Source organism: Micromonospora sp. DT201, from assembly GCF_049841575.1.
Lineage (GTDB): Bacteria > Actinomycetota > Actinomycetes > Mycobacteriales > Micromonosporaceae > Micromonospora.
In genome coordinates this window covers 252,481-299,735 of sequence record NZ_JBNCKP010000007.1, presented here as the reverse complement: position 1 = coordinate 299,735, position 47,255 = coordinate 252,481, and the positions used below count along the sequence as shown (strand labels likewise).

The 47,255-nt window shown below is 68.5% G+C and carries 43 protein-coding genes and 5 tRNA genes (1 of these 48 running past the window's edge); 21 read left to right on the top strand and 27 right to left on the bottom strand.

The window, feature by feature from the left end:
* Positions 1–799 precede the first annotated feature (799 nt).
* The 17 genes from ACLQ28_RS15585 to ACLQ28_RS15505 all read right to left on the bottom strand — a co-directional run bounded on the left by ACLQ28_RS15585 (position 800) and on the right by ACLQ28_RS15505 (position 12,280).
* Positions 800–1,459 carry a ferritin-like domain-containing protein gene (locus tag ACLQ28_RS15585; RefSeq protein WP_425686980.1) on the bottom strand — a complete coding sequence of 220 codons (660 nt, stop codon included), beginning with the start codon at positions 1,457–1,459 and terminating at the stop codon, positions 800–802.
* 358 nt (positions 1,460–1,817) lie between these two features.
* The gene (locus ACLQ28_RS15580) at positions 1,818–2,045 is read right to left on the bottom strand and encodes a ferredoxin (RefSeq protein WP_425686979.1); all 228 of its coding nucleotides are present in this window, start codon (positions 2,043–2,045) and stop codon (positions 1,818–1,820) included.
* Positions 2,042–3,271, bottom strand: coding sequence for a cytochrome P450 (locus ACLQ28_RS15575; protein WP_425686978.1), 1,230 nt, complete (start codon positions 3,269–3,271; stop codon positions 2,042–2,044). The genes ACLQ28_RS15580 and ACLQ28_RS15575 overlap by 4 nt, the downstream gene beginning before the upstream one ends.
* 211 nt (positions 3,272–3,482) lie before the next feature.
* Positions 3,483–5,324: a hypothetical protein gene (locus tag ACLQ28_RS15570; protein ID WP_425686977.1), complete on the bottom strand. Its 1,842-nt coding sequence runs from the start codon at positions 5,322–5,324 to the stop codon at positions 3,483–3,485.
* Between the two features lie 78 nt (positions 5,325–5,402).
* Entirely contained in the window at positions 5,403–6,011 is a 609-nt protein-coding gene (locus ACLQ28_RS15565) for a hypothetical protein (protein WP_425686976.1), read from the bottom strand.
* A 299-nt stretch (positions 6,012–6,310) separates the two neighbouring features.
* Entirely contained in the window at positions 6,311–7,015 is a 705-nt protein-coding gene (locus tag ACLQ28_RS15560; protein ID WP_425686975.1) for a hypothetical protein, read from the bottom strand.
* Positions 7,016–7,045: 30 nt separating this feature from the next.
* Positions 7,046–7,116: transfer RNA gene (locus ACLQ28_RS15555), tRNA-Cys, on the bottom strand.
* A gap of 9 nt (positions 7,117–7,125) precedes the next feature.
* Positions 7,126–7,198, bottom strand: a tRNA-Arg gene (locus ACLQ28_RS15550).
* Positions 7,199–7,203: 5 nt separating this feature from the next.
* Positions 7,204–7,287 (bottom strand) — tRNA-Tyr (locus ACLQ28_RS15545).
* Between the two features lie 79 nt (positions 7,288–7,366).
* Positions 7,367–7,442, bottom strand: a tRNA-Pro gene (locus ACLQ28_RS15540).
* Between the two features lie 109 nt (positions 7,443–7,551).
* Positions 7,552–7,624: transfer RNA gene (locus ACLQ28_RS15535), tRNA-Trp, on the bottom strand.
* Between the two features lie 72 nt (positions 7,625–7,696).
* The gene (locus ACLQ28_RS15530; RefSeq protein WP_425686974.1) at positions 7,697–7,828 is read right to left on the bottom strand and encodes a hypothetical protein; all 132 of its coding nucleotides are present in this window, start codon (positions 7,826–7,828) and stop codon (positions 7,697–7,699) included.
* Between the two features lie 469 nt (positions 7,829–8,297).
* Positions 8,298–9,227 carry an RNA polymerase subunit sigma-70 gene (locus tag ACLQ28_RS15525; protein ID WP_425686973.1) on the bottom strand — a complete coding sequence of 310 codons (930 nt, stop codon included), beginning with the start codon at positions 9,225–9,227 and terminating at the stop codon, positions 8,298–8,300.
* Complete coding sequence (locus tag ACLQ28_RS15520) at positions 9,200–10,027, bottom strand: alpha/beta hydrolase fold domain-containing protein (protein WP_425686972.1); 828 nt, start codon at positions 10,025–10,027, stop codon at positions 9,200–9,202. Before ACLQ28_RS15520 ends, ACLQ28_RS15525 begins: the two co-directional genes overlap by 28 nt.
* 97 nt (positions 10,028–10,124) lie before the next feature.
* A complete protein-coding gene (locus tag ACLQ28_RS15515; protein WP_425686971.1) occupies positions 10,125–10,946 on the bottom strand; it encodes an alpha/beta fold hydrolase in 822 nt (273 codons plus the stop codon).
* A 19-nt stretch (positions 10,947–10,965) separates the two neighbouring features.
* Entirely contained in the window at positions 10,966–11,535 is a 570-nt protein-coding gene (locus tag ACLQ28_RS15510) for a DJ-1/PfpI family protein (protein WP_425686970.1), read from the bottom strand.
* 91 nt (positions 11,536–11,626) lie between these two features.
* Positions 11,627–12,280 (bottom strand): GntR family transcriptional regulator, encoded by a 654-nt coding sequence (locus ACLQ28_RS15505; RefSeq protein ID WP_425686969.1) that lies wholly within the window; start codon positions 12,278–12,280, stop codon positions 11,627–11,629.
* A 419-nt stretch (positions 12,281–12,699) separates the two neighbouring features.
* Here ACLQ28_RS15505 and ACLQ28_RS15500 point away from each other — a divergent pair, with 419 nt between their 5' ends.
* The 8 genes from ACLQ28_RS15500 to ACLQ28_RS15465 all read left to right on the top strand — a co-directional run bounded on the left by ACLQ28_RS15500 (position 12,700) and on the right by ACLQ28_RS15465 (position 21,196).
* The gene (locus tag ACLQ28_RS15500; protein WP_425686968.1) at positions 12,700–14,106 is read left to right on the top strand and encodes an extracellular solute-binding protein; all 1,407 of its coding nucleotides are present in this window, start codon (positions 12,700–12,702) and stop codon (positions 14,104–14,106) included.
* Positions 14,103–15,053, top strand: coding sequence for a carbohydrate ABC transporter permease (locus ACLQ28_RS15495; RefSeq protein WP_425686967.1), 951 nt, complete (start codon positions 14,103–14,105; stop codon positions 15,051–15,053). Before ACLQ28_RS15500 ends, ACLQ28_RS15495 begins: the two co-directional genes overlap by 4 nt.
* Positions 15,053–15,964, top strand: coding sequence for a carbohydrate ABC transporter permease (locus ACLQ28_RS15490; protein ID WP_425686966.1), 912 nt, complete (start codon positions 15,053–15,055; stop codon positions 15,962–15,964). The genes ACLQ28_RS15495 and ACLQ28_RS15490 overlap by 1 nt, the downstream gene beginning before the upstream one ends.
* Positions 15,964–17,031, top strand: coding sequence for an ABC transporter ATP-binding protein (locus ACLQ28_RS15485; RefSeq protein ID WP_425686965.1), 1,068 nt, complete (start codon positions 15,964–15,966; stop codon positions 17,029–17,031). Before ACLQ28_RS15490 ends, ACLQ28_RS15485 begins: the two co-directional genes overlap by 1 nt.
* Positions 17,031–18,107: an ABC transporter ATP-binding protein gene (locus ACLQ28_RS15480; protein ID WP_425686964.1), complete on the top strand. Its 1,077-nt coding sequence runs from the start codon at positions 17,031–17,033 to the stop codon at positions 18,105–18,107. The genes ACLQ28_RS15485 and ACLQ28_RS15480 overlap by 1 nt, the downstream gene beginning before the upstream one ends.
* Before the next feature lie 269 nt (positions 18,108–18,376).
* Entirely contained in the window at positions 18,377–19,837 is a 1,461-nt protein-coding gene (locus ACLQ28_RS15475) for an NAD-dependent succinate-semialdehyde dehydrogenase (protein WP_425686963.1), read from the top strand.
* On the top strand, positions 19,834–19,974 hold the full coding sequence (locus ACLQ28_RS15470; protein ID WP_425686962.1) for a hypothetical protein: 141 nt from the start codon (positions 19,834–19,836) through the stop codon (positions 19,972–19,974). The genes ACLQ28_RS15475 and ACLQ28_RS15470 overlap by 4 nt, the downstream gene beginning before the upstream one ends.
* 1 nt (position 19,975) lies before the next feature.
* Positions 19,976–21,196: an iron-containing alcohol dehydrogenase gene (locus tag ACLQ28_RS15465; RefSeq protein ID WP_425686961.1), complete on the top strand. Its 1,221-nt coding sequence runs from the start codon at positions 19,976–19,978 to the stop codon at positions 21,194–21,196.
* 113 nt (positions 21,197–21,309) lie between these two features.
* Here the strand turns inward: ACLQ28_RS15465 and ACLQ28_RS15460 are convergent, their stop codons facing one another.
* Positions 21,310–21,579 (bottom strand): hypothetical protein, encoded by a 270-nt coding sequence (locus ACLQ28_RS15460; protein WP_425686960.1) that lies wholly within the window; start codon positions 21,577–21,579, stop codon positions 21,310–21,312.
* 68 nt (positions 21,580–21,647) lie between these two features.
* Positions 21,648–22,433 (bottom strand): TIGR02452 family protein, encoded by a 786-nt coding sequence (locus ACLQ28_RS15455; protein WP_425686959.1) that lies wholly within the window; start codon positions 22,431–22,433, stop codon positions 21,648–21,650.
* Positions 22,434–22,994: 561 nt separating this feature from the next.
* On the opposite strand from ACLQ28_RS15455, the gene ACLQ28_RS15450 reads away from it, so the two are divergent.
* The 3 genes from ACLQ28_RS15450 (at position 22,995) to ACLQ28_RS15440 (ending at position 25,580) form a co-directional block, all read left to right on the top strand.
* On the top strand, positions 22,995–23,888 hold the full coding sequence (locus tag ACLQ28_RS15450; RefSeq protein WP_425686958.1) for an NAD(P)H-binding protein: 894 nt from the start codon (positions 22,995–22,997) through the stop codon (positions 23,886–23,888).
* Positions 23,885–24,721, top strand: coding sequence for an NAD(P)H-binding protein (locus tag ACLQ28_RS15445; RefSeq protein WP_425686957.1), 837 nt, complete (start codon positions 23,885–23,887; stop codon positions 24,719–24,721). The genes ACLQ28_RS15450 and ACLQ28_RS15445 overlap by 4 nt, the downstream gene beginning before the upstream one ends.
* Before the next feature lie 184 nt (positions 24,722–24,905).
* Entirely contained in the window at positions 24,906–25,580 is a 675-nt protein-coding gene (locus ACLQ28_RS15440) for a hypothetical protein (protein WP_425686956.1), read from the top strand.
* A 157-nt stretch (positions 25,581–25,737) separates the two neighbouring features.
* On the opposite strand, the gene ACLQ28_RS15435 is transcribed toward ACLQ28_RS15440, so the two are convergent.
* Together ACLQ28_RS15435 and ACLQ28_RS15430 are read right to left on the bottom strand one after the other, a co-directional pair.
* On the bottom strand, positions 25,738–26,397 hold the full coding sequence (locus tag ACLQ28_RS15435; protein ID WP_425686955.1) for a response regulator: 660 nt from the start codon (positions 26,395–26,397) through the stop codon (positions 25,738–25,740).
* Positions 26,394–27,440, bottom strand: a complete 1,047-nt coding sequence (locus ACLQ28_RS15430) for a sensor histidine kinase (protein ID WP_425686954.1) — start codon at positions 27,438–27,440, stop codon at positions 26,394–26,396. Before ACLQ28_RS15430 ends, ACLQ28_RS15435 begins: the two co-directional genes overlap by 4 nt.
* Positions 27,441–27,569: 129 nt before the next feature.
* Between ACLQ28_RS15430 and ACLQ28_RS15425 the strand changes: the two genes are divergently transcribed.
* From ACLQ28_RS15425 to ACLQ28_RS15395, 7 genes are all read left to right on the top strand, one after another.
* Positions 27,570–28,484 carry a hypothetical protein gene (locus tag ACLQ28_RS15425; RefSeq protein ID WP_425686953.1) on the top strand — a complete coding sequence of 305 codons (915 nt, stop codon included), beginning with the start codon at positions 27,570–27,572 and terminating at the stop codon, positions 28,482–28,484.
* Between the two features lie 260 nt (positions 28,485–28,744).
* Complete coding sequence (locus ACLQ28_RS15420) at positions 28,745–29,497, top strand: SDR family NAD(P)-dependent oxidoreductase (RefSeq protein ID WP_425686986.1); 753 nt, start codon at positions 28,745–28,747, stop codon at positions 29,495–29,497.
* A gap of 480 nt (positions 29,498–29,977) precedes the next feature.
* Complete coding sequence (locus tag ACLQ28_RS15415; RefSeq protein ID WP_425686952.1) at positions 29,978–30,415, top strand: hypothetical protein; 438 nt, start codon at positions 29,978–29,980, stop codon at positions 30,413–30,415.
* Positions 30,416–30,613: 198 nt separating this feature from the next.
* Complete coding sequence (locus ACLQ28_RS15410; protein WP_425686951.1) at positions 30,614–33,886, top strand: hypothetical protein; 3,273 nt, start codon at positions 30,614–30,616, stop codon at positions 33,884–33,886.
* 90 nt (positions 33,887–33,976) lie between these two features.
* Positions 33,977–34,336: a hypothetical protein gene (locus ACLQ28_RS15405; protein ID WP_425686950.1), complete on the top strand. Its 360-nt coding sequence runs from the start codon at positions 33,977–33,979 to the stop codon at positions 34,334–34,336.
* On the top strand, positions 34,330–35,196 hold the full coding sequence (locus ACLQ28_RS15400) for a hypothetical protein (RefSeq protein WP_425686949.1): 867 nt from the start codon (positions 34,330–34,332) through the stop codon (positions 35,194–35,196). The genes ACLQ28_RS15405 and ACLQ28_RS15400 overlap by 7 nt, the downstream gene beginning before the upstream one ends.
* A gap of 138 nt (positions 35,197–35,334) precedes the next feature.
* Positions 35,335–35,769 carry a hypothetical protein gene (locus tag ACLQ28_RS15395; protein WP_425686948.1) on the top strand — a complete coding sequence of 145 codons (435 nt, stop codon included), beginning with the start codon at positions 35,335–35,337 and terminating at the stop codon, positions 35,767–35,769.
* Between the two features lie 237 nt (positions 35,770–36,006).
* On the opposite strand, the gene ACLQ28_RS15390 is transcribed toward ACLQ28_RS15395, so the two are convergent.
* The 5 genes from ACLQ28_RS15390 to ACLQ28_RS15370 form a co-directional block, all read right to left on the bottom strand.
* A complete protein-coding gene (locus tag ACLQ28_RS15390; RefSeq protein ID WP_425686947.1) occupies positions 36,007–38,094 on the bottom strand; it encodes a serine/threonine protein kinase in 2,088 nt (695 codons plus the stop codon).
* Positions 38,095–38,605: 511 nt separating this feature from the next.
* Positions 38,606–39,091: a GNAT family N-acetyltransferase gene (locus ACLQ28_RS15385; protein WP_425686946.1), complete on the bottom strand. Its 486-nt coding sequence runs from the start codon at positions 39,089–39,091 to the stop codon at positions 38,606–38,608.
* Positions 39,092–39,233: 142 nt separating this feature from the next.
* Positions 39,234–39,680, bottom strand: coding sequence for a GNAT family N-acetyltransferase (locus ACLQ28_RS15380; RefSeq protein ID WP_425686945.1), 447 nt, complete (start codon positions 39,678–39,680; stop codon positions 39,234–39,236).
* A 108-nt stretch (positions 39,681–39,788) separates the two neighbouring features.
* Positions 39,789–40,148 (bottom strand): VOC family protein, encoded by a 360-nt coding sequence (locus tag ACLQ28_RS15375; protein ID WP_425686944.1) that lies wholly within the window; start codon positions 40,146–40,148, stop codon positions 39,789–39,791.
* Between the two features lie 441 nt (positions 40,149–40,589).
* Positions 40,590–41,198: a TetR/AcrR family transcriptional regulator gene (locus ACLQ28_RS15370; RefSeq protein ID WP_425686943.1), complete on the bottom strand. Its 609-nt coding sequence runs from the start codon at positions 41,196–41,198 to the stop codon at positions 40,590–40,592.
* A gap of 70 nt (positions 41,199–41,268) precedes the next feature.
* Between ACLQ28_RS15370 and ACLQ28_RS15365 the strand changes: the two genes are divergently transcribed.
* Positions 41,269–42,255: a hypothetical protein gene (locus ACLQ28_RS15365; protein ID WP_425686942.1), complete on the top strand. Its 987-nt coding sequence runs from the start codon at positions 41,269–41,271 to the stop codon at positions 42,253–42,255.
* A 92-nt stretch (positions 42,256–42,347) separates the two neighbouring features.
* Here the strand turns inward: ACLQ28_RS15365 and ACLQ28_RS15360 are convergent, their stop codons facing one another.
* On the bottom strand, positions 42,348–42,797 hold the full coding sequence (locus ACLQ28_RS15360; protein ID WP_425686941.1) for a group II truncated hemoglobin: 450 nt from the start codon (positions 42,795–42,797) through the stop codon (positions 42,348–42,350).
* A gap of 938 nt (positions 42,798–43,735) precedes the next feature.
* Between ACLQ28_RS15360 and ACLQ28_RS15355 the strand changes: the two genes are divergently transcribed.
* Complete coding sequence (locus ACLQ28_RS15355) at positions 43,736–46,435, top strand: RICIN domain-containing protein (protein WP_425686940.1); 2,700 nt, start codon at positions 43,736–43,738, stop codon at positions 46,433–46,435.
* Positions 46,436–46,581: 146 nt separating this feature from the next.
* Positions 46,582–47,255: the 5' portion of a glycosyl hydrolase family 95 catalytic domain-containing protein gene (locus ACLQ28_RS15350; protein ID WP_425686939.1), read on the top strand. 2,215 nt of this gene lie beyond the right edge of the window; the window shows 674 of its 2,889 coding nt (coding positions 1–674); it begins with the start codon at positions 46,582–46,584; the stop codon falls past the right edge of the window.

The following is a 47,255-nucleotide window of genomic DNA, read 5'->3' as shown; positions in this document are numbered from 1 at the left end:
AGCACCCTGTTGAGTTCTCAAAGAACAACCACACACCGACCAGAAGCCCCACCTCAGTGGAACCCCGTCTCGGGGCATTTCCCGCTCCGCGACCAGCGCTTTCAGCGCCAGGCACTTTTACTACGTTACCCGCTCGTTTCCGCCCCGTCAAACCGGTGTTTCCCAGTTCGTCGTGCTTCACCCGAAAACGCGGGCACCATGTCTCGACCGGCTCACGCCGCTCTCGTCACGGATTCGGCAGGCCGGCCGTCGCGATTTCCCGCGACCCGCCCGGTGCCCTGCCGGTTGGTAACCCTACCCGGTCGGTTTCGCCGCACCAAATCCGCCTCGCGGCGTTTTCGACGGCACCTCCCGGTCCGGGATCCGGTGGGCACGCCCACCCGGCCCCGAGGCCGTTGGCCTGCGCTCCGGCCGCTTCAGGCTTTCGCCCGTTTCGTCCGTTCCGCGCTGACAGAGAGAAAGTTACGCGTCCAGCGGGATGATCGTCAAATCCGCCGGACACGTCCCCGGTCACATCGTCGACAGGCGACTATTCGCCCAGCTCAACACCCGCGAACGAGCGTTGCCACGGCGCCGCGCTGACAACCGACCCGGCCGACCGCCATCGGGCCGAAGCCGCCGCCCGCGCCGCCGGCCTGCCCCAAGCCCGCGCAACCCATCTGGTCCCCGTCCCGTGGGCGCGATCGTTGGCTGCCGGAGCAGGAGGACGGCTACATGAACGCTCCAGCGGTCGGGTGGCTCCGGGACGCGAAGCGCTTCAGCCGCAGCGGGCACCATGCGGCAAGAGCGGGTATGTGGTTCAGGCGACATGCCGTCTCGTCGACCGGCGTTGTGATCCGGCTGCAACACGGTCGGCGGCGGCTCCTGCGGGCCCGAGTGCTGCCTTAACCACTGGTCGGAACAGCAGCGCCACGTCGGCGGTGAACTGCGCCGGTGACAGCGCGAGCAGACGGAGCGCGCCAGCGTGACCGACTGCAACCACCAGTGTCGCGCCGAGCATCAGAACCCACCATGCGGTCGCCACGGCGACTCGAACGGCCCAGGGCAGCTGCCCGAGTCCCTGCCGTAGGCGCGCGACGTGGAACGGCACGTGCCGCTCTTCGTCGTTCAGAATCCGTCCTGCCACATCACGCAGCAGTAAGTGCGGCGCGCCGTCCCGCAGTGCCCGGTAGTACCGCAACGCGACCACCTCGGCCACCATCAACGTCATCAGTTCCGGTCGCAGACCGAACGCCCGGCGGACGAAGACGAACACGCTGTCGGTCCAATGGCCCGCGATGGTCGTGGCGCCTGCCTCGGCCAGCACCCGCTCCAGCAGCCTGGCATGGCGCTGCTCCTCGGCCACGAACATCCGCACCGCGGCCAGGTAATGCGCATCGCCGGCCCGGGCGCTCTTGCCGATGAGACTGGCACCGTCGCCGTCCTCACCTGTCTGGAAACGTTGCAGGCTCGCGACCAAGGCAACCGGCAGGGGATCACCGGTACCCCACGCCGGACCCGGGATACGGGCCCGTTCGGCTTCCGCCTCCTCAAACCGCCGTACCCAATACGCGAAGTCCACGCTCCTCCTCCTGACACCGGCCGCCAGTCTGCCCGGCGGCTCCCGCCAGGGGAACGGCCTACACCACACCTCCACAGCGCCTGCGCCAAACCCACTCATCTCGCCGTGAGCGGGCACCGCCCGACTGACGACCGGGACCAACCTGCACCCGATCTGCTCCCATCTCGCCGCGGCGGAGCTACCGCCTCGTCGCTGATCTGCCGAACTTCCGCACCTGCCCAGCTCGTGGGCGCAGACGGCCGGGCTCGATTTCGGGTCACTCCTCCGGCGCGATCAGGCGGTCGTCGGTGGCGTCGCGGACCGTGATCGCCTCCACCGGGCACGAGTCGGCGGCGTCGAGGATGACCTCGGCCGGGGCGACGACGTCGGCCAGCGGCGCGGACCGGCCGCCGACCAGGCGGAAGTGCTCGGGCGCGGTACCGGCGCAGATGCTCGTGCCGATGCAGCGGCGTGAGTCCACCCCGATCCGCCACGCGGTACTCACCAGGCCACCGGCATGCCGAGCAGGCCCCGCACCAACATGCCCCGCTTCCACTCCAGCTCGGCTTCCGGTACGGCGAGCCGCAATCCGGGCAGGCGAGTCACGAGGGTGGCGACGGCGACCTGCAACTCCATGCGGGCCAACTGCGCGCCGACGCAGTGATGCACGCCGTGCCCGAAGCCCAGGTGCGGGTTCTGCTCGCGGTCGAGATCCAGCCGGTCCGGGTCGGCGAAGACAGTACCGTCCCGATTCGCCGACGACAGTGAGCCGAGAACCGGCTCACCTGCCCGCACCAGCACCCCGCCGACCTCGACGTCCTCCTTGGCGTACCGGGCGAAGGAGGAGCCGACGCCGAGCGGCACGTACCGCAACAGTTCCTCGACCGCGGCCGGCACCAGCGACGGGTCGGCCTGCAGCTGAGCGAGCTGGTCCGGATTATGCAGCAGGACGTAGACGAAGTTGGGGATCTGGGTCACCGTGGTCTCGTGACCGGCCGCGAGCAGCCCTGCGGCCAGCTCCACCAGCTCGGTCTCGCTGAGCCGATCCTGATTCTCGTCGCGGGCCTGCACCAACGCGCCGAGCAGGTCGTCGATCCCCGGCTCGCGGCGGCGCTCGGCGACCAAATCACCGATGTAGCCCCAGAGACTGTTCATGTACTCCTGGATCGTTTCCACGGGCAGGGAGGTGGTCGAGACGATCGCCTCGGACCAGATGTGGAAGCGGTCACGGTCGGCGTACGGGACCCCGAGCAGCTCGCAGATCACCTGGATCGGCAGCGGTGTGGCGACGTGCTCCACCAGGTCGGCCGGAGGACCGAGCTGGACCATGTTGTCGACCAGTGCGTCGGCGATCTCCTGGGTTCGGGGTCGCAGCGCCTCGACCCGACGTGCCGTGAACGCCTTCGCCACCAGTCGGCGCAGCCGAGTGTGATCCGGCGGGTCCATGGTCAGCATGCCGCTGTACTGCTGGCGCGGGGTGAGCCTGGGCTCGTCGCGCTGCACGGCCGGGGCGCGGCCGAACCGCACGTCGCCGAGGACCGTACGGACGTCCTCGTACCGGGTGGCGAGCCACGCCTCCTCACCGTAGGGGAGCTTCACCCGGGTCATCGGCTCGTTCTCGCGCAGCTCGCCATAGGTCGGATCGACGACGAGGCGGTCGGGCACACTGAACGGGTACGGCCGCGCGGGAGGCACGGTTCGGCTGTCGGCGGTCTGCGCGCTCTCCGTCATCCGGATTCCCTTCGTCGAGACGGCGTGATCCTCAGGCGGCGGCACCACGTTCGTAGCGGCGCCGGATTGCCGGCGTCCAGGGCTTGCGGACAACGCTCATCGACGCTCAGTGATCTGTCGATATCGGATCGTAGCGATAGATGCCGATGATCGCCATGAAGTCTGGTAGGCGTCCGTACGCGACAGCGATCTTGTGGCGAACGAGGGCGATTTATTCGGCGATCTCCCGGTGTGCGGCGATGGCGGCGGCATGCAGCATTTCGTCCGCGCGCATCTCGGCGTCGACGTCGCCGATATTCATCCCGGCTCGGTGCCGGGAGGCCACGAGTCGATCCAGCCGGTCGAGTACCGGCCGCGCGTGCGAGCCCATCGCGGCGAGGACCCGCAGCGCCCTGCGCCCGTACAGGTCGTCGTACAGGTACTTCGGCAGAAACTCCAGCAGTTCGGCGGCTACCGCAGGACCGTCGTGGAGCCATAGTGCGCGGGCCGACTTCAACTGCCCGAAGCTAGGACCCCGGAACAGGCTCCGCAGTTGCTTGTGCTGGCGGGCGGTGAGCCCGCCGTGCTCGGCCAGCCAGGTCAGCAGCGCCGACGCGATCCAGTCTCGGCGGCCAGGTTGTTCCGGCCGGCCGGCAAGATACTGTTCGGCCACCGCGCGGTCCGACGTGACTTTGAGAAGGGCTAGCGTTGCGCCTTGCGTCGGGTACTGCTGCAGCAGCGCTGCCGCGGCTCCGGCGGCTGGCCCGATCCGTCCCAGAACGTAGATCGCACAGTCCGGAGTGTCGTTCTCGGCCCCTTCGAGTCTGGCAATGAGTTCCGGCACCGCGGCAGCCGCAGCCGGACCGAACGCCGCCAGCACCCGCATCGGCAGGGCCGGCGAGCACGAATCCGGCAACGCGGCCAGGATCTGCCGGGCGGCGGCCACCGACGCGTGCGGATCAGCCCCCGCCTGGGCAACTGCCTTGAACGCCTCAGCCAGGCGCGGCTCGCCGCTGCCGGAAAGCATCAGCCGTACCAGATGCGGCACGGCTCGGTGGTCACCGACGCTGCCCAGCGCGGTAGCGGCCACCGCACCGAGCTCAGGATCATCCAACACTGCGGCAAGCTCGCCGGCGGCGAGACGGGACGCGGTCAATGAAGCCGCCAACGTGTGCAGCGCCGCCGACCGTACATCGGGCATTTCGTCCTGCAGGAGGCCGGTCAGCATCGGCGTCACCCGCCCAGGCGCGGCGCGCCACTCACGCATCGCCGCGAGCGCCATTCGTACGCCTTCGAGCCTGACCTGTGGGCTCGCGGACCGGTTCGTCAACCGTTCCGCCCAGGCGTAGCAGTCCTGCTCCCGATCGAGGCCGGTCAGTGCCCGGGCCCAGCGCTCGCCGCCGGTCTGCTCGAGACGTATTCCTGGCCCCTTCAGGACTCCCGCGCAAAGCTCGAGGTCGGCGAGGATCGCGGCGTCCAGCGCCGGCCAGGCCGCCGGGTCGTCTCTGCTGAACACTGCGATATTGGCCAGTAGCCGGACGGCCGGGACGAGATCCGACCGCAGGCGTTCCAGGATGGTCTGATGCTGCGCGACCTTGTTCCAGGGCATGGCATCCACGAAGGCGATCCGGACGACCGGATCAGTCGAAGCGGCCAACGCCGACATGGCCCGATCAGGTTCAGCGGTGCCCACCAGTAGCGTCGCCGCGGTCCTCCGCACCTGCGGATCCACATCATTCAGGGCCGACTCGGCGGCGTCTGCCACCAGGAGCCAGTGGGGGTTCTGGAAGCACAGCTGGTGCAGCAACTCGAAGATGGTCCGCCGGGCCGACAGGCGGCGGTCGGTCGTGAAGGTCAGCAGACGACGGGTCATCGGCCCGTCCCGGTCGGCCTTGACCCAATGCCAGATGTGTGACCGCACGTCGCTGCCCGGGACCAGGACATCACCCGAGACGACGCCCACTTCCAGCCATCCCCAGTCGCCCAGCGGCGACGCCAGCGCAGGGCCCTTCACTGTGGGAGGCGCGGGGCGCCCTTCCAATAAATCATGAACCCGATCTTCCCTGACGGGCACTGGAGCACACAACTCGTATCCGCTCCTCGGCACGTCCAGATGCCAGTTGTCACGATGGACGGCGGAATTTTGACGTATTCAAAGATGGTCGAAGAACCGAGTAGACCAAGTTTCATTGACCGTCGGGCCGAAGACCCATCCGTTAGGCCCGTCGTACGGCGTGCTGAGGATGTGCTCGGGCACGATGAGGTAACCGAGTCCGGTGAGTGCCTGCTCGATCCGTTGCCGGTCGTCGGGGTGCAGGTGAGGTTCATGACCGCTCGAACTGGAAGCCCCGTAGGTGGCGAGGTCACCAAACTTGCTCACACGCACGGTCAAGGACAGCGGGATCCGCGTGCGCTTCGTACGACTGCGGCTGGCCTCGGCGGCAATCCAGATGCTGCCGAAACAGGCGGAGTCCTGGGCCAGTCCCGAGTCGCACGGACAACCATAGGCCTCGCTCAACCGCTCTGCGAGCTGGCCGAATCGGCCCTGGGCCGCAGCGTGGTCGAAGTCCCGTGGCACCTCCAGACCATCACCGTGACCTCGCGCCACCCGCTCGTTCAACGCCGCCAGGATCGGCTCCGGCATGACCCCCTCCACCATGGCCCGCAGAATCGACTCCCGCCCGATGCCGCCCACCACTGGCGCGACCGGCTCGTCCAGCGCCCGGAGCATCGACCACCAATCCGCGTCAGCCATTGTCACGTGTTCACCGTAAGCGGCGGGCTACCGAGCACCCAACTGGTTTGGGCCGAAGCGACTGGGCGCCTGATATCAGGACCAGCAGGTTCCGATGCCCCATACCCAGGTCTGGCGGCCAATCTTTCGCCAACATTGGAAAGCGCAATGTCATCAGAAAGGCCGCGAGCGGCTTCGGTAGCAGCTCAAGAGGGCGGACATCGCGTCGAGACGTCCGCTTAGTTTCGTTGTACGGCGGCGGGTCTACTCAGCACGGCTGGCCGTACTCGCTCGTCGTCTCGCTGGAGACCGGCCGCACCTCGAGATCAGGTTCTGTCGCGGTGGCGGCGGGCTTCGATGTCGCGCAGCACGTCGGGGTCCCATTGGCCGGCGATCCAGTCGTCGCTGGTCGGAGTGGGCGACAGCGGCCACGCCGGATCGTGCCCGGCGACCGGCGAGTAGTTTCCGGCGCCGCCTCGGTGGACTTGGGCGACCAGCCGCAGGACCCGCGCCCGGCTGTGCAGCATGCCCCCGATCAGCGCGGCGGCTCCGAGGGTGCGCAGGGCCGCCTGGCCGAACAGGACGGCCGGGGCGGTTCGGTCGGCGGCCAGCCAGGCGATGGCGGCGCTTAAGACGATGAAGGAGGGGAAGACGCGCGTGCCCCAGTGGCGGCTGCACGAGCGGCCGGAGGAGCCGTGCGCCTCGGCGAGCTGGCGGGTGCCGCGTCCCCAGATCAGCCCGCTGACAACCAGGCCGATGATGGCGACGGCCAGGATCAGGTTGGCCAGGACGGAACCGATCGCTGTGCCGGCACCGGACGGGGACAGCGTCCGGGCCCGGTCGCTCTGGGTGCTGCCGAGGACGGCCGCAGCGATCGCGGCCAGGGCGAAGAGGATGGCGAACCCGATTACGAACCAGGTCGCGACAGCTGGAGCCTGCTGATCCCGGTGGTCTACCTCGTCGCCTTCGGCTCGATCGCGATGTATGTCGCCACCCGCCGAATGACCCGGGCCATGCTGCGCTGACGACACCCGCTCGCAATCCGCAGTGGATGGCAGTCGAGGCCGTGACCGGGATCGAACCGGCGTACGCGGTTTTGCAGACCGCTCCCTGACCACTCGGGCACACGACCAGGCAGAAGCACCCGCGGAGGGAATCGAACCCCCGACACCCAGCTCCGTAAGCTGGTGCTCTGTCCCCTGAGCTACGCGGGCAAGCGTGGGAGTGGAGAGATTCGAACTCCCTGAGCGCGAACGCACCGGGGTTACAGCCCGGCCCACCTCACCATCGGTGGCGCACTCCCTTGGGGTGACTGGCGGGGCTCGAACCCGCGACAACCGGGGCCACCGAACCGGCGCTCTCCCAGCTGAGCTACAACCCCATGGTCCGGGACCGGGGTGTCGAACCCCGTGTCTCTCGCTCCCAAAGCGAGCGGGTCAGCCGTCTCCCTCGTCCCGGAGGTAGTGCCCCCGGCCGGCCCATGCAGGCGCCGGCCGGGGTTTTGCTTATGCCATCCACTGTGGAGTTGAGAATCTGCAACGCCGCCGGCCGCAGCCGGGACGAGAAGCAGGGGCGGCAGGACTCGAACCTGCGACCTTCGGTTTTGGAGACCGGTGCTCTACCAGTTGAGCTACGCCCCTATCGAGTTGTTCCAGTAACGAAAAAGCCGCCCTATCCCTGTCGGGTGGGCGGCTTCGCAGCTTTCGCTGGCGCTATTCGCGCCGCCACCCCGGCTTCCAGGTCTGCTCACTCGTGCACAGATCGTGGGCTCGCCCGATCGAGGGCAGCACGACACCGCCGCGCGGCATGAACCGCGTGGTTTCGGTGTAGGCGTACTGCAACACGGGGAACTCCTTGGGTTGGTCGGGACTGCCTTGCTCATTCAAGGTAGGCGCTGTGCTGATCGGATGGCAATGGATATTCCGAGCTGCCCTCCGAGTGCAGCTCGCCGCTGACCCTCCGCCAGCCCGCAACCTCGAGACGGTCCACATGCCCGACCAGTGGCAGAGGCGGAGGGTGTCGAGCGGCGGGAGCTCTGTCAGGATCGGTACGTGGCGAACGTCTGGTCCGGTGTGACGATTGATTGCCTCGACCCCGAGCGGTAGCCCGATTCTGGAGCGGCCTGCTCGGCCGCGAGCCCGGTCCGTCGCAGGAAGGTTGGGACGGCACGACTACGACGAGGGTGTCGTTGTCGTTATGGCCGACCCGGAGGACCACGAGTTCTGCCTGGTCCAGTACTACCGCTGATGGATTGAGCAGCTCCTTACCGCCGTTACCTTTGGATACACCAATGCCAGGGGACATAGAGTGCTGTCAAGGTCCAGTGGCGGAGAGGCAGACGACTGCACTCGGCGGAGTGGGCCTCGGTGCGAAGGATTCCGCCACCTGCGGGTTCTCGAAGAGCGTGATCGAGACGATCCCATCGTCGGCGACCGTCAGCACCGCCACGCCGAAGGGCTCGCCGCGGAACCACGCCACCGCGGCGGGCTGGGCGTTTGCCTCGGTCGCCACCATCCGCCAATCCCCGGCGTCGCGCATCGCCGGCGTCGCGAAGGCCAGGCACGCCTCACGACCGACGTACGAGGTCGGCGAGCCGACCGGATCGATGGACGCGTCCGCGCGCAGTACCTCGCGAAATGCGTCCGCGTCGGACGCCTCCCACGCGGCCATGTACCTGGCGAGCAGCTCCCGGGCCCGGGGCGAGGAAGCGTCCAGCACATCGTCGCGGGCGGGAGCCGCCTCGGCGAGCCGGGCCCTGGCCCGCTGGAGGGCGCTCTTCACGGCCGGCACGGACATGCCCAGCGCCTCGCCGGTCTCGGCCGCCGAGAAGGCCAGCACCTCCCGCAACAGCAGAACGGCGCGCTGCCGGGGAGCGAGGTGTTGCAACCCGACCACGAAGGCGAGCCGGACACTCTCCCGCGCGGTCACCAGATCGACCGGATCCGTCGGGAACGGCTCAAGCCAGGGACCCAGGTCGTCCGGACCGAGACCGGACGAGAGCGCGCGCCGCCCGCGGCCCTCGATCACGTTCAGGCAGACGTTCGTGGCGATCCGGTAGAGCCAGGTCCGCACCGACGAACGCCGCTCAAACGCCCCCCACCCACGCAGGGCCCGCACGTAGGTGTCCTGCACGACGTCCTCGGCCTCGTGATAGGCGCCAAGCATCCGGTACGCGTGGGCGAACAACCCCCGACGTTCCCCCTCGAACGCATCCGTCAGAGCCCCAGCTTCGGGCGCACCCATGCGGCCAACCTCCCGATCGCCTCATCGGCCACCGGTGCGCGCCCGGCCGCCATCTGGAACGTGTGCAACTGCCCGTCGAAGACGTCGAGCCGGGCACCGGTCAGCTTCGCGAGGCGCTCGCTGTCACCCCGGCCGCTCTCCTCGCCGCCGCACTGCACGTAGACCGGAGGCAGCGCGGTCAGGTCGGCGTGGAAGGCGTTGACCTCCGGCGCTAGGCCACTTTCTCCCTCGGGCAGGTATTGCGCGATGAGACCCTGCACCATCGGCCGGGTGAAGAAAAGGTCGGTAGCGGCGTTCTCCTCGTACGAGGTTGCGGCCTGCGCCGGGTCCATGTCGATCCACGGCGACAGCAACAGCAGCGCGGCCGCGCCGGGCTCGCGGAGGGCGACCTGCACGGCAAGACCGCCGCCGGAAGAGTCGCCCGCCAGCGCCACCGTCTGGGTACGCGCCGCCGCCCACCGGTACGCCGTGACCGCGTCCTCGATCTGCGCCGGGAAGCGGAATTCGGGAGCCCGCCGATAGGTGGCGAGCAGCACCCACACACCGGCCGCCTTCGCGAGGTGCCCGTACATCTTGCGGTGGCTGTAAAGCGACCCGCTCACGAAGCCGCCACCATGCAACGCGACGATGACCCGGTCAGGGCCGACGCCGTGCGGGATGAGCCACATCGCCGGCACGCCGCCCGCCGACACCTCCGCGTAGTCCAGGCCGCGTGGCTCGGCCGTCACGTCGCCCCACTGGTCGACCTCACCCATGTCCCCTGCGGCCCAGCGGGCGTACATCTCTCTTATCGCAGTCATGTGAATACCGACCGCCGGCGTACTCGAAAGGAATCGGCGGTGCTCACGCTCGCGTCAATGGAGCATCGACGCACGGGCTGCGGACCTGCCGCGGCAATTAGTGATCTCGGTCCCGGCGGAGGAAGCACGACAGCAGTTGCCTGAACTCGTGTGGGTGCTCGATCGCCGGCACGTGCCCGCATCGGCCGAACACGTGCAGGCGGACGTCGGCCAGGTGTTCGAGCAGGGGCAGGGCTGCCGTTTCGAGCGGGGTGACTCGGTCCTCGGCGCCGTGCACGAGCAGCACGGGTGCGCGCACCGCTGCCAGCGTTTGCGCCGAGAGGGTGAGGTCATCGACCCATCGTGCCCTGGGTGGAGGGAACAACGACGCGAACGCGGCCTCGCCCGCTCGCATCGCAGCCGCACGGGCATCGACGGCCGAATCGGTCACGAGCGCCTGGTCGAGGACGAGGCGGCTCAGCATGTCTCGTGCGCCGAGCGGGCCTGCGGGGGCGGCCCAGACCGCGTCGAGCTCGGCGGACAGCGGCGCCCCGGGGGCGCCCATCGTCGAGACCGCCACGATGCGGGTGACCTGCCGAGGACGCGCAGCCGCCAACGCCAGCGCCACGGCACCGCCCATGGAGTGACCCACCACGGCGTAGGAGTCGAGACCGAGAGCATCCATCAGGCCCGCGGCCTGCTCCGTCCACAGCCGGAGCCCACCCCTGGATCCTGCCGGGACAGGTGTACGGCCGAACCCCGCCTGGTCAGGAGCCACCAGGTGCCAGGACGGGCCCAGCGCCTGCGCCGTCGGTGCCCAGGCGCCGGACCCGGTCGTGCCGGGTCCGGAGCCGTGCAGCATCAGCACCGCGGGCCCGGCGCCGCTCTCCAGGACGTGGACCGGGGAGCCGTCGACTGTGACAGTCCGAAGTGCCGTCACCGGGGCAGGCCAGGTGCGCTCATGCCGGGGCGGAGTCGACCGACTTGGAGAAGAGTTCCATCATCGCCCTGCCAAATTGCGGCATGTCGGGCCACCCCCGGCAGGAGACGAGGTTGCCGTCCACGACGTCGGGAGCGTCGATGACCGTCGCGCCCGCGTTCTCCATGTCACCGGTGATCGGGGGGAAGCACGCCGTCTTTCGACCCTTCAGCAGCCCGTACACCGCTGGCACCTGCGCGCCGTGGCACACCAGCGCGATGGGGAGATTGCGCGCGAAGAAGTGCTCGGTGATGCGCCTGACGTCGGCGTCGACCCGGATCCATTCGGGGGCACGTCCCCCGGGGATGATGAGGGCGTCATAGCGCTCGACGTCGACGTCGGCCCAGGGCACGTCGACCGGCAGCTTCCGGCCGTTCTTCTCCACGTAGGCGTCGGAGTTGGGGTCGAACTCGTGGATGACCAGTTGCACGTCACGCGTCGTCCGAGACGAGACGTCGACGTCCCAGCCACCCTCCTGGACGCGATAGTAGGGATACATGGTGTCGAGTTCCTCGGCGGCGTCGCCGGTCAGGAGCAGCGCTCGGGGCACCTGCTTCTCCTCACAACTGGGGGACGGGTGAGGTGGATCCAATCCGATCTGATCCGATCGATTGCTAGCATTCCCCGGCCCAGCCCGCCCGTCAAGCCTCTACCGCCACTCCGTCCACGTCCTTGACCTCGTCGAACAATCGGCGGAAACGCTCGCCGGATCGGAGGATGTGCCGGCGCATCGCGTAGGCCGCGGCGTCCGGGTCACGCGCGGCGATCGCGGCCACGACATCCTCATGCTCGGCCATGGCCAGGTGGGTGACCTGGGTGTCGAAGTGGAGTCGGAAGAGGTGCACGTGGCTGTGCAGGCGAGCGAGCGCCTCACGGATGACCTGGTTCTCCGCGCTCAGGGCGACGAGATCGTGAAAAGCGGCGTCGCGTAACCCGAAGGCGCCATAGGCCATGGGCCCGCTGCCCCCCTCCAGCTCCGCCATCTCCTCCAGCATTCGTCGCAGACCGGCCACCTGCTCCAACGACGCGCGTTCGGCGGATCTGCGCGCCGCCGCCGGCTCGAGGAGCAGGCGGACCTCGAGCATGTCCTCGAATCGGTGACGAGTGATCTGAGGAGGAATGCGGTAGCCGGCATGGGGCACACGAACGACCAGACCCTCGGCCTCCATGCGGTTCAGAGCGTCTCGGATCGGCGTCTGCGAGACTCCCAGCTCTCGCGCCAGGACGTCGATCGTGACGCGGGAGCCAGGCTCGATCCGTAACGACATCAGCTGTCCGAGCAGGGTGTCGTACACCTCGTCGGCAAGCCGGCCGCCAGATCTTCCCGGCGGGGTTCCGCCCGCCACGGCCCTGCGGCCCGGCGCGATCATCGCTTCCTCATCCATCGTGACGTGAGGTCCTTTCTTGCGTCTTCGGGAACCTGTTGACATCAGTCACAACGCTGCGGGATGCTGACGCCCCACCAAATCGTATAGGAAATGCGCCGGATGCTTGACATCCTGCACCATCGCGGAACCGCCCGCCATCGCTCTACTTCGATCCCTGGAGCTCCCGTGAGGGGCGTACTCGTGACGCCGGTCCGCGGGTCGACCCCCGCGACCGCCCGGCGACACGCCTGAACAACCAGCAACTGCACGGCGAAGCGCATAGCGAGGCACTAGAAGTCCCCAATCAGAAAGCAGGCGAGAAGATGCGGCATCCGAAGCGAACACGAATGTCCGATCCCCGGCGAAAGGTACAGCTGGCGACGGCGGCCATGCTGCTGGTGGCCACGACCATGACGGCTTGCGGCGATGGCAAGGACGACGACGCGAAGGCGAGCGCCCCCAAGGCACCGGCGACCATCCCGGAACTCACCAAGGACCCGCTGACCCTCAGCTTCATCTGGTTCGACTGGCCGCCCGCCAAGGCACTGGAAGCCTTCGCGAACGCGGAGTACAAGAAGGAGCGGCCGAACGCGACCATCAAGGTCAACACCGTGCCGAACGCGAACTGGCATGACGCGATGTTCACCCAGTTCGCGGCGCGCAAGACCGACTTCGACATCGCGATCCTGGACTCGCAACACATCGGCGAGGCCGTGACGAACGGCAACATCCTCGACCTCACCGACTTCGTCAAGAAGAACATCGACGTCACGGCGTACAACCCGTACCTCCTGGCGGCCTACGGCCAGTACCCCCAGGCGGAGACCGGCAAGCGCGACGAGAACGCCAGCCTGTACGGGCTGCCGCTGCTCGGCGACACCTGGACGATGATCTACCGCAAGGATCTGATCGGCGACAAGCCACCGCAGACCTGGGACCAGATGATCTCAGCCGCCGAGAAGTGCCAGTCGGAGAACCCCGGGGTCAGCGGGCTGGCTTTCCACCAAGCCAACGGCTCCGACGCCGCGGCCGTCACCTACAACACGGTCAACGGCGTCTACGGCGGCAACCTCTGGGACTCCAAGGCGCGCAGGATCGACGGCGTCCTCAACGACACCGCGGGCCAGGAGGCGATGGACGTCCTGGTCAACAAGATGAAGCCGCTGACCGCCAAGGGCTCCGGCAACTGGTTCATCGACGAGGTGAACGCCGCCGTCGCCCAGGGCAAGGCCTGCATCGCGTTCAACTGGATCGCCGCGAGCGGCGGCCTGCTCGATCCAAAGGAGTCGACGCTCGGCACCACCCGGGAGCAGATTCTCGACAAGCTGGGCTTTGCCACCCTGCCGACCCAGAAGACGAACCTGGTCCCGCTCGGCGGCATGGGGATGCACGTGTCGGCCTACTCCGCCGCGGCAAACCAGGCCGAGGCCCTGAACTTCATGGAGTGGTTCGAGCGGGCCGACGTCCAGAAGAAATGGGCCGCGGCCGGTGGCGTGCCCTCACGTACGGACGCCCTGCAATCGCCCGAGTTCCTCAATGCCGGACCGTTCAACCAGGTGTACACCGACTCGGTTCCGCGCATGCGGGACATGTGGAACGTGCCCGAGTACGCGCGCCTCGTCAACATCGAGAACACCAACGTGAACGCGGCTCTGAACGGTGCGAAGAAGCCGAAGGACGCGCTCGACGACATCGCCAAGGAGCAGCAGGGCGTGCTCGACTCCGGCAACCGCAAGGGTGGCGGCGGACTGTGAGTGACTCCGTCCCTCTGACGACCGACCGTCCCGGGCAGGTGGCGTCCGCGACGCCGCCTGCACCGGGGCGGTCCCGCCGGCTGAGCGACCGCGGGCTCGCCGTGGCCTTCATCTCCCCCGCGCTGCTGCTGTTGCTCGCCATGTCGGTGTTCCCGTTGCTGTGGGCGTTGTACCTGTCTTTCACCGACTACTCGGCCACCCGCGGGGGACCCGCCAATTTCATCGGGTTCGGGAACTACACCGCCATCCTGACGTCGGCGCAGGTCCACACGAGGGCCCTGACGACGTTGATCTACGTGGTCGGCGCGGTCGGCCTGCAGACCGTCCTCGGGTTCGGCATCGCCTACCTGATCTCCCGGCGCACGCACGGGCGAGGAGTGCTGACCACTCTGTTCCTGGTCCCGATGATGCTGTCGCCGGTCGTGGTCGGGCTGTTCTGGCGGTTCATGCTCGACGCGCAGTTCGGCGTGGTCAACAGCATGCTCGGCTCGCTCGGCCTGGGGCAGGTGGAGTGGCTCACCCGGCAGAGAACGGCATTGCTTTCCCTGATCGTTGTCGACACCTGGCAGTGGACGCCGTTCATCATGCTCATCGCACTCGCGGGCCTTACCGCGGTGCCCAAGTACCTGTACGAGGCCGCCTCGATCGACCGGGCGTCCGAGTGGTTCAAGTTCCGCACCATCACCCTTCCGCTGGTGTGGCCGCTGCTCCTCATTGCCGTGATGTTCCGGGCCATCGAGGCGTTCCGGCTGTTCGACCTCGTCTACATCCTCACCAACGGTGGTCCGGGTGTCTCCACCGAGACGTTGTCGTTCCACATCTACAAGGTCGCGTTCCTGGGCTTCAACACCGGAACCGCCTCGGCGTACGGAATCCTCATGGTCCTCGTCGTCATCGTCCTCACGCAGCTCTACCTGCGCTATCTGAACAAGCTCAAGGAGGGCTGATGGCCGTCTCCGTCGACGAGGCCGTGTCCACAGGTCCTGCCCGGGATCACACGCCTCCCGCGCGCCGCCTTGGCAGCCGAGGCCGCTCCGCGCTGGAGGTCACGCTGCTGACCGTGCTGGCCGTCGTGATGCTCTTTCCGGTGCTGTGGATGATCGAGACGTCCATCAAGGAGAACCGGGACGTCTACGCAATCCCGGCCAAGTTTTTCGACTTCAAGATCACTCTGGACCATTACAAGGACGTGTTCGTCGACCCCGACGGCGGTCGCTCGGCCTTGTCCGTCTCGTTCCTCAACTCCGTCGTGGTCGCCGGAGTCTCCACGGTGCTGGCCACCGTGCTGGGGGTCCCGGCGGCCTGGGCCTACTCACGCTTCGCCGTGAAGGCCAAGAAGGACCAACTGTTCTTCATCCTGTCCACCCGCTTCATGCCGCCCGTGGTGGTCGTGATCCCGATCTTCCTCATGTACCGCCAGGTCGGACTCATCGACAACAAGCTCGGCCTGATCCTCATCTACGCCGCGTTCAACGTCCCGTTCACGATCTGGATGATGAAGGGGTTCGTCGACGAGGTGCCCGCAGAGTACGAGGATGCCGCCATGCTCGATGGCTACACCCGTTTGCAGGCGTTCCGGCGATTCACCCTTCCCCTGCTCGTGCCCGGCATCGCCGCGACGGCGGTCTTCGCCCTCATCTTCTCGTGGAACGAGTTCGTGTTCGCCACCTTTCTCACCTCCAGCGACAGCGTCCGGACGGCGCCACCCGCCATCGCCGGCCTCATCGGCGGCACCACTACGGACTGGGGTCTCGTGGCCGCCGCCTCCGTGGTGTTCGCCCTACCGGTGCTCGTCTTCGCCTACCTGGTGCGCAAGCACCTCATCGCCGGTGTGACGCTCGGGGCGGTGCGACGCTGATGGCGGGCATCGAGGTGACCGCGCTGCACAAGCGCTACCCGGACGGAACGGTCGCGGTTGAGCACGTGGACCTGTCCATCGGCGATGGTGAGCTGTTCGTGATGCTCGGCCCTTCGGGTTGCGGCAAGACGACCACGCTGCGGGCCATCGCCGGCCTGGAGAGGCAGACGACGGGCGACATCCGCATCGGCAACACGCTGGTCAACGACCTGCCGCCCGCCGAGCGCGACATCGCCATGGTGTTCCAGTTCTACGCTCTCTACCCGCATCTGAAGACCCGCGACAACCTGGCGTTCCCACTGCGGGCCGAGGGACTACCCAAGCCGGAGGTGCACGAGCGGGTCAACGAGGCTGCCCGGCTGATGCGGCTCGGTCCGCTCCTGGACCGGCGACCGCGCCAGTTGTCCGGCGGGGAGCAGCAGCGCGTCGCGCTCGCGCGCGCCCTGGTGCGACGACCGCGCGCATTCCTCATGGACGAACCCCTCACCAACCTGGATGCGGAGCTGAGGGCGGACATGCGCACGGAGATCAAGCACCTGCAGGGTGAGCTGGGGGCGACGATGGTCTACGTCACCCACGACCAGGTCGAGGCGATGTCGCTCGGTCACCGAATCGCCATCCTCAACAAGGGCCGCGTCGAGCAGATCGGCACGCCGCTGGAGGTCTACGACCGTCCGGCGAGTCTCTTCTGCGCCGCATTCATCGGCTCCCCGCCAATGAACCTCATCGAGGTGGAGGTGGCCGACGGGAAGCTGCGCGGTCAGGGCGGACTGGTCCTCACGCCACCGCCAGGCCTGCCGCGCGACCGTTCCCTGGTCGCAGGCGTCCGGCCGGAGGCGCTGGAGGTCACCGCACCAGGGGCGGAACGGTCGGTCCCGGCCCGTGTGGTCTCGGCGGAGTGGCTGGGCGACGAAATCATCTACGTGGTCGACCACAGCGGCCAGCGCGACGTACGGGTTCGGATGCCACCGACTGTCCGTTTCGCCGCTGACGCAAAGGTCGGGCTGCGGCACACCGGTGGGACCCCGGCGGTCTACGACGTGAGCACGGAAGAGTTGGTGGCCTGATGGGAACCGTGGCAGCGCACGGGCTGTGCAAGTCCTTCGGCAAAGTTCAGGCCCTGGACGGGGTGACGCTGGACGTGCCGGACGGCTCGTTCTTCGTCGTGCTCGGGCCCTCCGGGGCAGGCAAGACGACGACCCTGCGAGCGATCGCCGGCCTGGAGAAGCTTGACGCCGGGTCGGTGCACCTGGACGGCAGGGACGCGACCGGTGACACCCCGGCCGCGCGCGACCTGGCGATGGTCTTCCAGAGCTACGCCCTCTACCCGCGACACACCGTGTACGAGAACATCGCTTCGCCGCTGCGGGCACGCCGCTGCTCGTCGAGTGAGATCGCCGCTGCCGTCGAGCAGATGTCGAACCTGCTGCACATCGAACGTCTGCTGCAGCGTCGTCCCGCGCAGCTGTCGGGCGGTGAGATGCAGCGTGTCGCCCTGGCCCGGGCGCTGGTCCGTAGCCCGCGCGCGTTCCTCATGGACGAGCCGCTGACGAACCTCGACCTCAAGCTCCGCGTCGAGATGCGTACCGAGCTCACCCGCATCCACCGGAGCCTCGGCGCAACCTTCGTCTACGTGACCAACGACCAGGTCGAGGCTCTGTCCATGGCCGACCAGGTCGCGGTCCTCAAGGAGGGGAAGGTGCAACAGGTCGGGACGCCGACCGAGGTGTACGAGCGTCCAGCCAACAAGTGGGTCGCCGGATTCGTCGGAAGCCCGCCGATCAGCCTGCTCGCCTGCCACGCCGAGGGAGATCGTCTGGTCGGTGCGGAAGGCTGGACGCTGCCGCGGCCCGGCTGGACCACGGCTGAGGACGGTCGTCCGCTGCTGCTGGGCCTGCGCGCGGAGGACCTGTCCGTCGAGCAGCGTGGGAACACGTCCTTGTCGGGGGAGCTCTACGGGCTTGAGCCGCTCGGTGACCGAACAGTGGTCGACGTCCGAGTGGGGACGGAGATCCTCAAGGTCAAGGCACGACCGACCGTCACCGGTACGCCGGGCGAGCGGCTGCTTGTCACGGTCGACCTGGATCGTGCGCACCTGTTCGATGCGGGCACCGGGCTGGCGCTGTCCGAGGTTGGGCGGTAACCGCGCCGGGCGGCGACGGCAACGTGCGCCCGCACGTGGCGATCGAGCCTCGGCGGACCGTCACCGCTGGGCCTGACAACGCTGAGACGGCCGTGGCCCGAGAAGACGATCGGTGGCGCGGGGCGTCGTCCTGCAGACAGGGCCGAGGCCACATTCGACCCGCTCGGCAACCTCGCCCCGACGAGAGCCTATGACCCGTCCGTCTACGCGCACGGCGCGATCGCTGAGGCACGCCGGACAGCACCAAGAAGATCACAGGAGGCGACGCAATGAGTGACCCGATGAACGTCCTGGCGCCCGAGCATCGGCGGCTCCGGATCGGCGACGCCTGGCGCGACGCCGCAAGCGGAGCCACCTTTGCCGTCGAGGACCCGGCCACCGGCAAGACCATCGCCGAGGTGGCGGACGCCGGCGTCGTTGACGGGCTCGCCGCTCTGGACGTGGCGAGCAAGGCGATGGCCGAGTGGGCGGCGACCCCGCCGCGGAAACGGTCGGAGTTGTTGACCGCGACGTACCGGGCACTGACCGAGCGATCCGAAGAGGTCGCCCGGCTGATAACGCTCGAGATGGGCAAGCCGCTCGCCGAGGCTCGGGGCGAGGTGGCCTACGGCGCCGAGTTCTTCCGTTGGTTCGCCGAGGAGGCGGTGCGCGTCGAGGGGCGCTACAGCATCGCTCCCGCAGGTGGCTATCGCATCCTCACCGTGCCGAAGCCGGTCGGGCCGTGCGTCTTCGTGACGCCCTGGAACTTTCCGTTGGCCATGGGCGCCCGCAAGATCGCTCCGGCGCTGGCGGCGGGCTGCACGACGATCACCAAGCCGGCGGGTCAGACACCACTCACCATGCTGTTCCTGGCCCGCATCATGGAGGAGGTCGGCGTTCCCCCGGGCGTCGTCAACGTGCTGACCACCAAGCGTTCCGGCGAGGTGGTCTCCGCACTGCTGGCCGACAGTCGGACGCGCAAGCTTTCGTTCACCGGGTCGACCGAGGTCGGGCGCGTGCTGCTGCGACAGGCCGCGGACAACGTGCTGCGTACCTCCATGGAACTGGGCGGTAACGCGGCCTTGATCGTGTGTGCGGACGCTGACCTGGACGTCGCGGTCGACGGTGCCATGGTGGCCAAGATGCGCAACATCGGGGAGTCCTGCATCGCGGCCAACCGGATCTACGTCGAGGAGCCGGTGCGCGAGGAGTTCACGGCGCGCTTCGCCGAGCGGATGGGCGCGCTTTCGGTGGGCCATGGTCTCGACGACGGCGTGGACGTCGGGGCGTTGATCGACGAGGCCTCGGTCACCAAGATCCACGAGCTCGTCGTCGACGCGGTCGATCGCGGCGCCCGGGTCCTGGTGGGCGGCGAGCGTCCGGATGGGCCGGGCCACTTCTACCCGCCTACGGTCCTCGTCGACGTGCCCGAAGATGCGCGAATGCTGGAGGCGGAGATCTTCGGCCCGGTGGCGCCGATCATCTCGTTCACGTCCGACGACGAGGTGATGGCGAAGGCCAACGACACCGAGCACGGCCTGGCCGGATACATCTTCACCCGTGACCTCCAGCGGGCGCTCCGGTTCACCGAGGGGCTGGATACGGGGATGCTCGGCATCAACCGTGGTCTGATCTCGGACCCGTCAGCTCCGTTCGGAGGCGTCAAACAGTCCGGAATCGGCAAGGAGGGGTCGCACGAGGGCATCCTCGAGTACCTCGACGTCACCTACGTGGCGATCGACCTACCGTGACCGGCCCGCTGCGCCGGGCGCCCGGCGCCCGAGCCTGCGCCACCCGGGCGGCCAACCTTGCCGACGCCGTCCCGGTCTCGCAGATGACCTGGACGTCCGCCCAGCACATCGCCGCCGACGTTCCAGAGAGGCACTGACATGCTTGAGACCGTCCGCGGACCACGCCAGCTGATAGTGGGCGAAGGGGTCGCGCAGAACATCCCACGAGTGGTGGCCGAAAGTGGCTCGCGTGTCCTCATCGTGACCGACCAGGTCCTTCTGGGGCAGCCGGCCGTGGCCGAGATCGTGGCCGCCGTACGGGAGAAGGTCGAGGTCGTCGAGGTCTTTTCCGACGCGACTCCAGACGTGCCGCTCGCCGATGTCGCCCTGGCCGTCTCGGCCGCCGCCAAGGTCGACGCCGACGTGATCCTCGCCATCGGGGGTGGCACGGTCATCGACCTCGCCAAAATCGTCGGCGTCATCCGGCGCCACGGTGGGGCGCCGCGCGACTTCTACGGCGAGTCGAAGGTGCCGGGGCCGACAATGCCTCTCGTCGCGGTCCCGACGACGTCAGGCACCGGCTCCGAGCTCACACCCGTCTCGGTGTTGACCGACCCGGACCGCGAGCTGAAGGTGGGGGTTTCCAGCGTCCACATCGTGCCCGACTTCGCCATCGTCGACCCCGAGCTCACCTACACCTGCCCTGCGACCGTCACCGCCCACTCCGGCATCGACGCGTTCTGTCACGCGGTGGAGAGCTACACCGCGCGGCCCCGGCCCCATGGACCGCGCGACCCGGTGGAGCAGGTGTTCCTCGGCCGCAACCCGATCACCGACCACTACGCGCTCCTGGCCGCGGAGCGGATCGCCCGTAGCTTGCGTCGTGCTGTCAGGGACGGAGGCGACACGGACGCGCGCGCGGACATGTCCTACGGGTCCATGCTCGCCGGGCTCGCGTTTTCCCACGCGGGCAACGCGGCCCCGCACGCTCTCCAGTACCCCATCGGCGCAGCCACGCACACGCCGCACGGCCTGGGCGTCGGGCTGCTACTGCCCTACGCGCTGGAGGCGGCCAGGGACGCCATCGGCGACCGGTTGGCCATCCTCGCCGGGGTGTGCGGGCTCGACGTGACCGACGCCTCGGATGCCGAGGCCGCAGATGCGTTCCTCACCTGGCTCGACGGTCTCCTTGCCGACATCGGCATCCCTCCGACCTTGGCGGACATCGGCGTGGCACGCGCCGACCTCCCGCGCTTCGCGGAGATGGCCAGTGGCGTCACCCGCTTGATCCAGAACCATCCAGGCCCGACCGACACCGCCAGCCTGACCGCGATCCTCGAAGCGGCCTGGACCGGAGACCGGACCCGACACGTGTCCTGACTCCGAGCAGAGGTAGTGACCGGCCCATCACATGACGACGAGTTGCCTGCCCCACCCTGGGTGTCGGAATGCTCGGCTACGCCATCGCGCCCGACGTCGCAGCCCTCCTCGGGTTAGCCCTCAGCAGTGGGTCGGCTGTGCACCACCAACTCGTCGATCTCCAACCGGCCGACACGCAACTCCCGCACGACAGCCCGGCGGATCGCTAGCCGCCCGATGGCCAACGCCCCGACGGCCACGGCCCCGACGGCCAGCGCCCCCACGGCGAGGGCACCGAGCGAGGCCGCCCCCGCAGCCCGCGCGCCGGTAGCCACGGCGCCCGTCGCCACCGCGCCATTCGCGCGCGTCCCGGTCAATCGCATCAGGCGTACCTCTCGCTTCATCCCCCCATTGTCCGCGTACCGCCGGACGCCCGCTCCCCACAGATCCCGGATGTCACCCCATCGCCCGCTCACCCACACTCGCTCCCCACCGCCGGATCCGCGGCGGTTCCCGGAAAACGTTCCGCGAACGTTCGGTACACAGGTGTTCCCGGCAGGTTGTCGCGGATGGCGAACACCACGTGGTCGAAGCGATCGACCTCCCGCAGCGCGTAGGCGAAGGCGTCGGCGACCGTAGCGGGGTCGTTGCGGAACACGCCGCATCCCCACGCGCCCAACACCAGCGTCCGATGTCCGTGCGCGGCCGCGACCTCCAGCACCCTGCGAGCACGCCGGGCCAGCACCGCCGGTACGTCCGCAACGTGTTCGGGCTGGTTGCGAAGAATCGCGCCCAGGTTCGGCGCCGCAGCGGTCAGGAACGACGCCGTGTAAGGCTGGTCGAGCAGATTGCCCTTGTCATCTCGGAACACCGGCACGTCCGGGGAGAAGATGACGCGGTCGCTGTACCGCAGGTCCCGCTGTTCGCGGTGGAACGCATAGAACTCCGGGGCGGCAAGGAGACACGGGTACAGCGCCGAGGAGCGGGCAATGCTCTCCTCCTGCGCCACCGCTCCGCCCAGGAACCCACCACCCGGGTTCTTCGCCGAGGCGAACACCAGACACCCCGCTCCGGGCGCCAGCCGACGTGCTGCCTGCAATGTCGACTCGTACGTCACCTCCACCCTGCCTCCGCCGGGCTCCGCGTTTCCCACCGCGGGCACCTCGTCCGGCAGGTGGAGATGAGTGCCGGCGACTGCAGCACGACAAGATTGGTGACGGTTACCCTCGCCGCCGCGGGGAGTCCACGCAGAGCCCACCGAGCGCCCAGCTCAGCTTCCCGCCGGTGTTCGTCGACCGCGACGGCGCTCACCTCTACGTCGAACCGACTCGATGCTGCGACCTCGACGGTGACCTGAGCGAATCGCGAGGAGCGACTCGTCTGCCGCATGAGGCGGAGGGTCGTCACGGCTCTGATGGTTCCAGGCAGTTTCCGGCCTCGGCATGCCGGGGCCGATCAAACCGACACCCTCGGCAGACGGTGACACCCAAGAAGGTTATTCGCACGTGGTGGCTCACACCCGCGACTCCTACCTGACCAACCCGGAAACATCCGCTTCCCAGGCGTCGAGGTTGAGCGGCCGGGTGGCGTCGACGCCGGCGGCGCGCGGCGCACCGGCGGCAACGCCGTGCGTCGGGGTGCCCGCGCCATCCGGAACACCGGCGCAACCGAACTGCGACGACGACGTACTCGTACACATGTGCGATGTGCGGCCTTCGGGATTTCGACCTAACCTGCGTGGTGACCGCCGCCGCGCCATTGGCCGTGGATTCGCGGCGGCGGTCTATTGCCCCACTCCAGGTATTCGAGAAGGAGCAACGTGACAATCCTAGTAACCGGAGCGACCGGAAACGTGGGTCGCCAGGTGGTGGCCCAACTGGTCCGGGCCGGGCAACCGGTGCGGGCGATGACCCGCCGGCCGCAGACAAGCCGGCTGCCGGACAGCGCCGAGGTAGTCCAGGGAGACTTCGAACGTCCCGACACCTGGCCGGCGGCGCTGGACGGAGTGCAGTCGGTGTACCTGTTCCCCTTCGTGTACGCCGCGCCCGACCATGGGTTCGTCGATGAGGCGGTCAAGGCCGGCGTCACCCGGTTCGTCGTGCATTCCGCAGCGGCGGCCGGGTTCCCACCCGGAACCGGAGGCGACGGCGCCCTCGGGCAGCACCTGACCGAAGAGCGGGAAGCGCACCGCGGGTTGGAACTGCTGGTGGAGGCCTCCGGCGCTGAATGGACCCATGTGCGGCCGGGCCTGTTGGCCGCCAACGCTCTGCAGTGGGCCGACCAGATCCGGGCCGGACGGGTGGTGCGCGGGCCGTACGCGTCCGCTGGCTATCCGCTGGTCCACGAGGCCGACGTCGCCGATGTGGCGGTCGCGGCGTTGCTGACCGACGACCATGTCGGTGCCGCGTACACCGTCACCGGCCCGGTGAAGGTCTCGCAGGCGGAGCAGGTCACCACGATCGGCGCCGCCATCGGCGTGCAGGTGCGATTCGAGGAGCTCGATCCGGCCGAGGCGCGCAGGCAATGGCTGCGCGACGGCTTCGATGAGGAGACCGTCGACTGGATGATTGCGCTGCTCGCCGACGCGGTCGACGGGACGGGAGCCTTGCCGCCGACGGACACCTATCTGCGGGTGACGGAGCGACCACCGCGCACGTTCGCCCAGTGGGCCAACGACCATGCCGCCGACTTCCGGCCGGAGGTGACACGATGACGATTCTGGTCACGGGTGCCACCGGCATGGTGGGCCGACACGTCATCGCCGAACTGGTGAAGACCGGCCACCGGGTCCGCGCACTGACGCGGACGCCGTCGGCGGCGAATCTGCCGGACGGGGTGGAGGTCGTCGGCGGCGATCTGACGGACCCCTCGTCCCTCGAGCCGTCGTTGAACGGTGTGGAGCGGATGTACCTGTTCCCGGTCGGACGGACAGCGCGTGATGTTGTTGCTGCTGCGAAGCGGGCCAGCGTGCGGCGCATCGTCGTGCTGTCCGGGGCGCTGGCCGACACCGATGACAGTGAGGACGGATACCTGGCGGTCGAGCGTGCCGTCGAGGATTCCGGTCTGGAGTGGACGCATGTGCGGCCTGGAGAGTTCGCCGCGAACTGGCTGGACTGGGCCCCGACCATCAAGGAAGGTCGGGTGGTCCGCCGGCCGTACGGGGCTGCGGTGACCCAGCCCACCCATGAGGCGGACATCGCCGCGGTCGCCGCGAGGGTGCTCGTCGAGGACGGCCACACCGGCCGGACCTACACCTTTGCCGGCCCCGAGGCGCTCACCACCGTCTCGCAGGTCGACGCGATCGGCACGGCGATCGGCGAAACGGTGCGATTCGACGAACTCGATCCGGCCCAGGCCCGAGCCGAGTGGATCAGCAACGGCTATCCGGAGACGTTCGTCGACTGGATCTTCGCCATGTGGGCGGAATCCGCGCGTGACCCCGCCCCGACGAACCAGGCGTGGGCAGACATCGTCCCGCGACTGACCGGCCGACCCGCGCGGACATTCGCGCAATGGGCCACCGACCACGCGACCGACTTCCGGTAGACCGTTCATCGTGGGGCATGGCGACCCGTCCGGGCCACCATGCCCCACACGACCGTCAACCCAGCACGACGCGCGACGAACACTCCGCGCAAATATCCTCATCTCGGCCAGAAGCGGATGTTCGGTGTTGGCTCTCCGCTGCGATTATGAGCCTGTGTTACATCACAATGAGGCTGTCGACTTCTTGCGTCGCTACGACGGCGTCCCGCCGGAGATCCTGGCCGATGGGACTTGGTTGCTTGAGCGGCGAACCTTCTGGGCGAGCCTGATGTACGGCTTGGCTGAGGAGGACCTCCTCCATGCTCTGTTCGGCAGCGGGGAAGAGGTCTGGCTAACTGACCAGATCGACAATCTGCATGAAGAGATCGAACAGTCCGGTAAGTGGCCAGTGCTCAGGCTCGGAACCCAGGCTTCAGACTTCGCGATGGTCGCCTGGCATGGTCACGGCACGGAGGGCTACGACTTCGTCGTTTTGCCTGGTGGCGATCGGTGTATCAGCGTGGCGAGTGTCGAAGGCGGCTTCTACGGACCTGGGTTGTCCTGGCCGGAGGCAGAGAGGTTGATCGAGCGAGGGCAGCTCGGCTCAACTGCTCAGCGTCTGCTTCTGCTTCTGCGCGCGCTGGGGGACGCGGATATGCCGACGGAGGTGGTGGGACAAGTTGCCGAAGCACTGTTGGCCGTCGGCAACGCCACGTGCTCCTACGAGATCGCTGTGGAGGCCGCTCAGCAACTGCTCAAGGATGAAGCGCGGTGGACTATGCAAGGTGAAGTACTGCTTTGCGACGGTAGACATGCGGTTCGCCGACCAGGCGGGCTGCCTCCGGAAGACCTGCTCAAGCTGACGCGGGCACTGCAGTAACGCCGTGCCTCAGTACCTCCTCGGTCCGGGTCTCCCGGCTGAGCGGGTGCACTCTCCTCGGCAGTTCCGGACGGCGAGCGGCAGCTCCAGCCGTCACGCTGCGTGCCGCGCGAATCGCGGCAAATGAGTGCGTCGTCCGTACGGTCGGTGTCTAGATCTATGGCGGGTCATGGCCGGCTAGGCCCACTTCGTGGGCCCAGACGGCGATGCCCACCCGGTTGCGGGTGCGGAGTCGGGTGTGGATGCCGGCGAGGTGGCCTTTGACGGTTCCTACAGAGATGCGCAGTTCGGCGGCGATCTCGGCGTTGGACCGGCCGGTCGCGACCAGCCGTGCGACGTCGCGTTCGCGTCCGGTAAGCACGTCTGGTTCCGGTGCGGCGGAGGAGCGTCGGGTCAGGTGCCTGATTAACCTGACGGTCACCTGTGGGCTGATGAGGGTGTCACCGGCCATCGCGGCCCGGATCGCCTCGATCATCAGCGTCGGACCGGACCGTTTGAGCAGGAACCCCGACGCGCCGTGGCGCAGCGCGGCGTGGACGTACTCGTCGAGGTCGAAGGTGGTGACCACGACCACCCGGATCGGGTCGGCGACGTCGGGTCCTGCCAGCTCACGGGTCAGGTGCAGACCGTCGAGACCCGGCATCCGCACGTCGGCGAGCACGATGTCGGGACGCAGGTGTCGTGCCAGCTCGAGTGCGGTGGTCCCGTCGCCTGCCTCGGCGATCACGGTCATGTCGGGCTGCGCGTCGAGAATGAGGCGAAACGCGACTCGGATGCCCTCCTGGTCGTCGGCCAGCAGGATCCTGATCGGTGTCACGACGGGCCCGCCAGGGGCAATTCGGCGCGCAGTCGCCAGCCACCGTCGTGCGGCCCGGCGTCGACCCGCCCGCCGACCGTGGCCGCCGCAGCGGCGAGGCCCGGCAGTCCGCGTCCGCCGGGGGTCGCCCGGGGTGCGGGCGTGACCGTCGCGCCGGCCGGCAGGTCGTTGGTGACGGTGACGGCGACCGTGCCGGAACCGGTACGGGTCACGGCCACCGAGACCGCACTGGCGGCGGGGGCGTGCCGGCGGACGTTGGTGAGCGCCTCGGCCACGGTGCGGTAGACAACGGCCGAGACGTCGGACGGGACCAGGCCCGCGGGTAGATGGTCGAGGGCCAGACCGGCGCGCACCGGCCCGGCGGCGTCGAAGCCGGCCACCAGCGCGGGAAGTTCGTCGAGCCCTGGTGGTTCCTCGTCGAGGGCATGGACGGTGCGGTCGAGAGCGCCCAGGGCGTGCTGGCCAGCTTGCTCGATCCGTGCGAACAGCGCCGTTGCGGCGGCCGGGTCGCCACCAACGACCAGCCCGGCATGCGCGGCGGCCAGCATCTCGCTGACGTCGTGGGCGACGTGGTCGTGCAGATCCCGCGCGAGTCGTAACCGCTGTGTCCGGCGCGCCTCGGCCGCGACCCGGTCCCGTCGCCGGTCCTGACGACGCAGGTGCAGTCCCACGGCGGCCGCGCTCACGGCCGTCATCCCCCACAGCCCGCACGCCCCGGCCGCGGCCAGCCACGACGACGGAGTGGTGAGCCGCAGCACGAGCACGGCCGCAGCCAGCCCGGCCGCACCCCCGCCGAGCATCACCGCCTGCGGCCGGGCTCGGTGCGTCACCAGGGCGACGATCACGGTCAGCGCCGCCAGCTCGGCCAGCAACGGCAGCAGCGACGGGCCCCACGCCGGAGGCGAACCGCCCCGACTCCGCTCGGCCATCGTCGCCACGATCGAAACCGCAGCCGCGATGACCGGGACGGTCACACCACACCTGCCCCTGGCGATCAACACGGCCGCGAGGACCGCGAACACCGCCGAGGCCACCGTCGTCACGAGTACCAACCCTAGTCAACCGGACCGCACGGGCCACCTACCGAAAGGCCGGGACACGGGGCACGGACCGGTCGGGATCCGGCCATCTGGCAGGTACCCGGACGGCAGCGCCGTGCCGACGCTGGTCCCATGCGACGCAACCTCATGCGAACAGCGACCGGCGGATGGTCGGTCGCGACGGCGGTGGTCGGCCTGATCTGGGCAATCGGTGGGCCGGGCTTCCCGTTCGGCGCCAGCGACCGGGCCACACGGATGGGCGCGGTGCTCACCGGCCTCGACCCGCTCGTGACGGGCCTCACCGTCGTCGCGGTCGGTGTCGCCGGCACGGTCGTCACCGTGCTGCTGGCACGCCATCCGCGGTTGCGGTTCGTCGGTTGGCCTGCCGCCATCGTGCTTCTGCTGGTCGTTCCGGACGGCCGTCTGCTGCTTGCAGTTGGTGAGCTACTGATGCTGCGGTGGGACCGGGCAGAGGCGGCCGCAGCGACACAGGCGTGGTTCGCGGTGGGTGGTGTGCTGTGGACGGCAGTCGCGTACCGTCCCACCTCCCGACCCACCCCACAGTGGGGCCGGCGGGTGACCTACCTCGCCGCGGCGCTTCCGCTCGTGTACGCGGTGCCACGGGCGGTATGGGCCGCCGGCCATCCATTCGGGCTCGACGAGGCGGCCACCGCGATGGTGTCGTCTCCGTCCGGACGCGCGCGGGAACTGGTCTTCGCGTGCGCCGCCGCCGGCGGCGGACTGCTGACCCTTGGACTCACACAACGCTGGGGCACCCGGATGATCGGCCTCCGCGTGCCGCAACTGCTGGCAGTCGTACCGGCGACAGTCGTCGCGGTGATCCTCACCGGAGCCGGCGTCACGATGTGGCGGGCGCTCACCCAGTTCGACCCGGCCAACTGGGCCGCGTGGGCCGGCAACCTGGCATGGCTGCCGTGGGGCGTAACCCTCGGGCTGGCCACCTGGGCCTACCACCACCGGCGCCGGTGCGATGCAATACCGGTGGACCAGGGACACGACCCACACAGGCAAGACGGGCCAAGATGAGCACCACCGGCCCTTGCGTTGAGGCCCGGCAATCGATCACCATTCCAACCCGATTGAATCGCCGCGCAAGAAGCCACACCGGATGCTTACGACGACATGATCGGGTGCACTCTTCTCGGCAGTTCCAGACGGCGAGCGGCAGCTCCAGCCGTCACGCTGCGTGCCACGCGGATCGCGGCCAGATCCGTACGTCAGCGCCAGGACCCCGATCGATATGGCAAGATCCGGCCATGAATAGCTTCGCTCAACCACTCGACGGCATGAAGGCACTGGTTGTCGGAGGTGGGGGCGAAGGAATCGGGCGCGCGATCTCGCGTGCGTTCGCCGGGGCTGGCGCAGCTGTCGCCGTCGCTGACATCGATCCGAGCCGGGCGCGAGATGCCGTCGAGGAGTTGACCGGATCGGGCGCCCATGCTGTTCCGCTTGCCGGTGACGTACGGTCCCGGTCGGCGGTGGACGCATTTGTTGCCTCCACCGTCGCTGAGTTCGGCCGGCTCGACACGCTCGTGACCGTCGTGGGCGGGCAGGTCGCGTTCGTGCCGGCGGTACGGCTGCACGAGATGAGCGACGACGACTGGGATCTGGCGTATGAGATGAACCTCGGCTATGTGGCGCGCGCGGCCCGCGCGGCGATCCGTGCCTTCCTGGCCCAGGGACAGGGCGGATCCATAGTGAGCATCGGTTCAGTCACCGGCGTCATGGCCGCGCCCATGCAGGCCGGCTACGGCGCGGCCAAAGCCGGCCTCGCGAGCCTCGCCAAGACCGTCGCCGCGGAATACGCCGGCGACGGGATCCGCATGAACGTCGTGGCGTGCGGCGCCATCGCTACGGAGGTGGCAAATACTGCGCGGCCCACCGACGAGGTGCCCGAGATTCCGATGCGCCGGCTCGGTGTCCCCAACGACGCCGCGGCGGCGGCTGTCTATCTGGCCTCGCCGCTTTCGTCCTACGTGACCGGGCAGAGCCTTGTCGTCGATGGGGGTGTCACGGTGCGAGGCCCGTTCTCCGCCTAACTCGGTCTCTCGCCTCAAGCCAACAGCAGCCTGAACGCGGTCATAGCGCCGAGCTGCCAGTATCCGGCATCCGCTCATCGGCTAGATCTGTGCGCCGGTGGGAGCCGTTGCGCTGATGCTGCGGCGCCGTTGAATGATCGCGGGTGGATGTTGCCGATCTGCTCGCTCGGGCTGCGGGAATGGTCCCGGCGGATGTCGTCAACGAGGCCGGCGTGACAGTGATGGACGTACGCGAGTACCTCGACCACGACGAGTGGGAGGTCGCGCTCGGCAGCGTGGTGCCGGTGGGGTCGGTGGGAGAGCATCCACGGGATCGTCCGCGCGGAGTTGCGACTCCAGTCGCCCACCGAGGGTGGCCGGCGAACGCCAATCCCGGGCAAGGGCATCCTCCGACCGCTGTGGGACCTCGGCCGGCGTACGGCCGCAGGCGACCCCGATCTGCAGCGACGCGCCTTATCAGGGCATGACAGGCTGTTCGGCATGGGCTCTGCCGACGGTCGCCTCCATCTGACACTAAGGATCAACAACGGCCTGCTCCTCGTGCGGGATGGTGCCGGCAATTGGCTAATCCAGGGTGCCGCCGACGGGCTCGTCTACCCGGCCGGGGACCGGCTGGCGTGGCTGTTGCCACTGCTGGAGCGCACCCCGAGCGACGTCAATGCGGAGCTGTCTGACGTGCCTGTCGCCGACACACCGCTTCCCGCCCTCGTGCGGTTCGCGCTCACCGCATGGGGAAGCTACTGGCCGACATGTTGGACTCGCGCGAACTTTCCCAGCCGCTTCGCGACCGAGCACTTTGCCTCTGGCACGTCTCGGCAACTGCCTGACGGCCTGACAAAGCCCGAATCCCGGAGCCACCTCGACCAACGCCGGACCTACACCGCACTGCACGCCGAGTACTCAAGGTGGAGCCGGTAGCCACGGAGGCGACAGCGACGGCGAGCACTCCGCGCGGGGACGCCAATGCTGACGCCTTCGGGCCCGCCGAAGAGGTCCTCGATCAGGAGTCTCTGGTCAGGGCGTCGCCGCTGAGAAGAATCCTCCAGATCGCAGGATGGTGAGGCGCTCTCCGAGCGCGGTGATAATCGATCTCGTTCCGGCGCGCTCACGGGCACAATGAACGCCGTGCTTGCCTCCACCCGCATGTTGCTGACCTCGCTCGATCCGCTTTCGTACCGCAGCCGGATGAGCCGCCTCGCGGAGTGGGCGCACACTGCGCCTGACCGGGTCCAGGTTTGCGCGGACCTGCGCGGGCAGGGCCCCCATGAGCGGTATCTCGCCCTGTTCGCCGCGGTGCTGAGCCGAGACACCGAGGGCATCACCGCCGCGACGTGCGACGCACAGCCGTCGATCAGGGGTGCCGCCTTGATCGCGGCGGTGCAAGCTGGCATCCCGATCGAGGGCCTCGCCGACAGGCCTGCGATCGAGCGTTGGCGTGTCTATCGGGCCCTGCGCCGTCGCTACGCACCGGCCGTCGCTGACGCACTGATCACCGAGGTTCGGGCCCAGGTCGGCGATGAGGAGGCCGCCGCGCTGCTGCCAGCCTGCGGCACCGAGACAGTACGCGAGCTGCTGCCCCACCTGGAACACGCGCTCAACCTCGAGCGGCTGGTCCGGCGGCATCCCGGCCCGCTGCTGGATCGGGTCCGCGAGCGGCTGGCTGCGGCCACACCTGAGCTGCGGGTCAGGGTTTGGGCCGATGCCGCCGATGCGGTGCTGCGTTGTGACCCGGCGCAGGCACTCGACATGCTCGAACGGTACGCATCCGAGGAGTCGTTGCCCGGTCCGCTGGGCGCGTACGGAGTGCTCGCGGCACACGACGCGGTTCGGGTCGCCCGCCTGCTCACCGCGCCGAGCCGCGCGGCCTGGCTGAAGCGGACCGTGCTGCCGCCGGCCCTGCTGCGCCGCCTCGCGTCGCTACCCATCGAAGAACTGGCGCCGCTCGCCAGTCGGTTCAGGGAACACAGCCCGGCGCTGGCAGCACTGCTCGACGCCGTGGCACCGAGTCGGCGCGGCGAGCTGTACGACCGGGCGTTAGCACACGTCGACACGGCGGTGCTGATTCCGGCTTCCGAGATCATGGAGGTGCTGCCGGTCGCGGTCCGGATCCGTGAGGCGAGCCGGGTGCTGGGCCTGGCGAAAATCCGCGAGCGGGAGACGGACGTGCGTACCTGGAGTGCGTACCTGGACTGGCCGGACGCCTCCGCAGCGCTGGATGTCGCGCTGGGATCGGGTGAGGCCGACGAGCGGGCGCACGGGTACGCGTTGCTGGTGGAGGCCGCCCGCCGCTCACGCAACCCGCACGCGGTGGCCGCGGTGATCGTCCGGCTCGGCCGGCTGCGCAACGAACAGGATCCGGTACGCGTGTCGGCGCTCACCGCGTTGACGAAGGTGGCGCCACTGCTGACTGCGGACATGGCGGCCGGGCTCAGTCAGCTGACCACCGACGCGGTCGACGCCCGCGACACCTCCGCCGCCACGACGAGCGCGTTGAGCATGCTCGCCGCCGATGTCCTGCAGCACCATGTCGCCGTACCGCAGCTGTGCGAGTGGGCGCTGCTCACGATCGACCTGGTCAGCACGAGCGCGAGTGTGCCGGTACTGCGCCGCTTTGACACGGTGCTGCGCAGAGGCCAGGAGGCGATCGTCTTCGAGCGGCTGCGCGGTTGGGTCGACGCCGGCATTGCCCGCGGCCGGTACGGTCCGCTCTTCGCGCTCACCCACGCGCTCGGCAAGCGGGCCTGGCGTCTGGCGCAGCTGCAGGAGTTGCTGCGTCAGGCGACCGGCCCCCGCACGCTGCCGTCGGTGGCCCGGACGGCGATCGCGCTATGGCTCGACAACCCCCGTACCCGCGCGGAGCGGGTGACCGAGGTGCTTGAGACCGATCCCTCGGCGGTGACGATCCACGAGGTGTGGGCGACGATCTCCCGATCCCGCACCGACCTGCTCGACCGGGTGCTGGACCGTCGCCCGCGCGGCCGGTTCATCGAATCGGGGGTGCGATGGGTGCCCGCCTGGGCGTCTCGCAGCGAGCGCTGGCTGCCCCGCCAACAGGCCCGTTTCGTAGACCTGCAGGAGCTCATCATCGACGACACCGGGCAGGGGGTGTGGCAGCGGGCGGCTGCGATCCGGGCCGCCGCCGGCGTCGGCGTCGCGGGCCGTGAACTGGTGCTGCGCCACCTCGACGCCCCCGAGGTGGCGATCGCCGAGGCAGCGCTGGGTGCGCTGGTCTGGACCGACCGGCCGGACGAAGCACTTCCGATACTGCTCCGGTACGCCGGCGGTGACCGGGCGCGTGTCGCGATGTATGCGGTCAGTCGGGCGGCCCGGCACGTCCCACCGTCTCGACTGGCCGATGTGCTCGGCGCGGTGGTGATCGGCTCGGCGAAGATCACGAGCCGGAAGGAAGCGGCCCGGCTGCTGGCACGGTACGGGCCGCCGCAGGTGATGACGGCGCTGCACGATGCACACACGGACTCGGACGCGCACCGCGATGTGCGCGCGGCGATCGTCTCCGCCGCCCGGCAGCGGCTGCAGACCGAGGCGAGCTGGAGCATCCTGCGGGCCGCGGTCGACGGCAGCCGTGAGGAGCGACGCGCGGTCCTGAGCGCGTACCCGAACACAATCCCCGAGCGGCACCGCGCGCGCTACGGCGCGCTCATCGTCGAGGCTTGCCGCGCCGCCGACCGGGAGGTTCGGCGGACCGCGTTCGGCCAACTCGGGGAATGGTCGCCGTGGCTTACCGGGATCACTGAACTGGTGGTGAACAGACTCAGTGATCTCGGCGAAACGATGGCGCGCATCGAGGTGGCCCAACTACTGAAGGCCGGAGGTGATGCGATACTCGGCACCGCGCTGGCCCGGCTCGTGAACCGCGATGCCAACGACGATCATCCCGGCGACCCGGCCGCCGATCGCCCTGCACGGCGCCGCATCGAACTCCTCGCACGCGGCGCGGCTGTCCGGTCCGAGAGCAAACCCGCCAATGCCGACCGGACAGCCCTGGTTCAAGCGGCACGGTGGCTCGCAGATCATCCCGATTTCGCCGGCGCGGCCACGGCGCTGCTGGTCGACCTCGGGCGGCTAAACAATCTGCACGAGATCGCAGACCTGTGTGCGGACCGGCCCGTCCTCGCGTTCCGCACTGCGGAACGCGTCGGCGCCCGCTTGCGGAGCTTCCGCGAGTGGCCCGCCCCGGCGATTTTCACCGACAACATCGCGCGCCTGGCCGGGCGCGGAGACTTGGCCGGCGGGCTGTTCGCGGTGGCGCTGGTCCGGCACGGGGCCGGCTTCGGCTGGAAGGCGCCATGGCGAGACCTTCTGATTGGGCTACGCCGGCACCCGAACTCCGACGTACGCGAAGAGGCGTACGCCGTGGACATGAGCTGACGCCCTTAAAACAGCTGCCGATACCGCGTTCCCTGAACCCAGGGATGGCAGCATCGTTCGAGCCCGGGCCATGTTTCGGGGAGTAGGCCCATGGTGCGCGGGCTCTCGGAACGGCTCAACCGGAGCCCGAACCGATTCGGCCACAAGCGGCGGATTGCGGCAGACCCGGATGTGCGCGGCGGCCAGTCCGGCGAGGCGACCAGTAGCATCCCGGACATGTCCGATCTTGCTGCGCGGTTCGCCCGGCTCACTGGCGAATACGACTGCCGAAAGAGAGCGGCGACCGCGCTCGTCGGGCGCTGGGACTGGTACAACTGGCCGGGCCTTGATCTTCGTCCGTTGCACTTCGAACGGGACCTGCTCAGGCTGGCCGCCGGTTGGACGCCAGGCCGCCGGTCGATCGGGATGTACTGCGCATCGGGTTCGACGCCGAGGGCCGCCCGGTGGTGATCGAGGAGTACAGCGGCTTTCTTCAAGGCCGCCTGTACTACGAGACGTTCGTCGGCCACGACGGCGACGTGGTCGAGGCGGCGCACTTCGATACGGACGGGCCCATTTACCTGCACGAATACCGCTTCGTGGACGGGTTGATGCGCTCGGCCGACACGGTCGCGCGGGGCGGCTCGGGGCGGGAGTCGTACGCATACACCGATGGGCGGATCAGCCGCGTCGAGATCGAGCACGACGGCCGGGCGCCTTCGGTGCTGACTGCGGAGCACGACGAGCGCGGCCTGGTCCGCGTCGTCGAGGTCATGGGCCGTCGGTCCGAGGTGCGCTATGAGCGGCCGCCGGCCGGATTCGACCTCGAAGCGGCGTGCCGGACCATCGAGGACGCATTCCTCACGCTGATCCCGGACGCCGTGGCGCGCCTGGCGGTCGACGGCCCCGCCGCCTGCGTCGCGCTGAGCTACTACCGATCGGACGCGCTGTCCTTCGAGGTCCACGGGGCTACTGAGGACGAGCGAGCGGCCCTGGCGGCGATCGACGCCCCGGCAGCATGGTCGCCGGCCGACTTCGAGGCCAGTACCGACGTCAACCTCGATGCAGGATCGGTGCGGCTGGTACGACAGGAGCTCGCCCTGCTCGACGCCAACGACCTCGATGCCGCCGCCGGATCCGAGGTGGGCCGGCGACTGTTGTGCGCGGTGGCGGCGCGGCTCAACATCCTCGACTGGTCGGACACGCTGCCAGTCGCCGACGACTTCATGGTGTACCCAGTCGACCTTGAGCTGGTCGACCTGGAGCGGAACCTGGCCGACTGCCTGCCGCCGGACCGGCTCGCCCGGCTACGCGAGCGCGGCCTGCTGTGACTGACCCCGGCCAGACCCGACCTCCGCATCCGCTCTTCGGCATGACCGGATGGCTTCGGTGCCACAGCCGGTTACTCATCGCGACGCCCCGGCGGCGGCATTGTCGGATGTGTCGTCTCATCCACTACCGTCCGGGCTGTGGCAGCCACAGCAGCGGGAGCGTTTCGTCGGACGCCGATCGAGCGGTCAGACCAGCGGGTCGCATGGGACCGAAAGGACCAGGCCTTCTTCGCTGCCGGAGCGTGTCACATCCTCGCCTGGGTCTGCCGGGATTCCTATCCAAACAGGTCCATTGAGATAACTGCGGTGCGCCTCCCGGGCCAGGGGCAGGTCTTCCACACCTACGCGGCCTGGGATGGCTGGGCGTTCGACCACTCAGGCTGGAATCCGGAGCCGCAACTGCTGGCGGTCAACGCAGACTTCGAAGGCCAACCGCTCACGCGCCTCAAGATCACAGAAAGTCTCGCTGAGTTCTGCCAGAAGCACCACCACCGCCTGCCGAACCAGTACTGGCATGACCCACGCCCCCGTGCCCGCGACTACATCGGCCGATACATCCCACCCTGGGCATAGCCCTTACCGGGTGCCGGGCCAGGTCCGCACGGGTAGGCTTCGAGCGTCGCCTCAACAGGTGCAGCGGAGCGCCCGAGACGAAGGTCGAACCGGCGGGACAAGGCGGCGGTAACGGTGGCAACCGCACGCGAGATGCGCGAACGGCAGCTGCCGCGCCTTGATCGCGGCAGAGAGCGCACCCTGGGGGCAGATTGCCGACCCGGACGCGCTGGTGACCGGGTCCGCGACGCAACCGGGTCAGGAGTTTTCGATCTTGGTCATCGTGGTGACGTCGCCGTTGGTGGTGGTGACCGCGACCAGGCCACCCTGCTCCCCGGCAAGCCACTTGGTGAACTCGGACGCAGAGATGGAGTGACCGGCGCCGGCGCGCACCGAGACGATGCCGTCCCCGCCGCCGACGTTCTCCCACGACGTCAGCTTCGGCGCGGACCGAACCGGGATCGTCACCTTCGTGTGGCTCTCGACGATCTGGAACGGGTCGCTGCATTTGATATCGCTCGAGTCGATCTTGAACTGCTTGCAGTAGTCCGCACTGGCCATCACGAGCACCGGCTGAGCCACCGCGGAGTGCGCGACCGGATCGTACGAGTGAAGCTCCACAATCGACTGGCTGGAGCCGGTCGTCGGATCGGTGAAGCGCGTCGGTTGACCCACCACCGGCGACCGGAGGTCGACGTTCGCGAAGGCCACTGTGGCGTCCCCTTCGCTCGCGTCGTTGAGCGCCCCGAGCACGACCCGGCCCGCGACCAGCTGCGGGTCGGTGACCGGCATGCTCAGAGCGGGCGCGCCGTCGACCGTCACCTGGGCCGTGCCGTTGTGCACGGTGATGCCGATCCGGTGCGTCTGCCCGACCTGGAACGCGCTCAAGGCGACCCGCTGCTCCGAGTTGAACCCATTCCCCGAGCTCTCGTCGATCCCCAGCCGGATCTCGTTCTCGCAGAACGAGGCTACGTAACCGTGCTGGTCGACCAACCGGAACCAGATCACCGCGCAGGCGCCCTTGGTGACGATGCCGACGTCGACCGCGATCGTCTGGTCGCCGGCGAACGAGTCCTGCGGCCCCTTGCACTGATAGAGGGTGGACATGTGGGTTGTCGCCAGCATCCGCTGGTCGAAGGTGCACCACCCGGCGGCGCTGTCGGCAGCCCGGTCGGCCTTCCACAGGCCGCGCCGGTCGAGATGGTCGGACACCCCCGGCCCTTGAATCGAGGGCTTGCCCGAGACGGCCACGGTCGACTTGGGCGCGGCCGACACCACGGGCCTCGATGCCGACGGCGACGTGCTGGGCACGAACGACGCCAGTGCCCCGTCCAGTTGGTGGCGCGACAACGCGAACCCGATGCCGGCACACACGACGGTCGCCGCCGCGGCCACGGCCACCAGGCGGCTCACCCGCCGACGAACGGGCGCGGCCGGCTCGCCTACGCCGGAAGGCCGCACCCGACCCGTGTGCTGTGCCGCCTCGGCGGCCTTGAGTAGCTCCGGCCGCTGGGCGAGCGCCCCCGCAGTCTCCGCCTCCAGCAGCAAGTCGAGCAGCTGATGGGCGGTCGGCCGCTCGGTTGGATCCTTGGCCAGCGTGCGGCCCACCAGGTCACGCAACGATCCGCCGAGCCCGGTCAGGTCGGGCGGCTGGGTCAGAATGCGAGCCGCTGTGGCGGCCGGCGAATCCGCCCTGAACGGGGTACGTCCGGTCGCCGCGTAAGCCACCACCACACCCCACGCGAACACGTCCGCCGCCGGCCCTACCGTGCGATCCGAGTCGTTGTCGAACCGCTCCGGCGCCATGTACGCCACCGTGCCGACCATCTGGTCGGTCTTGGTATGCCGGCTGGTCACCTCGAGCGCCCGCGCGATTCCGAAGTCGATCACCTTGGGCGTACCCAGCGAGAACAGCACGTTCTGCGGCTTCAGGTCCCGGTGGATGACCCCCACGCCGTGGATCGCCGCCAGCGCCGTGGCCACCCCGACCGCCACGCTGTGCAGCGTGCCGCCGTCCAGCGGCCCCCGCTCCCGGATCACCTCGGAGAGACTCGGCCCGTCGACGTACTCGACCACCAGATACGGCGTCTCGTGATCCGGGTCGGCGTCGAGCACCGCCGCCGTGCAGAAGCTGGGCACCTCGCGGGCCCGGTTGACCTCGCTGCGGAACCGCCCCCGGAACTCGGTGTCCCAGGCGTGCTCGGCACGCAACATCTTGACCGCCACCAGCCGGCCATCCGGCGAGCGTCCAAGAAAGACGGTGCCCATGCCGCCCTCGCCAAGACGACCGAGCAGCTCATAGTTACCAAGCCACTGCGGATCGTTCGGCATCATTGGATAGGTCACACGGGGCAGGATAGCGGCTTCCCGCTCAACCCCCTGGTCCCGCCGGATCCCCACTATGCGACGCCGGGGGTGGAGACACCAGTCCGAACCGCCTCGATGAAGCCATCAGGCGGCAGGTAGCGATGCTCTTCAACGTAATGGCCGATCAGCGCCGGTGCAGCGAAGTTCGTCCCGTCCACTCCGGTAAGCCAGATCTCGCCGTTCCCGCGCGCAACATCGGGAGCTTCGTAGAGCCGAATGTCTTGCCCGAATCACGCGCTGCGGCTCGACCGCTGCCCGGCAGAACTGGCAGTAGTGGTACCCACGCATGAGCCGTACTGTTTCGTCACGCGTCGATCATCGCAGCCAGGCCCTGGCCTACCGCGCTCTACGTATACGCAGTACGACCTGATCGATCGGTACGACGCCGGAAGCGGGAGCAGGAGAGGTAGTCATACAACACCGTGCGTCACCAGCAGCGATGAACGTCAGTTCGCCCAAGGCGGGCAGATGCGAGCGTCAGGCCCTATCGCTAAAGTTCGATCCAGTAACGCCGAGCGGGGCCGAACTTGGTGTCCCAGATGCACTCGAATACGCCGCCGCACCGCTCGATCGCTTTCACCGAGGCAACATTGTCGACCGCGCAGACGGCCAACAGCCGATCCAGGCCGAGCACTCGCGCCTCGTCGAGCATCCGGCCCATCGCCCAGGTAGCCAGCCCGCGTCGGCGCGCGGACGGTCGGATGCCGTAACCGAGGTGGCCGGCCCACCGAACGTAGTCACTACTACCGTGCCGCAGTGCGATCCCGCCGAGCACGTGATCGCCCTCGACGATCCATCGATAAGTGCAACGGTGGTCCGCCAGCCGCGCCACCCACGCCGCGAACCCGGCCGGCGAATCCACCTCGTCGGACGGGCCCACCCCGAAACCGTCCTCATGCGACCCCGGACCCCACTCTGCATGAGCCTCGAGCCAGGCGCTGTGTAGGCGGACAGCAGGTGCGATCAACTCGGGCACGCGACGACAATACCCGCCAGGACAGGCGTGGACATCCGGGCGAAGATTCCCGCGAGCACTGCGCTCTCCTCGACATGAGCGGACACCGCCCTACCCCCTCCGCGCGGCACCTTGCATCTAGCTTCGGTGGCCACTGCTTCCGTCAGGGCAGATTGCGGCGCAGGATGTAGTTGAAGCCGAACTCAGTCTCCGTGCTGCGGACGTCGATGTAGCCGAGCCGACGGTAGAAGCCATGCCCTGTGATGCTCGCTCCGGTTTCCATGTGGTCGTAGCCGTCGACCACCGCCAGCGCCTCGATGTGGCGCATGAGGAGGCGTCCTATGCCGCGACCGGCGGCCCGTGGGTGCACGAACATGGTGTAGACCTTGTTGCCGTCGCGGGAGACCGTGCCGGCGATCCCGTCTGCCTCTGCGACGAACATCTGTCGTTGGATGGCGAGTTCCTTGATGCGTTGCTCGGTGAAGTGGTCGCACATCCGCTCGATGACCTCCCTCGGATAGTCGCGACTGTTGACCTCACGCAGGCAGCGTTCGATGAGGCCCGCCACGGCGGGAGCATCGGCGCTGTCGAACCGTCTTATCGTCGCCATCGACTTATCTTGCCTGCAGCCGGCGTTAGGACGCCTGGCGACAGGTGCGAACCACCAGGTCGACAGCCCGCCAGTACCGAGCCGGCACCTACGGTGACGCGGTCATGGTCACACGTCGGCTTCGAGAGCGAAGGTGTTGCCGTCTGGGTCCTGGAACCACGCGATACGTCCACCTCCGGCCCGCGCGGTGATCCCCTTGGCGTCGTGCTCGAGCTGCTCGTAGCGAACGAACTCGACGCCGGACGAGGAGAGCTCGTCGACAATCTGGTCGATGTCGTCGACGTACCACGTCGCCAGCGTCGCCGGGGTCTTCCCGGCAGTGACCGACTGGTACACGTTCAACGCCGGTCCGCCACCGGAGCCATAGACGCGGCTGCCGTCGGCGATGGTGGCGCTGGGGCCGGACCGCAACGCTCGCAGGCCCAGCGCGCCTTCGTAAAAGGCCACGGCCTTCTGAATGTCGGACACGGCGACCGAGGTTCTGAGGTGGTACGCGCTCAAGGGCATGAACCACTCTGGCAGGTACCCCACGAATCGTGGTGCCGAATCGGCGGACCAGGGCCTGCGGAGAGGTCGAGCAAGCCTGGCTACGCGACCTGCGGCACCGCCACTGGGAAGTCCACCGGTTACGCATCACGGCGACGACAGTCGAACTCGACGTTGCCACCCGCGTCGGTGAGGACGGTTACTACATCACGGGGCTGTTGCCAGAGCTCGGCTGCCATCCACCTGTCCGCCTGTAGTCCGATGATCGGCGTGGGGCCTGACGGTGACCGCCAGATGAGCGCACGGCGCCCACCCGGCGCGGCTGTGAAGGCGGGTGTGGCTGTGATACGAAACGGTGTGCTTTCCGAGTATCAACGTCCTCGGCGGCTTCGTGGGCCGGGTGATCCGCCGCCGTACGGCTGATCAGCGTTCATCCGCGGCGGCTGGCGCGATCTGGTCGAGGTGTGCGCCGACAGTGGCCTTGGCGGTTGCGTTCGAGGTCCGGCCGGGGTGCAGGAGGGCGTGCAGGATCACGCCGTCGACGAGGGCGTAGAGACGCTCTGCCTCGACCCTCTGATCGAGCCCGGGCCGGAGCGCACCGGCGTCGGCCAGTCGCCGGATCATGGTCGTGAAGGCGTCGGTGAGGCGGTTGTCGATTTCCTTACGCAGGCCGGCCATGGTCGGTTCTACGAGGGCGCGTGCCGTGAACGCGAGCCACACTGTGCACTCGCCGCGCCGTGGCCGGTCCAGCGGCAGCATCTCGTCGATCATCGACCGGACCACCGCACGCGGGTCGCCCGTGGTGTCCACGGCTCGGATCCGCTGCTCGATCCGTTCTCCCACCAGCCGTAGGGCGAATCCGAGGAGTTCGGACTGGGTGGTGAAGAAATGGCGCAACGAACCCATGGACAGGCCGGCCTCGCGCGCCACGTTTCGCACCGAGGCCTGCTCGAGCCCGTCCCGCATCACGATCCGCCAGACCGCCTCGGCGAGCTCGGTCCGTCGGGCCTGCGCATCCACCAGCTTTGGCACTACCCTTTATAACACGCTCGTGTTAGCTTCTTGCTGCTATCACAACTGTGCTAGATAGGCGGGAGCGCCTGTGTCACGTCGAGAACACGCCTGGCTCACGGCAGCGGTGGTCGGCTGGATCGCGCTCAACGGCGCGGTACTGCTCCTCGCGCCCGGCGACGCCCCCTTCGCCTGGCCGGCGCAGCACGACCCGCCATCCGGGCCCGGCCAGGTGATCGCCGCTCAGGCCACCCTCGTCGAGTTGGTGCTGCTCGCCGCCATCGCTTACGCGCTCACCCGTGGTCGACCCGCACCGGTGATCGCCGAACGCGCACCGACGCTCCCGACCGCTCGCCGTGAAACGGCACTCGTCCTGGCGTACGGCGTCCTCGCCCAACTCGGTGGCCTACTCATCGGCCGGGGGCTCGGCTGGCACCCGATCGGCTTCCACCTGGCCGGTACGCTCGTCGGTGCCACCGATCCGGTCGGGCCCGCCGAAGCTCTCGGCTGGGCCACGTACAACGTTGTGGTCTACGCGCTGTTGCCACTCCTGTGGTTCCGGCGGCGTTACACCGCCCACCAGATGTGCCTGCGCTCGGCGGATCGGCGCGGCGATGCCATCCTCATCCTCGCCGTGCTGGTCCTCGAATCGCTCGCGCAATGGGTGGTGCTCGGCCACGCGTTCGCCGGCCTGGCCCCGGGTCAGCTCGCCGTCGGAGTGCCACTGACATTCCTGCTGTACTTTGCTGGCACGGTGCTGCCCACAGTCATCTTCGTGCAGAGCGTCCTCGTCCCCCGATACGCCCGTCTGACCGGCTCCACCACCGCGACCCTCGTTCTCGGCGGCCTCACGTACGCGGCGCTGCACGTGTTCGAGGGCTGGGGCAGGTTCGGGTCGCCGCGCGAGGCCACGCTGACGATCCTGTTCGTGCTTCTCATCTACACGCTGCCCGGCGCATTCAAGACCTGGCTCACCGTACGGACCGGCAACGCCTGGGTGCACGCGTGGGCCTACCACGCCTTCGCGCCACACACGATGCACGACACCGGGTTGATTGTTCGGATCTTCCGCCTCTGAGAGGACGAGCTGCATGCGGTTGCCTCCAGGTACGAGGCGACGCGGGCGGCCGCGTTGACCGAGCGGCAGTACGACACGTTCGCGGATGCCCGTCAGTTTTCAGACTGTCGCGGCCACGTCCAAGCGGGAACCTCACGGATCGGATGCAGCTGGTCATCGCTCTCGGCATGTGAGTTCTGTTGGGCCACGCGGGCGCCGAATTCGAGGTGTTCGCGCACGGCCGCCCGGAAAGCGTCATCGTCCGGTAGGCCGGCTTCATCGATCGCTTCGAGGTAAAGGGCGACGAACCGCTCTCGCTGCTCGTCGGTGATCTTTAGATTGCGGTGGACGTCAATGATGTACGTGAATCCCAGTCCGGTGGTGAACCTGTCGGGGCCGCCGAAGGACTCGGCGGTGAACCACGTGAGGTGTTCGACATGGCCCGGCTGGCGAGCGGGGAACACGTTGCGCAGCACGGGGTCGTCCAGCACCTTGGCATAGAACAATTCCTCCAGACGATGCAGCGCCTCGTCACCGCCAGCGAACTCGTACAGAGTGGACATGGACTCGTCCTTCGTTGCCTGGAATTGAGCGACTGGCGCGCTCCCTGAAATCCGATCGCTGCGACCGTACCTCGTTGTGACAAACATGGTGGCCTCCGCAAAGCCGCAGCGTCCGGTCACCGGCTACTCGTTCCATTAACCTGCGACCGTGGCCCGGCCAGGCTTTGGTCGAGACGCGCGGGCTGTCGCTCTCTATGCGGCTGCCCACGCTGGTCGTGTGGCTCTCATCTGGCCTGCGCAACCCGGGCGTCGCCCCAGGGCGGGGCGAGGCTCAAGGGGTTTGCTCGGCCACCGGTAGATATGCTGCCCGGCGCCCTGTCTACCATCGGCGCGGCCACCCCGTTGGGTGCCGGCCTGGCGGCCATCCGTGCCACGTGGTCGGGGGCGCCCCGGAGCCAATACACCTGCTGCTGATGGTCGGCTACACGGTCGTCTTCGGCGCCATCGGCTCGCGATTGTTCCGTTGGAGCTGAGCGAGGCGTTGTGCGGGATCCTGTTCGCGCTCTACACCGCGATCCCGTGGGAGTACCTGCCCAAAGAGAACTCAGGTTCGGTTCGGGGATGACCTGCCGGCGCACGTTGCGGGACTGGAACGACGCCGACGTGTAGCAACGACTGCACGCAGTCCTGCTCGGCAAGCTGAGAGCCGTCGACCAGCTCGACATGTTCCGGGCGGTGATCGACGACGGGCCTTTCATCCTACCTTTACTGCGGGTTTTGTCGGGATTAGTGGGATTTCAGGCTTCAGCACAAGATAGATGAGTCAAAATCCTTGACTCAGTGCCCGCGTTGCCGGTTAATCGCATCTATGTGTCGGCCGTGTTTCCCCTCGCGGGTGGTCGACGACGGCTGCGGGTCGTCGAATCGATTCGACTACCGCCAGCATCGAAGCCTTGACCCGGAGTCGTAAGACTGTCGGTGAGTCACAGGAGGTAACCGTGCATCGTACGAACGTCCACTGGGGTGGCCGATTGTCGGCGTCGGTCAGAGGCCTGGCCGCGACCGTGACGCTCGGCCTGACCCTGACGCTGGGCGGCCTGCCCCTGGCGACCCCCGAGTCGGCCCTGGCCGCGCCGGTCGAGACGCAGAGTGTCGCGGCCGCCGGACTTGACGGTGTGGCGGCCGGGAACGCCGCGATCACCTCGGTCGACCTGGCCGGGACGTGGAGCTTCACGCCCTCGGGTCGGGGAACGACCTCGATCGCGGTGCCCGGTGGCGGCTGGTACAAGCAGGGCTTCACCGACGTGAACGAGGCGGTCTACTCGCGCAGCATCACCGTGCCGGACTCGGGGCAGCCGCAGTCGACCTGGATCGAGTTCGGCGCCGTCAACCACCAGGCGACACTGTCGGTCGACGGCCGGGTGGTCGCCACCCAGACGACGGCGTTCACCCCGTCGAACTTCGACATCAGTGGCTACGCCGCACCGGGCACCACCCACACGATCAGCGTGCAGGTGAAGGGCCGCGGTGCGTTGAGGTCGTCCGACGGCAAGTACCTGGTCCCCATCGCGGCCGACTGGTCCGAGGCGATACCGCAGGGCATCTACCGGTCCGCGTCCCTGCGGGTGTACCCGGCGGTGTATGTCAGCGACACGTTCGTCCGCACCTCGGTGGCGAACCGCACCCTCAGCTACGACGTGTCGGTGACCAACTCCTCGTCCGCGAGCAGAACGGTCACCCTGAACGGATCGATCACGTCCGACGGTGCGGGCTCTTTCAGCTACCCGCAGCTGCCGCAGCAGACCGTGACGGTGGCGGCCCGTTCGACGGCGAAGGTCACGGTGGGCCCCGTGGCGTGGAACCTCGGCGCCACCTCGTATTGGTGGCCCAATGTGCCGTACCGGTCCGGATACCGGGCCCAACTGCACCGCCTGGCGATCCGCGCCACCGCTGACGACGGCCGCACCAGTGACGCCACGTACCGCTTCGGGTTCCGGGAGAGCACGCAGAACGGCGAGTACTACTACCTCAACGGCGTGCGGGTGAACTTCCGTGGCGACAGCCTGCAGGGTGCCGACTACGACCGGATCAACAACGGCGGCAAGGGCGACGCGTACGACACCCTGCCCGGGTTCCTGCCGCCGTCGTCCGGCAACGGCGGCTGGCCCGCGGCGGTGAACAACTACCAGCGGCTCAACTACAACGTGGTACGCATGCACATGGAACCGGCCAGCCCGTACATGCTCGACGTGGCCGACGAGATGGGCCTGATGGTCATCGACGAGACCGCTATCCGCAGTGGCTCCCAGGACTTCGTGTCCGGACGCACCAACATGGTGGCCCACGCTCGTGCACTGACCCTGCGCGACCGCAACCATCCGGCGATCATCCGCTGGAGCCAGATCAACGAGCCCAGCTCCAACAACAACGACTCGCAGCAGTTCCAACAGGACCTTTACGCGGCGATGAACGGCAATGACGGCACCCGGCCGATCAGCATCGACGCCGGCCCAGGCGCGGACTCGCCCAGCCGGTATCCGGCCATGAACTACTCCAACTTCGCCATCTTCGCGCACTACCTGGACGGCGTCGGCCGCTACGGCGAGGCCCTGAATCGCAATTCCGGGCGTCCGGACGGCGAAGGCGAGTACATCTGGCCTGCCTGCAGCACCAAGCAGGGCTTCACGTGGTTCGCCACCGCAACTGCTGCCAAGCGCGGCAAGGACGCCAGCGACCTGCGCCCGTACACGCTGCTGTCCGCCTGGGCCAGCGTCGTGCCCGGAGTGCGAACCACCGACTTCACCACGGAGGAGAACACTCGCCCGGTCTACGGCGCGGACAATCTGACCGACCCGTGGAGCAACGCACAGATCCAGCGCGTGCAGGCGGCGTTCAACCCGGTGGCGGCGGTCGACCTCCCCTACTGGTCCGCCTCCGGCAATTCGGACTCGAACGGCAACTTCCCACTGCCGCAGGCGGTGCCCAGCTACGCCCGTAACTCCACGGTGACCCGCAACATCACCGTGTTCAACGACGACTTCACCAACACCTCGGTGAACTTCGCCTGGACCGCCCGGCTCGACAGCCCGACCGGCGCGGTCGTCGCGTCCGGCAGCAACACCCTGACCGTCCCGCTCGGCTCACGGGTCACCCAGCCGGTGTCCTTCACCGCCCCCGCCACCGGCAACCGCGTGTACCTGCAGCTGTCGACCGCCAAGTCCGGCAGCACCCTCTTCACCGACTCGGTCGAATACCTCAACCTCGGTGGAAGCGGCGGAACCGGGCCCACTCCCGGCACCTACCGCATCGTCAACCGCAACAGCGGCAAGCCTCTCGCCATCGCCGGCAACTCCACCGCCGACGGTGCCAAGGCGGTCCAGCAGAGCGGCACCCCCACCTGGACCATCAGCACCACGCAGGACGCCTACACCCTGCGCTACACCGCCTCCGGAAAGATGCTCGACGTCAACGCCGGCAGCACCACGACGGGCCTGCAACTACAGCAGTGGTCGGCAAACGGCGGCACCAACCAGTCGTGGTACCTGCGGCCCACCGGTGACGGCTACTACACCATCGTCAACCAGGCCAGCGGACTGGCGGCCGACGTCTACGCCGCAGCGACAAGTGACGGCGCGCAGGTCGTGCAGTGGACCGCCAACAGCGGGACCAACCAACAGTGGCAGTTCGTACGCGTCTGACCAGCACCAGAGGTGGTTGCAAGTCCGACCGCCGGTGACCAGCTGACGATCGTTGTGATGCCTACTCGGGCGTGGGGTTCCCGAGCCCGAGTAGGCCACGATCCGATCGCACAACCCTTCAGCCTCGGTGTCGAGAGGAACTTCTGATGTCAGACCTGCCCGTGAGCCGTAGGCGCCTGCTCGCCACCGCCGCTTTGACCACCGGCTCGGCGGCCCTGATCCCGGCCGTGGGCGCCGGACGCGCCGCCGCCGCTGCGCCTCAGGTCACCCTGCCCGAGCGCGGGATCTACGACGCGACCGCGGCGACAACCTGGACGGACGGGTTCCTCACCGGCAACGGCGAGTACGGCGCGGTCCTGTACGGAACGCCGACCCTCGAGAAGGTGATCTTCAATCACCACCGCTTCGTCCTGCCCAACGGCAGCCGGGGCGTGACCCCGCCAGTGATCTCGGGGCGGCTGGCCGGCGTACGAGACAAGGCGCTGGCCGGGAACTACGCCGGAGCCAACACTGACTTCGCGGCCGGCTGGAGCCTGCGCTGGACCCAGACCTACCACCCCGGCTTCGAGTTGCAGATCAGCACTCCCGGCATGACCACCGCCAACGGATACGCCCGCAGCACCGACTTCCGGACCGGAGAGGTCACCTCCACCTGGACCGACAGCAACGGCACCTGGACTCGCCGCGCCTTCGCCTCCCGAGCCGACAACGTCGTCGTACACGAACTGACCCCGGCATCCGGCCGGTCGATCGACGCGACGCTGAGCGCCAACACCTCCCTCGCCGGTGTCCCCGGCTCGGTCCGTTTCACCACCCTGGC

Bases quoted from the DNA above. Each gene is read 5' to 3' on its own strand.
- ACLQ28_RS15575 (WP_425686978.1), bottom strand. From the start codon at position 3,271: ATGACGGAGAGCGCGCAGACCGCCGACAGCCGAACCGTGCCTCCCGCG.
- ACLQ28_RS15525 (WP_425686973.1), bottom strand. From the start codon at position 9,227: ATGGGTGCGCCCGAAGCTGGGGCTCTGACGGATGCGTTCGAGGGGGAA.
- ACLQ28_RS15520 (WP_425686972.1), bottom strand. From the start codon at position 10,027: ATGACTGCGATAAGAGAGATGTACGCCCGCTGGGCCGCAGGGGACATG.
- ACLQ28_RS15500 (WP_425686968.1), top strand. From the start codon at position 12,700: ATGTCCGATCCCCGGCGAAAGGTACAGCTGGCGACGGCGGCCATGCTG.
- ACLQ28_RS15490 (WP_425686966.1), top strand. From the start codon at position 15,053: ATGGCCGTCTCCGTCGACGAGGCCGTGTCCACAGGTCCTGCCCGGGAT.
- ACLQ28_RS15485 (WP_425686965.1), top strand. From the start codon at position 15,964: ATGGCGGGCATCGAGGTGACCGCGCTGCACAAGCGCTACCCGGACGGA.
- ACLQ28_RS15480 (WP_425686964.1), top strand. From the start codon at position 17,031: ATGGGAACCGTGGCAGCGCACGGGCTGTGCAAGTCCTTCGGCAAAGTT.
- ACLQ28_RS15475 (WP_425686963.1), top strand. From the start codon at position 18,377: ATGAGTGACCCGATGAACGTCCTGGCGCCCGAGCATCGGCGGCTCCGG.
- ACLQ28_RS15465 (WP_425686961.1), top strand. From the start codon at position 19,976: ATGCTTGAGACCGTCCGCGGACCACGCCAGCTGATAGTGGGCGAAGGG.
- ACLQ28_RS15460 (WP_425686960.1), bottom strand. From the start codon at position 21,579: ATGAAGCGAGAGGTACGCCTGATGCGATTGACCGGGACGCGCGCGAAT.
- ACLQ28_RS15445 (WP_425686957.1), top strand. From the start codon at position 23,885: ATGACGATTCTGGTCACGGGTGCCACCGGCATGGTGGGCCGACACGTC.
- ACLQ28_RS15425 (WP_425686953.1), top strand. From the start codon at position 27,570: ATGCGACGCAACCTCATGCGAACAGCGACCGGCGGATGGTCGGTCGCG.
- ACLQ28_RS15420 (WP_425686986.1), top strand. From the start codon at position 28,745: ATGAAGGCACTGGTTGTCGGAGGTGGGGGCGAAGGAATCGGGCGCGCG.
- ACLQ28_RS15415 (WP_425686952.1), top strand. From the start codon at position 29,978: ATGGGCTCTGCCGACGGTCGCCTCCATCTGACACTAAGGATCAACAAC.
- ACLQ28_RS15410 (WP_425686951.1), top strand. From the start codon at position 30,614: ATGAACGCCGTGCTTGCCTCCACCCGCATGTTGCTGACCTCGCTCGAT.
- ACLQ28_RS15405 (WP_425686950.1), top strand. From the start codon at position 33,977: ATGGTGCGCGGGCTCTCGGAACGGCTCAACCGGAGCCCGAACCGATTC.
- ACLQ28_RS15380 (WP_425686945.1), bottom strand. From the start codon at position 39,680: ATGGCGACGATAAGACGGTTCGACAGCGCCGATGCTCCCGCCGTGGCG.
- ACLQ28_RS15360 (WP_425686941.1), bottom strand. From the start codon at position 42,797: ATGTCCACTCTGTACGAGTTCGCTGGCGGTGACGAGGCGCTGCATCGT.